47 protein-coding genes and 4 pseudogenes are annotated in these 48,289 nt (G+C 71.9%); 26 read left to right on the forward strand and 25 right to left on the reverse strand.

Translation table 11 applies throughout. The features are described from left to right. Window positions 1-73 precede the first annotated feature (73 nt). The 4 genes from AB0903_RS27550 to AB0903_RS27565 all read right to left on the reverse strand — a co-directional run bounded on the left by AB0903_RS27550 (window position 74) and on the right by AB0903_RS27565 (window position 2,385). A complete protein-coding gene (locus AB0903_RS27550) occupies window positions 74-352 on the reverse strand; it encodes a cytochrome c biogenesis protein CcdA (RefSeq protein ID WP_366707299.1) in 279 nt (92 codons plus the stop codon). Window positions 353-358: 6 nt separating this feature from the next. Then, the gene (locus AB0903_RS27555; protein ID WP_366707301.1) at window positions 359-931 is read right to left on the reverse strand and encodes a redoxin domain-containing protein; all 573 of its coding nucleotides are present in this window, start codon (window positions 929-931) and stop codon (window positions 359-361) included. A gap of 90 nt (window positions 932-1,021) precedes the next feature. Continuing rightward, complete coding sequence (locus AB0903_RS27560; RefSeq protein WP_366707303.1) at window positions 1,022-1,723, reverse strand: Crp/Fnr family transcriptional regulator; 702 nt, start codon at window positions 1,721-1,723, stop codon at window positions 1,022-1,024. 176 nt (window positions 1,724-1,899) lie between these two features. After that, on the reverse strand, window positions 1,900-2,385 hold the full coding sequence (locus tag AB0903_RS27565; RefSeq protein WP_366707305.1) for a hypothetical protein: 486 nt from the start codon (window positions 2,383-2,385) through the stop codon (window positions 1,900-1,902). Window positions 2,386-2,875: 490 nt separating this feature from the next. On the opposite strand from AB0903_RS27565, the gene AB0903_RS27570 reads away from it, so the two are divergent. Continuing rightward, the gene (locus AB0903_RS27570; protein ID WP_366707307.1) at window positions 2,876-3,205 is read left to right on the forward strand and encodes a TfoX/Sxy family protein; all 330 of its coding nucleotides are present in this window, start codon (window positions 2,876-2,878) and stop codon (window positions 3,203-3,205) included. A 46-nt stretch (window positions 3,206-3,251) separates the two neighbouring features. Here the strand turns inward: AB0903_RS27570 and AB0903_RS27575 are convergent, their stop codons facing one another. Then, window positions 3,252-3,719 carry an SRPBCC family protein gene (locus AB0903_RS27575; protein ID WP_366707309.1) on the reverse strand — a complete coding sequence of 156 codons (468 nt, stop codon included), beginning with the start codon at window positions 3,717-3,719 and terminating at the stop codon, window positions 3,252-3,254. An 8-nt stretch (window positions 3,720-3,727) separates the two neighbouring features. Beyond that, complete coding sequence (locus AB0903_RS27580) at window positions 3,728-4,144, reverse strand: SRPBCC domain-containing protein (RefSeq protein WP_366707311.1); 417 nt, start codon at window positions 4,142-4,144, stop codon at window positions 3,728-3,730. 104 nt (window positions 4,145-4,248) lie between these two features. Between AB0903_RS27580 and AB0903_RS27585 the strand changes: the two genes are divergently transcribed. After that, window positions 4,249-4,560, forward strand: coding sequence for a metalloregulator ArsR/SmtB family transcription factor (locus tag AB0903_RS27585; RefSeq protein ID WP_366707313.1), 312 nt, complete (start codon window positions 4,249-4,251; stop codon window positions 4,558-4,560). After that, window positions 4,557-5,024, forward strand: a complete 468-nt coding sequence (locus AB0903_RS27590) for an SRPBCC domain-containing protein (protein ID WP_366707314.1) — start codon at window positions 4,557-4,559, stop codon at window positions 5,022-5,024. Before AB0903_RS27585 ends, AB0903_RS27590 begins: the two co-directional genes overlap by 4 nt. A gap of 65 nt (window positions 5,025-5,089) precedes the next feature. Here AB0903_RS27590 and AB0903_RS27595 read toward each other — a convergent pair whose 3' ends face one another. Genes AB0903_RS27595 through AB0903_RS27610 form a run of 4 tightly spaced genes read right to left on the reverse strand, consistent with a single transcriptional unit; the run spans window position 5,090 to window position 8,243 of the window. Beyond that, a complete protein-coding gene (locus AB0903_RS27595) occupies window positions 5,090-5,896 on the reverse strand; it encodes a methyltransferase domain-containing protein (protein WP_366707316.1) in 807 nt (268 codons plus the stop codon). After that, the gene (locus AB0903_RS27600; RefSeq protein ID WP_366707318.1) at window positions 5,893-7,467 is read right to left on the reverse strand and encodes a radical SAM protein; all 1,575 of its coding nucleotides are present in this window, start codon (window positions 7,465-7,467) and stop codon (window positions 5,893-5,895) included. The genes AB0903_RS27595 and AB0903_RS27600 overlap by 4 nt, the downstream gene beginning before the upstream one ends. Window positions 7,468-7,498: 31 nt before the next feature. Further along, window positions 7,499-7,807 carry a mercury transporter gene (locus AB0903_RS27605; RefSeq protein ID WP_366707320.1) on the reverse strand — a complete coding sequence of 103 codons (309 nt, stop codon included), beginning with the start codon at window positions 7,805-7,807 and terminating at the stop codon, window positions 7,499-7,501. Further along, the gene (locus AB0903_RS27610; RefSeq protein ID WP_366707322.1) at window positions 7,791-8,243 is read right to left on the reverse strand and encodes a MauE/DoxX family redox-associated membrane protein; all 453 of its coding nucleotides are present in this window, start codon (window positions 8,241-8,243) and stop codon (window positions 7,791-7,793) included. The genes AB0903_RS27605 and AB0903_RS27610 overlap by 17 nt, the downstream gene beginning before the upstream one ends. Before the next feature lie 600 nt (window positions 8,244-8,843). On the opposite strand from AB0903_RS27610, the gene AB0903_RS27615 reads away from it, so the two are divergent. Continuing rightward, window positions 8,844-9,485 (forward strand): carbonic anhydrase, encoded by a 642-nt coding sequence (locus AB0903_RS27615; RefSeq protein ID WP_366707324.1) that lies wholly within the window; start codon window positions 8,844-8,846, stop codon window positions 9,483-9,485. A gap of 19 nt (window positions 9,486-9,504) precedes the next feature. On the opposite strand, the gene AB0903_RS27620 is transcribed toward AB0903_RS27615, so the two are convergent. After that, window positions 9,505-10,482, reverse strand: a complete 978-nt coding sequence (locus AB0903_RS27620) for an L-threonylcarbamoyladenylate synthase (RefSeq protein WP_366707326.1) — start codon at window positions 10,480-10,482, stop codon at window positions 9,505-9,507. Between the two features lie 585 nt (window positions 10,483-11,067). Further along, window positions 11,068-11,359, reverse strand: a pseudogene (locus tag AB0903_RS27625) (ATP-binding protein); the annotation flags it as partial. Window positions 11,360-11,733: 374 nt separating this feature from the next. On the opposite strand from AB0903_RS27625, the gene AB0903_RS27630 reads away from it, so the two are divergent. Continuing rightward, a complete protein-coding gene (locus AB0903_RS27630; protein ID WP_366707328.1) occupies window positions 11,734-12,129 on the forward strand; it encodes a hypothetical protein in 396 nt (131 codons plus the stop codon). Between the two features lie 292 nt (window positions 12,130-12,421). Here the strand turns inward: AB0903_RS27630 and AB0903_RS27635 are convergent. The 3 genes and pseudogenes from AB0903_RS27635 to sigK all read right to left on the reverse strand — a co-directional run. Continuing rightward, window positions 12,422-12,856 (reverse strand): annotated as a pseudogene (locus AB0903_RS27635) (redoxin domain-containing protein); the annotation flags it as partial. A 39-nt stretch (window positions 12,857-12,895) separates the two neighbouring features. Then, entirely contained in the window at window positions 12,896-13,645 is a 750-nt protein-coding gene (locus AB0903_RS27640) for an anti-sigma factor (RefSeq protein ID WP_366707330.1), read from the reverse strand. Further along, window positions 13,642-14,166, reverse strand: a complete 525-nt coding sequence (gene sigK / locus AB0903_RS27645; RefSeq protein WP_366707387.1) for an ECF RNA polymerase sigma factor SigK — start codon at window positions 14,164-14,166, stop codon at window positions 13,642-13,644. The genes AB0903_RS27640 and sigK overlap by 4 nt, the downstream gene beginning before the upstream one ends. Before the next feature lie 455 nt (window positions 14,167-14,621). On the opposite strand from sigK, the gene AB0903_RS27650 reads away from it, so the two are divergent. From AB0903_RS27650 to AB0903_RS27670, 5 genes and pseudogenes are all read left to right on the forward strand, one after another. After that, complete coding sequence (locus tag AB0903_RS27650; protein ID WP_366707332.1) at window positions 14,622-14,861, forward strand: chaplin; 240 nt, start codon at window positions 14,622-14,624, stop codon at window positions 14,859-14,861. Window positions 14,862-15,375: 514 nt separating this feature from the next. Next, window positions 15,376-15,693, forward strand: a pseudogene (locus tag AB0903_RS27655) (MMPL family transporter); the annotation flags it as partial. A gap of 287 nt (window positions 15,694-15,980) precedes the next feature. Next, complete coding sequence (locus tag AB0903_RS27660; protein ID WP_366707334.1) at window positions 15,981-16,748, forward strand: MMPL family transporter; 768 nt, start codon at window positions 15,981-15,983, stop codon at window positions 16,746-16,748. Between the two features lie 65 nt (window positions 16,749-16,813). Next, window positions 16,814-18,406, forward strand: coding sequence for a molybdopterin-dependent oxidoreductase (locus AB0903_RS27665; protein WP_366707336.1), 1,593 nt, complete (start codon window positions 16,814-16,816; stop codon window positions 18,404-18,406). Between the two features lie 85 nt (window positions 18,407-18,491). Then, window positions 18,492-19,145, forward strand: coding sequence for a fasciclin domain-containing protein (locus AB0903_RS27670; RefSeq protein ID WP_366707338.1), 654 nt, complete (start codon window positions 18,492-18,494; stop codon window positions 19,143-19,145). 159 nt (window positions 19,146-19,304) lie between these two features. Here AB0903_RS27670 and AB0903_RS27675 read toward each other — a convergent pair whose 3' ends face one another. Continuing rightward, complete coding sequence (locus AB0903_RS27675; protein WP_366707340.1) at window positions 19,305-20,174, reverse strand: DUF4394 domain-containing protein; 870 nt, start codon at window positions 20,172-20,174, stop codon at window positions 19,305-19,307. 633 nt (window positions 20,175-20,807) lie between these two features. Between AB0903_RS27675 and panD the strand changes: the two genes are divergently transcribed. Beyond that, entirely contained in the window at window positions 20,808-21,230 is a 423-nt protein-coding gene (panD, locus tag AB0903_RS27680) for an aspartate 1-decarboxylase (RefSeq protein ID WP_366707389.1), read from the forward strand. A 236-nt stretch (window positions 21,231-21,466) separates the two neighbouring features. Then, window positions 21,467-22,099 carry an aspartate/glutamate racemase family protein gene (locus tag AB0903_RS27685; protein ID WP_366707342.1) on the forward strand — a complete coding sequence of 211 codons (633 nt, stop codon included), beginning with the start codon at window positions 21,467-21,469 and terminating at the stop codon, window positions 22,097-22,099. Between the two features lie 618 nt (window positions 22,100-22,717). Here the strand turns inward: AB0903_RS27685 and gndA are convergent. After that, the gene (gndA, locus tag AB0903_RS27690) at window positions 22,718-24,160 is read right to left on the reverse strand and encodes an NADP-dependent phosphogluconate dehydrogenase (RefSeq protein ID WP_366707344.1); all 1,443 of its coding nucleotides are present in this window, start codon (window positions 24,158-24,160) and stop codon (window positions 22,718-22,720) included. A 914-nt stretch (window positions 24,161-25,074) separates the two neighbouring features. Here gndA and AB0903_RS27695 point away from each other — a divergent pair. After that, entirely contained in the window at window positions 25,075-26,358 is a 1,284-nt protein-coding gene (locus tag AB0903_RS27695) for a peptidoglycan DD-metalloendopeptidase family protein (RefSeq protein WP_366707346.1), read from the forward strand. Here the strand turns inward: AB0903_RS27695 and AB0903_RS27700 are convergent. Next, window positions 26,239-27,204, reverse strand: coding sequence for a DMT family transporter (locus AB0903_RS27700; protein ID WP_366707348.1), 966 nt, complete (start codon window positions 27,202-27,204; stop codon window positions 26,239-26,241). The two genes, AB0903_RS27695 and AB0903_RS27700, sit on opposite strands and share 120 nt — an antisense overlap. A gap of 1,066 nt (window positions 27,205-28,270) precedes the next feature. Here AB0903_RS27700 and AB0903_RS27705 point away from each other — a divergent pair. Beyond that, on the forward strand, window positions 28,271-29,737 hold the full coding sequence (locus AB0903_RS27705; RefSeq protein ID WP_366707350.1) for an SDR family NAD(P)-dependent oxidoreductase: 1,467 nt from the start codon (window positions 28,271-28,273) through the stop codon (window positions 29,735-29,737). A gap of 300 nt (window positions 29,738-30,037) precedes the next feature. After that, window positions 30,038-30,208 carry a hypothetical protein gene (locus AB0903_RS27710; protein WP_366707352.1) on the forward strand — a complete coding sequence of 57 codons (171 nt, stop codon included), beginning with the start codon at window positions 30,038-30,040 and terminating at the stop codon, window positions 30,206-30,208. A 134-nt stretch (window positions 30,209-30,342) separates the two neighbouring features. On the opposite strand, the gene AB0903_RS27715 is transcribed toward AB0903_RS27710, so the two are convergent. Further along, window positions 30,343-31,749 carry a lipase maturation factor family protein gene (locus AB0903_RS27715; RefSeq protein ID WP_366707354.1) on the reverse strand — a complete coding sequence of 469 codons (1,407 nt, stop codon included), beginning with the start codon at window positions 31,747-31,749 and terminating at the stop codon, window positions 30,343-30,345. Then, window positions 31,716-31,910, reverse strand: a complete 195-nt coding sequence (locus AB0903_RS27720) for a hypothetical protein (protein WP_366707356.1) — start codon at window positions 31,908-31,910, stop codon at window positions 31,716-31,718. Before AB0903_RS27720 ends, AB0903_RS27715 begins: the two co-directional genes overlap by 34 nt. A gap of 474 nt (window positions 31,911-32,384) precedes the next feature. Here AB0903_RS27720 and AB0903_RS27725 point away from each other — a divergent pair, with 474 nt between their 5' ends. Together AB0903_RS27725 and AB0903_RS27730 are read left to right on the forward strand one after the other, a co-directional pair. After that, window positions 32,385-33,524 carry a DUF6777 domain-containing protein gene (locus tag AB0903_RS27725; RefSeq protein ID WP_366707357.1) on the forward strand — a complete coding sequence of 380 codons (1,140 nt, stop codon included), beginning with the start codon at window positions 32,385-32,387 and terminating at the stop codon, window positions 33,522-33,524. Window positions 33,525-33,586: 62 nt separating this feature from the next. Continuing rightward, window positions 33,587-35,659 (forward strand): SpoIIE family protein phosphatase, encoded by a 2,073-nt coding sequence (locus AB0903_RS27730; protein ID WP_366707359.1) that lies wholly within the window; start codon window positions 33,587-33,589, stop codon window positions 35,657-35,659. A gap of 60 nt (window positions 35,660-35,719) precedes the next feature. On the opposite strand, the gene AB0903_RS27735 is transcribed toward AB0903_RS27730, so the two are convergent. Next, window positions 35,720-36,109: a DNA polymerase ligase N-terminal domain-containing protein gene (locus AB0903_RS27735; protein ID WP_366707361.1), complete on the reverse strand. Its 390-nt coding sequence runs from the start codon at window positions 36,107-36,109 to the stop codon at window positions 35,720-35,722. Between the two features lie 187 nt (window positions 36,110-36,296). Here AB0903_RS27735 and AB0903_RS27740 point away from each other — a divergent pair, with 187 nt between their 5' ends. Then, window positions 36,297-37,157 carry a DNA-formamidopyrimidine glycosylase family protein gene (locus tag AB0903_RS27740; protein WP_366707363.1) on the forward strand — a complete coding sequence of 287 codons (861 nt, stop codon included), beginning with the start codon at window positions 36,297-36,299 and terminating at the stop codon, window positions 37,155-37,157. Between the two features lie 30 nt (window positions 37,158-37,187). Here AB0903_RS27740 and AB0903_RS27745 read toward each other — a convergent pair whose 3' ends face one another. Further along, entirely contained in the window at window positions 37,188-37,859 is a 672-nt protein-coding gene (locus AB0903_RS27745) for a zf-HC2 domain-containing protein (protein ID WP_366707365.1), read from the reverse strand. 218 nt (window positions 37,860-38,077) lie between these two features. On the opposite strand from AB0903_RS27745, the gene AB0903_RS27750 reads away from it, so the two are divergent. The 5 genes from AB0903_RS27750 (at window position 38,078) to AB0903_RS27770 (ending at window position 42,767) form a co-directional block, all read left to right on the forward strand. Next, a complete protein-coding gene (locus AB0903_RS27750; RefSeq protein ID WP_366707367.1) occupies window positions 38,078-38,875 on the forward strand; it encodes a LytTR family DNA-binding domain-containing protein in 798 nt (265 codons plus the stop codon). Window positions 38,876-39,005: 130 nt separating this feature from the next. Beyond that, window positions 39,006-39,275, forward strand: a complete 270-nt coding sequence (locus tag AB0903_RS27755; RefSeq protein WP_366707369.1) for a hypothetical protein — start codon at window positions 39,006-39,008, stop codon at window positions 39,273-39,275. Between the two features lie 135 nt (window positions 39,276-39,410). Beyond that, the gene (locus AB0903_RS27760; RefSeq protein ID WP_366707371.1) at window positions 39,411-39,791 is read left to right on the forward strand and encodes a hypothetical protein; all 381 of its coding nucleotides are present in this window, start codon (window positions 39,411-39,413) and stop codon (window positions 39,789-39,791) included. A 22-nt stretch (window positions 39,792-39,813) separates the two neighbouring features. Further along, a complete protein-coding gene (locus tag AB0903_RS27765) occupies window positions 39,814-41,547 on the forward strand; it encodes a cation acetate symporter (RefSeq protein ID WP_366707373.1) in 1,734 nt (577 codons plus the stop codon). Next, window positions 41,544-42,767, forward strand: a complete 1,224-nt coding sequence (locus AB0903_RS27770) for a histidine kinase (RefSeq protein WP_366707375.1) — start codon at window positions 41,544-41,546, stop codon at window positions 42,765-42,767. The genes AB0903_RS27765 and AB0903_RS27770 overlap by 4 nt, the downstream gene beginning before the upstream one ends. Before the next feature lie 25 nt (window positions 42,768-42,792). Here AB0903_RS27770 and AB0903_RS27775 read toward each other — a convergent pair whose 3' ends face one another. Together AB0903_RS27775 and AB0903_RS27780 are read right to left on the reverse strand one after the other, a co-directional pair. Continuing rightward, window positions 42,793-43,308: a hypothetical protein gene (locus tag AB0903_RS27775; protein WP_366707377.1), complete on the reverse strand. Its 516-nt coding sequence runs from the start codon at window positions 43,306-43,308 to the stop codon at window positions 42,793-42,795. 84 nt (window positions 43,309-43,392) lie between these two features. Then, window positions 43,393-44,010: a sigma-70 family RNA polymerase sigma factor gene (locus tag AB0903_RS27780; RefSeq protein WP_366707379.1), complete on the reverse strand. Its 618-nt coding sequence runs from the start codon at window positions 44,008-44,010 to the stop codon at window positions 43,393-43,395. A gap of 276 nt (window positions 44,011-44,286) precedes the next feature. Between AB0903_RS27780 and AB0903_RS27785 the strand changes: the two genes are divergently transcribed. Continuing rightward, window positions 44,287-45,477 (forward strand): CapA family protein, encoded by a 1,191-nt coding sequence (locus AB0903_RS27785; RefSeq protein WP_366707381.1) that lies wholly within the window; start codon window positions 44,287-44,289, stop codon window positions 45,475-45,477. Between the two features lie 479 nt (window positions 45,478-45,956). After that, window positions 45,957-46,787 (forward strand): polysaccharide deacetylase family protein, encoded by an 831-nt coding sequence (locus AB0903_RS27790; protein ID WP_366707383.1) that lies wholly within the window; start codon window positions 45,957-45,959, stop codon window positions 46,785-46,787. A 7-nt stretch (window positions 46,788-46,794) separates the two neighbouring features. Here the strand turns inward: AB0903_RS27790 and AB0903_RS27795 are convergent, their stop codons facing one another. After that, window positions 46,795-47,442 (reverse strand): class F sortase, encoded by a 648-nt coding sequence (locus AB0903_RS27795; RefSeq protein ID WP_366707385.1) that lies wholly within the window; start codon window positions 47,440-47,442, stop codon window positions 46,795-46,797. Between the two features lie 311 nt (window positions 47,443-47,753). Between AB0903_RS27795 and AB0903_RS27800 the strand changes: the two are divergent. Beyond that, window positions 47,754-48,203, forward strand: a pseudogene (locus AB0903_RS27800) (hypothetical protein); the annotation flags it as partial. Between the last annotated feature and the right edge of the window lie 86 nt (window positions 48,204-48,289).

Raw genomic sequence — 48,289 nt, forward strand, 5'->3', positions numbered from 1 at the left:
GCCGGGAGTCATACGCCCCCGACCAGCACGAGCACCCCGAAGCCCATGCACACCAGCCCCGTGACCTGCAACTTCACGATGCACACAACTCAATGGTGAACCAGGGCAGGTGCTGCTGGACCTGGCCGGCGACGGGCGCGATGGCGAGACCGAACAAGGCGAACACGGCGGCGAATCCGGCGGTCATCGCGGCGGTCGCGGACAGTGCGCGGGTGACGGCGGCCGCGCGGGTGGGCGTGTCGTCGCCGAGGACGAGGAGGGAGAGGTAGGCGGGCAGGAGGGCGAAGCCGCAGGGGTTGACGGCAGCGAGCATGCCCGCGGCCAGGGCGAGGGCGAGAGGAAGGTCGGACACGGCGCGTCAGCCCACGAGCGGGGTGAGCTTGTCGGCGAGTCCCTTGCCGGCCGGGAGGCTGCCGGTGAAGGCGGTCTTGCCGTCCTTGTCGAGGATCACGTAGAAGCTCTGCTGGGTGATCTCGAACTTCTTCCAGATCTCCCCGGCCTCGTCGGACAGGTTCGGGAAGGTGCCGACCTTGGTGTCGGTGACGAAGTCCTTCATGGCCTGCGGCTTGTCGAGTCCGGCCACCCCGATGACGTTCGCCTTGCCCTGGAACTGGGCGGCGACCCTGGCGGTTTCGGGGCCCTGGGCCTTGCAGGTGGGACACCACGGTGCCCAGAACCACAGCACGGTGGGCTTGCCCGCCAGTGTCGCCGCATCGAACGGGCGGCCGTCCACGGTCGTGCCGGTGAACCGCAGCGCCTCGGGTACCGCTGAACTCCCGGACTGTCCACCGGCCGGCGCGGAGGAGCCGGAGGCCGCGGGAGGGGCTGTGTCTGCCGCGCCTTGAGAGGAAGTGTTGTCCTGGGTGCCGCAGCCGGCCACGGTCAGCGCGGTGGCGGCCAGGAGGCCGGGGAGGACGAGGCGGGCACGCATGAAAGCGTCACTCCTGGAGGTCGGGGTCGGCTGAACTGTAGGCCGCGCGGGCGGGTTCGGTGCGGGCCCGGTGCTTACGGTTCGGTGACGTCAGCCCGCGTGGTCCGTGAGCCGCTCCGGGTCCAGGACGGTGATGCGGCCCCGGGCCAGGCGGATCAGGTGCTGGTCGGCGAAGTCGCGCAGGACCTTGGTGGTGGTCTCGCGGGAGGTGCCTGCCAGAGCGGCGATCTGCTGGTGGGTCAGCGCGATCTGCGGGCTGCGGGCCCCGAGTACGCGCGGCCGGGTCTCTGCCGCGAGGGTCAGCAGGGTGGTGGCGATGCGCTGCGGCGCGGACTTGAACACGCTGTCGGACAGGCGCTGTTCGAGGTCGGCGAGCCGTCGGCCGAGGATCTCGGTGATGCGCGCGGAGATCCGGGCGTCCGCGAGGAGGAAGCGGTGGACGTCGGTGCGGCTCATGACGCAGACGGTGACGTTGTCGAGGGCTTCCGCGAAGTTGTCGTACATCCGCTGGCCGAGGAGCACCATCTCACCGAAGATGGTGCCCGGGCTGATGATCGCGGTGGTGAGGGCGCGGCCGTCGGCGGAGACCCGGAAGATCCGGACTCGGCCCTTCTTGAGGATGAAGAGCACCTCGGAGGGCTGGGACGGAGAGTACAGCAGTTCGCCGACGCTGTAGCTCTTCATCGGGGCGGCGGCGGCAACGGCGTCCATCTCCGCCTCGTTCAGGTCGCGGAAGATGTCGACCTCCGAGATGCACCAAGTCTTCTCGGGGTCGTCGCCAGTGTGGTTCATGTGGTGGGGTTCCTCGCGTCGTCCCGGTGCCCAGGGCGGGGGCGCGGCTCCCCTCGGCGGGCTGGCCAGCGTGTTCGCGCTGCTGGCCAGACAGTAGTCGTCCGGGGCGCCGAGAAGAGGCTCGGTACCCCGGAGCGGTGAGCCGGGGCCAGGCGTTGACGCTGGTGGTATCGGTGTCATCCTGCGGCCCGGCCGGTCCGCTCGCCCGCCATCTGAGCGATGAGGGAGAAGGTGATTCCGGCCAGGAGCCCGAAGACGAGGTGGCCGCCGAGGCTGGAGGCGGTGACGTCGTTCCATTCGAAGACGGGCATGCCCATGTTGGCGGGGATGATCCACAGGGCGCCGAGGAACCACCACACCGCGCCGTAGGCAAGGCCGAGGACGATGGCGGGGGCGAGGCGCTGCGCGAGGTGGCCGAACACGACGCCGAAGGCGGTGCCGGCTGTGAGCGCGATCGCGAGGTGGATCAGCCAGCCCACGAACGCGTTGGTGGAGCCGAGGAGACCCGCGACCATCGTGATCATCGCGGTGTCCATCAACGGCCGGGAGACCGACATCCAGATCCCGAACCCGATGCCGCCGACCAGGCCAGCCGCGGCGCCCCACACGGCATGGACCGGGATCACGGCGGTCTTGGGGGATACATGTGCTGCGGTGGCCATAGTGATCAACCCATCCGGTGGACGAGCTCTGTCGCTTTCGCCCCCGACGCTAGGACCCATGGAAGGGGCCGGTATGTGACCGTGCTTACCTACGTGGCGGTAGATCCAAGCCACGACCGGGACACGCTGTGTCCGCGGCTGCCGGACATCGGGCCACGACCGGCATCCGCGCGACAGCCGACGTGCGCCACGCCGGGTAGCTGGGCCGGGCAATCGCAGGGGATCGGCGGGAGGGTGGAGCGGGGGTGGTGGCGCTGCCACGCGAGCAGGTGGCGGCGCTGCTCCCGCACCGCCGGGAGTCTCTTGTTCGGTTCCTCCGTCTGACGCCCTTGAGGGCCGTGTCGCCGCAGGTGGGTCCGGCTGGTGGTCTCACCGGTTGCTCCACCTGCCCGGGGTCACCGATGCTGCGTCGAGGGAGGGTGCTCCGTACCCGGGGCACCGCGTACTGCCCGACCAGGCACGTCGCTGGAGCCTGGGGGAAAGTGGTCCCATGACGTACGACGAAGGTCTTGCCCAGCGGATCAGGGAGGAACTCGGTGAGCGGCCGGACCTCACCGAGAAGCACATGTTCGGCGGTCTCTCCTTCCTGCTGGTCGGAAACATGACTGTGGGCGTGGTGGGCGACGAGCTCATCGCCCGCGTGGGACCGGACCGGGCGCAGGAGGCGCTCGCCCGGCCGGAGGCCAGGCCCATGGACTTCACCGGCCGTCCGATGCGCGGCTGGGTGACGGTCTCAGGTCCCGCTCTCGCGGAGGACGCGGTCCTGCGGCACTGGGTCACGTTGTCGCTGGCCTTCGCCGGCACGCTCCCACCGAAGTAGCAGCCGCAGGCCGGCCGCCGGGCCCGCCGGTGGCGCGCCTCGGCCATCACCCGGAGAGGCCGGGCCGGTCCCGCTGCTCCAGCAGGGCCTTGAGCCGTGCCAGGTCCTTGCTCTGGGCGCGCCGCATGGCTGCCGCCATGAACGGGGCGCCGAGCGTGGCGAAGCCGCTGGGCTCGCCGCGGTTCCGCAGGGTCATGCGGGTGTGGTCACCGGTTTGCCCGTACGGCTCCCACTGGTACGTGGTCTCCATGGGGAAGGGGCCCTGGCTCGTCCGCATCACCAGCCGGCGCCCGGGCTCGTATGTGGTGATCTCGTACGTGTAGGCCAGGCGCCGACCGAGGAAGCGGGCGACGAACGCGATCCGGGAGCCGAGCCCCACGGGCGGTGGGGTCTGCCACTCGGCGGACGAGATGTTCACGTACCAGAGCGGCGCGTGCGAGGGGTCGGCCGCGTAGGCGGCGACCCGCTCGCACGGGACGGCGATCACGGTCTCGGTCCGTACGTCGACCTTCATCGGGATCCTCAGACGGTGAAGAAGGGGTTGGGGGTGCCCGTCTCGGCGTAGTCCTGCAGGCGGGTCATCAGGATGCCCCACGTCTCGCTGATCATCGGGATCTCGGCCTCGCCGTCCGGGAACCCGGAGTGCGAGAAGGCCACGTGGGTGCCGTCGGAGGTCCCGGTCAGCTCCCAGGTGATGGTGGTGCCGGCCCAGTCGGGCGGGAACACGCCGACGTTCACCCAGACCACACGGTTCTCGTCGGCCTGGTCGCGACGCAGTTGGAAGGGCTCGGGGACGCCCGGGAAGTTGAAGTACAGGACCTCGTCCTTGCGGTTCACGTCGTTCGTCCACCAGCCCGTGAGGCCGTCGTGCGTGTTGAGCGCTTCGAGGACGCGGGCCGGGCTGGCGGCGATGTCGGTTGCGTAGGTGATCGCGGTCATGACGTGCTCCTGGTGGTGCTGGGGATTCTCCTGGGTTACTTAAGTCGAGACTAAAAGAAGTGGCTCCTGGAAGGCAAGCTGAAGCCTGGGCTAAAATTCGGAGCATGGACGCGGTACAGGTCGTGGCGGAACCCAGACGGCGCGAGATTCTTCGGCTGATCTGGGACGACGAGCTGTCCGCGGGGGACATCGCGGCCCGCTTCGAGGTCACGTTCGGGGCCGTGTCCCAGCACCTCAAGGTGCTGCGGGAGACCGGTCTGGTTACGCTGCGCAAGGACGGGACGAAGCGGTTCTACCGGGCTGACCGGGAGGCGCTGGGCCCGCTCGCCGACTACCTCCAGGCCATGTGGGGCACGAAGCTCGACACCCTGGCCCGGCTCGCCGAAGAGGCCGAACGGAACGAGAAGCCCTCATGACGACCTCCGCAACCCCCATGGACACCGTCACTCTGGAGAGGCACATCGCAGCCCGCCCCGAGACGGTCTTCGGGTTCTTCACGGACCGCGAAAAGTGGCTGTCCTGGATGGGCGCCGACGGAATGTTCTCCTTCGAACCCGGCGGCGCCTACCGCACCCGGGTCACGGGCGGGAACATCGCCTCCGGCCACTTCGTCACCGTCGACCCGCCCAAGCGGCTCGTGTTCACCTGGGGCTGGGAGGCCGGGCCCATGCGCGTCCCGCCCGGCTCCACCACGGTGGAGATCACCCTCGAACCCACCGCGGACGGCACCCTCCTGAGGCTGGTCCACAGCGGACTCCCCTCCCCAGAGGCGTGCGCCGCACACGCCGAGGGCTGGCAGCACTACGTCGACCGGCTCGCGACCCGCGCCGAAGGCGACGACCCCGGCGCGGACGCCTGGATGCAGCAGCCCGAGGGCTGAACCCCTCCTCGTCGCTTTCGTGACGCCGTCGGCGCACTACGGCAGAGCGGAGGAGCCACGGGCGATCAGGAGTCTCCACCCTTCTCGGCGATCAGCAGGGCGTAGCCGAGGGAGCCGTCCGTTACGGCTGTGCGGGCCGCGTCGAGGACGGCGGGGGCCGCGTCGAGGTCGACGCCGGCGGCGGTGAGTCTGTCCAGGGCGGTCATGCGCAGCAGGTGCAGGCGGGCCTCGATCTGGTCGATCATCCGCAGCATGGCCTGGTCGTGGCGTTCGGTGCGCAGGGTGCGCAGGCCCGCCGCGGCGAGGATCTCGGCGTACTGGTCCAGCGGGCGCGCGTCGGCGATGCAGGCGATCCGGGCGCCGAGACCGGTGAGCTCGGGCGGGAGCCGGTCGGGGGCGACGGTGACGTCCGTGATGCCGAGGCGGCCGCCGACCGTGAGGACGCGGGCGAACTCGGTGGCCGCCTGTGCCTTGTCAGGAAACGTGCACAGTGCGCACTCACAGACCACCGCGTCGAAGACGCCCTCGGGGTATGGCAGCAGTTCGGCGTCGCCGGTGGTGAAGCGCACCTGGCGGGTGAGCCCCGCGGCCTGGGCGGCGCCCTGGGCCAGGGCGGTGTTGGCGGCGGAGTAGTCCACCCCGTCGACCTCGGCACCGTAGACGTCGGCGATCAGCAACGCGGTAGTGCCGCGTCCCGAGGCCACGTCGAGGACCCGCGCGCCTGGGGGCAGTGCGAGGGCGTCGGCGAGGCGGCGGGTCAGCGCGGTGCCGCCGGGGTGGTAGGAATCGCCGAGCAGGAGGGCGACGACGTCGGAGGAGTAGGCGGCGGCGCAGCACGCCTTCAGCTCGTCGCCCGTGGGTGGCTGTGTCATGACGGGGACTCCGCTTCTCCCGCGGCGCTGAGGGAGGTCTTCGATCCGTACGGGGTGTCGGTGAGCCGTCCGACGAGCGGCAGGGCGTTCGGTACGACCGGGGCGACGGGGACGCTGGACATCTCGGCGCGGACCTGTTCGCGGTACCCGACGGAGTTGTATGCGCAGAACGGGATGAGGCGTCCGTCGGGGGTGATCTCCTCGACGCAGCACTTCATCAGCTGCTTGACGTTGAGGGTGTAGGGGTCCTGGAAATCCTGGACAACGATCATGAACGCCCTGTCGTTCAGCTGCTTCACCGCCTCCGGCAGGTCGATCCCGCACCCGTCGGCGCAGTCCAGGGCCTCGGCCGTGGCGCGGAGCTTCTCCTCGGTCGTGGCCGTGCCCATGAACGCGGAGGCGGACCAGAGCTTCTCCAGGGCCTCGCGGATTCCGGCGTCGGGCATGACGCGGTTGGTGACGTAGTCGAGGTGGTCCTCGACGTTCAGCAGCCTCGGGATGGGCACGACGGTGAAGTTGCCCGGTTCGCCGTCCACCAGGAGATAGGTGATGGAGCGGCAGGTCGGGAAGCAGCACGGCACGGGGAAGAAGTCGCCTTTCTGGAACCAGGCGGGCCGCTGCTCGTTGATGAGCCGGATGACGTCGGGGTTGGTGAGCCGCTGCAGGGGGTCGAAGGCGACGTGCCGGCCGGAGTGGGTGACCGGCTGGAACGCCACCGAGCGGACGGCGGGGTGGTCGATGCCGTACTCGATGATCGCGCCGAGTTCGTGCTCATTCAGGCCGCGCTCGACCGCCGCGACCAGGGTGACGGTCAGGCCGACCTCGGCGCAGTTGTCCAGGGCCCGCTGCTTGAACGTACGAAGGTCCCTGCCGCGGATCTGAAGATGGGTGCGCTCGTCGAAGCCGTCGAACTGCAGGTAGATGTTTACCGAGCGGCCCGCCACCTGATTGCGTTTGCCGAGCTCGGCGACGAAGTTCCTGTCGGTGGCCAGGCGGATGCCGTTGGTGTTGAGGTTGACGTTCTTGATGGGGCGGGTCTGGGCGAGGTCGATGAAGTCGAGGATGTGCTTGTGGATGGTGGGCTCTCCGCCGGAGAGCATCACCACCTCCGCCTCCCCCTCCGAGGCGACGAACGCGTCAAGCATCCGTTCGCACTGCTCGTGGGTGATGGAGTAGCCGTCGCTCTGGTGGCCGGAGTCGGCGAAGCAGATCGGGCAGTCCAGGTTGCAGCCGGTGTTGACCTCGATGATGCCGAGGCAGGCGTGCTGTTTGTGCTCCGGGCACAGCCCGCAGTCGAGCGGGCAGCCGTCCTTTACTTCGGTCTGGAAGGTGAGCGGGATGGCGCCGGGTTTGTTGAAGCGGGCCGAGGGCAGGTACTCCTCGGCATCGCCGTACACCAGCGCCTCGAACTCACCGTGCTCGCGGCACCGTTTACGCAGGAACACCTTGTTCTCGCGGATGTTGACCTGCGCGTCGACGGGCGTCTTGCACAGCGGGCAGATCGACTTGGTGAACTCCACGAACACCTCGTCCCGATCCACCTTGCGCCTGGGCGCGGGCGCCTGGGTCATCGAGGAACTCCTCTCCTGCAGGGGCGGCCGCTCAGCGGTGGTCGCCGCCCGGATCGACTTCTTCGTGTGGCGGGGGCTCGGCCGGTACGGTCGGGCAGCAGTCCTGCGGTCCCGCGCCACGGCGGCGCCGGGCCCGGCATCGCAGGGCGCAGCCGGTGCCGGCGAGGAGCACCACCGCCCCGACGGTGATCAGCCACGGGATGGCCAGGGCCCCGCCGACGGCGCCGAGCGGCCCGCCGGCCACGAGCAGCGGGCCGGCGCAGGACACCACCATGACCAGCCCGGCACCCACGGCCGGTGCCATGCCACTGAGACCGGAACGCTCACGGAGTGCGGACATCGCGGCTCGCCCCCTTCCGGTCGTGCGAAGGAGCGGGCGCCTGGCGTGCGGAGCGGATCAGCACGGCGGCGTACAGCAACGTCGCAGCGTCCTGGAGCAGGACGAACCAGCTCAGCCGCTGGGTCAGGTAGCTGCCGAAGCAGCCGCAGTTGGCCACGGTGAGCCCGCGTGCGTACGCCTGTGCGGTCAGTAGCGACCACACCAGCGACACCGTGGTGAACACCCACACCGGAGCCAGGGCCCTCGAGCGGGGACGGGCCAGGAACCAGACGCCGCACACCAGCTCGCCCCCGATCAGCGCCACGGCCAGCGCGGTCGCGGCGCCGCCGGTCACCAGCCCGTACGCGGACAGGATGGCGGGCATGGAGGGGAAGGAGGCGAGCTGGCCGATGGCCATCGCCGTGTACACCGTGCCCAGCACGATCCTCAGCACCATGATCCGAACGTAGGCCCCGCAGCGGGGCGAGAACTGTAAGCGCGCTCACCGAACCGCTGTCGGATACGGGGCACGATCAGCAGTACGAAGTGGTGTCCGCCGCGCGGCCAAGCCGGAGTCCCAGGGGGTTCGGGAGGTGCCAGGTGAACGGTCGGAAGCCCCCTCGCCTGTCACGGCGGCAGGCGCTGAAGGGTGCGGGCGTGGTCTGCGCCGTCAGCCTGGTGCTCGCGGGCGGGGCGATCCTCGGCGGGCAGTTGCTCTCCGACAAGCCCTCCGCGGATTCGGCGAGGAAGTCAGCGGTGAGCGGGCGGCCGGCGTGGGCGAGGGCGTTGAGGACGGTGATGGTGTCGGTGCCGGGGCGGGGCCCGTTCGGCCGACAGCCCAAGCAGCGCCCCGCTCGTTGTACGGGTGTGCAGGACGAACGAGGAGCTACAGACCCCTACGGGGCCGGGCGGCTGCGCCACGCGCTGCGGTTCCGCATCGAGACCGTCCTCGCCCGACGCCTGGGAGTGATGCCGGGGCCGGCAGCGCCGCCCGACCCGGCCCTGTCCGGAGGGACCAGGCGGTGCGACGGCAGATGCCGCCTCGTAGGCTGCCGCCATGACCGAGACCCAGACCCCGACGCCCCGCGACGCCTTCAACCTGCTCATGGCCGGTAACCAGCGCTTCGTCGCCGGCACCCCCGAGCACCCGAACCAGGACGCCACCCGCCGCACCGAGACCGCACCGTCCCAGCAGCCCTTCGCCGTGCTGTTCGGATGCTCCGACTCCCGCCTGGCCGCCGAGATCATCTTCGACCGCGGCCTGGGCGACCTGTTCGTGGTTCGCACCGCCGGGCACGTCACCGGCACCGAAGTCCTCGGGTCGATCGAGTTCGGGGTGAGCGTCCTGAACGCGCCGCTGGTCGTCGTCCTCGGCCACGACTCGTGCGGCGCCGTCGCCGCGGCCTGCTCCGCCCTCAAGGACGGACAGACGCCGGGCGGCTTCGTCCGCGACGTCGTCGAGCGGGTCACCCCCAGCGTGCTGGCAGCCCGCGCCGCTGGCCGCGAGACGCCCGAGGAGATCCTGGCCGAGCACATCGAGCACACCGTGGACCTGCTGCTGGAGCGCTCCCGCGTCCTGGCCGAGGCGGTCGCCGCCGGCCGGACCGCCGTGGTGGGGCTGTCCTACCGCCTGGCCGACGGCAGCGCACAGCTCGTCGCCACCCGCGGCCTCGACGCCGCGGCGGCCACCGCATCCTGACCGCCCCGACCGCAGCCGCTCACCCGGAGGTTCGGGGCCCAGCTGCTCGGCGCAGCCGGTTGCCGATCGCCAGCCCCAGCCCCTCCTCCGCCGGAAGGCACGCAACGATGAGATCGCACCCCCGCTCGTCGAGCTCCCGCAGGAACCCGTACAGCCCGTGCGCGTAGGCGTCCAGCGAACCGGGCAGGGCCACCACGGCGTGCGCCTTCACCTCAGCGCCGACGAGGGAAGAGGGAAGGAAGACGCCCACCTGGTGCCCCGCATCCTGGGCGAGCTCGGCTTCGGCGACGACCTTCCCCGGCTCGACGAGGACGACCCGCGCCCGCGGCGCGTAGTGCGACGGGTGCTGGCCCGGCACCCGGACGCCGCTCGTTGACGGAACCGCGACCGGGTGCCCCAGCGCAGCTTCGAGGTCCTCGCGTGTCACGCCTCCGGGCCGGAGGATGGCCGGCATGTCGCCCGTGACGTCGACGATGGTCGACTCGACGCCGACCTGGCAGGGGCCGCCGTCCAGGACGAAGTCGACGGCGTCCCCGAGCTCCGCCCGGACGTGGGCGGCGGTGGTGGGGCTGACCGAGCCGAAGCGGTTGGCGGACGGCGCCGTGACACCGCCGCCGAACGCCGACAGCAGCGCGAGCGCGACAGGGTGGTCGGGCACACGCACGGCCACCGTCTCCAGGCCGCCGGTCGCCTCCAACGGCACCCGGTGGCCGCGCCGCAGGACCAGTGTCAGCGGCCCGGGCCAGAAGTGTTCGGCCAGCAGGCGCGCGGCCTGGGGGACCTCCTCGACCCAGTCGTCCAGCTGCTCCGCAGCGCCGATGTGGACGATCAGCGGGTGGGAGGGCGGGCGTCCCTTGACCTGGAAGATCCGTGCGACAGCGTCAGGGTCCTCGGCGTTGGCGCCCAGACCGTAGACGGTCTCCGTCGGCAGGGCCAACAGGCCCCCCGCGCGCAGCACACCCGCTGCCTTCTCGATGTCAGTGGCTATCGCCGTCACCCTCGTACTTCCCTCTCACGGTATCCGTTCACGTCCATGGTCTCGCCGGCCCATGACGACGACACCACACACGCCCTACCGCCCTCATGATGCCTCCCAGGCCGCATGGTCCGGACGCGTCAACCGGGCCACCGCCTCGCAGGGGTCCGAACGTGCTGCGTCCCCGGGTCCGGGCAGGTACCGGGGCCGCCGACCTGCACAAGTCCATGAAGACCTTCGACCCGTGCACGCGTCACCCCACCAACGCCCGCCCCGCCGGCAAGGACACGCACGACGTCAACGTCCCGCCGCCCCGGCCTGGCACGATGCCCTCATGCAGCCGCTGCCCACACCGTGCCCCGCCAACCTCGTCCCCGACGCGACCACGGTGGACGCCTTCAACGCGGCGTACCGGCAGCAGCACGCGGTGTTCGTCGCCGTGGAGAACCAGGGCCGGCGCTGGACGGTGAAGGCCGACGCACTCACCGCCGGTTCGCACCACACCGTCGCCGACAAGGCGTACGACGCGATCCGCGGCGCCGTCATCCGCCTGATCCACGCCCGGGAGATCCGCTCCGACTCCTCCGCCGGCCCGGTCTACTTCGTGCCCGGATCCCCAGCCCGCGCCATGGGCAGCGTCGGGTCGCTGTCCCACACGGTCACCTCGACAGCACCCCTCGCTGACCTCCAACGTCAGCAGACACGGACCGGGCGCGTACTTCCGGGCGTTCGTCACCATCTCGCTGACGACCAGCTGCACCATGCCCATGACGTGCACGGACACCGGGAGCCCGTGCACGGCCTGCACCTCGGTCAGGAAGCCGCGGGCCAGGTCCCGGGCAAGGGCGATCTCCTCGCTGCCCTCGAACGCGGCGGACACCGCTGTGGAACGCTCCACGAGACGCTGCTGGCCCTCGTCCTGCCCTGCCGTGCCCGTACAGCCCGCCTCACGTCCGAAGCGCCGGTCTATGCCCAGCTCAGTTACCCCCGAAACTTCACGGCACTCCCCAGACAGGCGTGATCCGGCCTGTCCGCTCTCACTGACAGGCTGCCGCTCGTCTGCACACCACGCCGCCCGCACCCACTGACACTTCTCGTGGCAGACCGACTGACGTCTCCGTGGCAGACGACAGCACCGACAGGGCCCGCTCGGCGGACGTCATGTCAACGGCGTGACAGGAAGAAAGATCGGCGACAGCATAATTACCATCCGGTAACTGATCGGTATTCCCGTGTGCCTGCTCCTGTCCGCAGCCTGGTCGAAGGAATCCCATGTCCCCTGCGCGTTCCGCGCTTGTGCTCGCCGGGCTGATGGCCTCGGCGGGAATCGCTCACTTCGTCGCACCGAGGAAGTTCGACTCGATCGTGCCGCGTTCCCTGCCGGGCAGCCCCCGGCTCTGGACCGCGGCCAGTGGCGTGGCTGAGCTGACCCTGGCCGCGGGCCTCGTGCTACCGGCAACCCGGAGGGCGAGCGCCCGGGCCACCGCCCTGTTCTTCGCCGGGGTGTTCCCGGCGAACGCCAAGATGGCCTATGACTGGCGTTACCGCTCTACGATCGCGAGAGCCATCGCCTATGGGAGGCTTCCCCTCCAGGTCCCGCTGATCCTCTGGGCCCGCCACGCCGGGCGCGAGAACGTCAGGCGTGGTGCCGTCGGCGTCGACAGGTGAGGAGAAGCAGCGCCGCGAGGGTGGCGACGGCGGTCTCCGGGGTGTTGACGGTGCCGGCCCCGGCTCGGGTGTCGTGCTCGCGCATCCACGTCATGCAGACCTGCCGCCCGCGAACCGCCCGGCATTGCGCCGGACCGGACGGTGGCCGGACCTCTGATCAGCGTCTCCGACGAACACCCCCGGACCCGGTGACACCACCCCCCAGGTCATGCCTTCGACAGGGGGCAACAGTCATGCCGGGCCCGGAGGCCAGCGGCCCTCTTGCAGGACCGCGAAGAACATGACGGGGCGGGTAGGTGGCGCCTACGGCGGTGACGTGTTTCCCGTGCAGGCGGCCGTGGCCGTTGATGATGCACACCGACCGGCGCAGGCCGATCAGGGGTGCGCTGATCCCGAAGGACTACGCCACCGCACGTCCCTCGTCGGGCAGCAGGGGCATGCGCAGCCTGCGGTTGCGGGCGAACTTCTCATGGCTGTCGAGCCCCTGGGGGCTGATACCCCACACGGTGGCACCGGCGGACTGGAGTTGCGCCAAGCCGTCGGAGTAGGAGCACAGCTGTGCGGTGCACACGGGGGTGTCGTCGCCGGGGTGGAAGGCGAGGACGAGAGGCTTGCCGCGCTGCTCGCACAGGGTGTAGTCGCGGCGGTGGAAGGTTTCGCCGTCAAGGTGCCCGCCGGGCAGGCGGAAATCACCGACGATGTCCCCGATCTCCGGGATGCTTGCCATGAGGTACGTCGATTGCCGATCGATGCGGGGCGCGCCGGGTCAGGTGGGAAGGGTCATCAGGAGCAGGGGTGCGGTGGTGGGCTGGGGGGAGCCTCCGGCGGGTTCGAGGGTGAGCCCGACGGCGCCCGCGTCGGCGGGGTTGCCGGTCAGGATGACGGTGCCGTCGCCGTGGATGAGTCCGGCCGGGCGCATGGTGCCGTCGTGGTCCAGCCACAGCTGGTAGGTCTTGCCCGCGCCGGGTGCGGGCAGGTTCGCGGCGGTGAAGACGGCCCTGTTCTGCCGCTCGGAGGCAACGACGGTCGTCAGGGCTCCGTTGGCGGCCCGCCCGTGGACGGCTCGGGCGTCGGGTGCGGCCAGCACGGCACTGACCGCGTCCAGTTGTTGCTGGGCCTGGCGGGCTTGCTGCTTGAGTTCCTGCCCGTTCTGCAGCTGCCACACCGTCGCGCCGCCGAGTACGGCGGCGGCCACGCTGGCGGCCATCGCCAGCGGCAGGGCCTTGCGGCGCAGCAGGCCGCCGAGAGCGGGTGCGGCGGCGGGTGCGGGGATGCGTGGCGGCAGTTGGCGCACGCCGTCGATGGCGGCCATGACCTGTGCCTTGGCTGCCGTAGGCGGTGGCTGGGCCACCGCTGCTGCCAGGCGTGCCGCGGTCGCCTCGAACTCGGCGGCCTCTAGTCGGCATGCCTCGCACGCCTGCAGGTGGTCTTCGAAGGCTCCGCGTTCGTCGTCCTCGAGAGCGCCGAGGGCGTATGCGGCGGCGAGGGTGTGGGCATCGGTGGCGTGGTGTTTCATGTGGTCACCCCCATGCAGTCGCGGAGCCGGATCAGCCCGTCGCGCATGCGTGTCTTGATCGTGGGAAGAGGTGTGCGCAGGGCTTCGGCGACTTCACGGTAGGTCAGTCCCCGGTAGTAGGCCAGGGCCACCGCCTGCCGCTGCAGCTCCGTCAGGCCGCGCAGGCAGCGGCGCACCTGCTCGGACTCCAGGCGGGTCTCGACCTGCTCGGCGACCTCGTCGAAAGCGGTGGTGTGCTCGCGGGCAGCGTGGGCTTGTTCGCGGTCGGTGGCGGCCTGGGCGGAGCGGACCCGGTCCACGGCCCGCCGGTGGGCGATCGTCGCCGCCCACGTCGTCACCGCGCCGGCGTCAGGCCGGTAGCGGGCGGCCTGACGCCACAAGTCGATCATGACCTCCTGGATGACCTCCTCAGACTGCGCGCGGTCGCGCACGACCTTGACCACGATCCCGAAGACAGCGGGCGCGAGGGCGTCGTAGAGGGCGGAGAACGCCTGTTTGTCGCCGTGGGCGACCTTGTCCATGACGTGGGCCAGGTCGGTGCGGTCTGCGGCCGACCCGGGGCCGAAGGGGAGCGGCTGGTTCACCTGCGGTGCTCCGGCCGTGGAGAGAAGGCGAAGGGGCGGCCGGGGAAGGCCGCCCGTGGGCGGGGTGTCCATCGCATGCCAGTCCTTGACGTGTCTCGCAAGTGCCGGCCGGACCGCCCCACGGGTTTGGTCCGGCCACCGCACCAGGTGGGCGTGTCAGCAGTTCTTCGTAGCGGACGGGCGTGCGGATGGGAGGGGACTTCGTCACCCGTACCCCCGGCAGTTCCCCCGTTCGAGGGAAACGCGCCGTGCCGGCCCAGCCGCCGTGCCGGCCCAGCCGCCGGGCCGGCGGCCGCGAAGGGACGGGTGAGGGAAACATGAGATCGGCGGTTCCCTCACCGGCCGCGCGGACCGCCCGCACGGCTGCAGGTATCCCATGGGAGGTAGTCGAGATGGTTCGTGTGCGACGAGGTCTGGCGGTGGCGATGGCGGCCGGTGCGGTCCTGATGGGGGGCGCGTCGGCGGCGTCGGCCGACGCCGGCGCACAGGGTGTGGCCGCGTACTCGCCGGGCGTGGGCTCGGGCAACCTCATCCAGGTGCCCATCCACATCCCAGTCAACGCCTGCGGCAACACCGTCAGCGTCATCGGCCTGCTCAACCCGTCCTTCGGCAACACCTGCATCAACGCCTGACCGGACGCCGAGGGAAGAGCCCCGGTCCGCCGCCGACAAGACGGCGTGGCGCGGACCGGTGACCTGCCCCGGCTGCGGCGTACCAGGCAGTCCTGGGGACGCCTTGCACGCACCGTGAGCCGGGCAGGTCTGCTGCGGGTGGCTGTCGGCACAGCCACCCGCAGTACCCCGTCCTTGGCCGGGCCTACCAGGTGAGGACCGCGATGACCTGCTTGCCGTGGTCTGAGGGGCTGACGAAGAGTTCCGCGCCCAGCGCCCGGACAATGTGCAGGCCGCGCCCGCCCGGTCCGGTCCGCCGGGTGCGGTTGTGGTGTCCGGACAGGTCGGGGGAGCCGTCGCTGACGGCGGTGCCGGCCCGTCCCGGACTGATACTGAGGGTGAGTGCGTAGGGGCCATCGGCGCGCAGGACCGCGTTGGTGACCAGCTCGGAGACGATGAGCGCGAGGTCGGCGCCGTGCTGTACGCACTGGCCCGGCCGGGCTGGCTGTCCATCGACGGCCAGACCCAGGGCATCATGTTCGTCCTGGTCGTCGGTGCCAGCACCGACTACGCCCTCCTCCTGGCCGCCCGCGCCCGCGAAGAACTCGCCGGACAGGTCGACATCGGCCGGGCGATGGCGGCAGCGTGCCGGGCCACGGCACCGCCCGTGCTGGCCGGCGCCGCGACCATCGCCTGCGCCATGATGACGTTCGTCCTCAGCGACCTGCCCTCCGAGCGGGCCCTGGGGCCGGCGGTGGCGATCGCCATGGTGTGCTGCACTGCCGTGTCGCTGACCTTCCTGCCGGCCGTGCTGGTGCTGTGCGGGCGGCGCGCGCTGCGGCCGCACCCAGGCGCGCGGCCGGGCGGCAGGTGGGCCCGGCTGGCTCGTGCGTTGGAGCACCGGCCGCGCCGGGTCTGGACCGGCTGCCTCGTCCTCCTCGCCGCCGGAGCGGCCTTGGCGCCGCTGCTCGCCCAGACCGGCGTCCCCCTCCACCAGGCCCTGCCGGCCAGGGCCCCCTCCGTGGCCGGACACACCGTCCTCGTACGCCACTTCCCGGCCGGCACCGCCAGTCCACTGGTCGTTCTCGCCCCTGCGCCCGGTCGGCCGAGGTCCGCGACCGGATCGCTTCGACACCGCGCGTGGCGGCCACAGCCGCAGTGTCGGCCGGGCCCTCCGCGGGGGTGCAGATCCTGGCGACACTGTCGGACACCCCGGACAGCGCCCGCGCGCGGCACACGGTTTCCCGGCTGCGGGCCTCGCCGGCCGGGACCGGGGCACTGGTCGGCGGACAGAGCGCACAGCTCGCCGATCTGCACCAGGCATCGGTGCGCGGCGACCGGCTGATCATGCCCTTGGTGCTGGCAGCGGTCCTGGCCGTCCTGCTGCGCTGCCTGCTGCTGGTCGCAGCCGCCTGGGTCAGCCTGTTCACCGCGTTCGGGGCCGCCGCACTCCTCTTCCAGATGGTGCTCGGCAGCAGCGTGACCGAGCCCGCCGTGGTGCTGTTCTCCTTCGTCTTCCTCGTCGCGCTCGGGGTCGACTGCAACATCTTCCTCGTCCACCGGATCCGCGCCGAAGCGGTCCGGCACGGCACGGCGGCCGGGGTGCGCGGTGGGCTGGTGACCACCGGCGGCGTCATCAGCGCCGCCGGCCTCATCCTGGCCGCCACCTTCGCCGCACTCGCCGTGATGCCCTTGCTCTACCTCGCTCAGATCGGCTGCATCGTCGCCATCGGCGTCCTCATAGGCACCCTCCTCGTACGCCTCTTCCTCGTGCCGGCTCCCATCCTCGACCTCGGCCCACGTGCCTGGTGGCCCGTGCGCCTCCCGAGTGACCGCCGACCCGTCACCGGCCCCGCCCCACAGGCCGGTGGCCCTGGCCGCCCCGCCGCCTCCACGCCGGCTTCGTAAGGCAACACGGCGAGCGGTTTCACCCCTTCGGGGGTCGGACCAATCCGCCGGGCAGGGGTTGCCGAATGCAGGGTGTGAGCAGCTTCCGCAGCAAACTCGTCCGCGCCGCGCTGGGCGCACTGGCCGGACTCCTGGCCGCGTTCACGGCCCTGGCCGTGGCCGAGCTGGTGGCCGGACTGGTACGGCCCGCCGCCGGGCCGGTGACCGTGGTGGGCGGCGTGGTGATCGACCGGACGCCTGCCGCGGTGAAGGACTTCGCGATCCGCACGTTCGGTGAGAACGACAAGACCGTCCTGCAACTGGGGATCCTCGTGATCCTCGCCCTCATCGCCGTCGCCCTCGGCATCCTCGCCCTGTCCCATCGGCGTGCCGGTGCCGCCGGGGTGCTGCTGTTCGGGATCGTCGGCGCCGCCGCGGCCCTCAGCCGCCCCGACTCCACCGGCATCGGCGACGCGCTGCCCTCGATCGCAGGAGCGGTCGCGGGAGCTCTCGCCCTGTACGTGCTGGCGTCCAAAGCCGCCCCCGCGGCTGCCCCGGCTGGTGGGGACGGCGAGGGAACCGCCGGAGTGTGGAACAGGCGCGGGTTCCTCACCGCGGCCGGCGTGACCGCCGTCGCCGCGACCTCGGCCGGCGCACTGGGCCGGTACTTCACCGGTCGGCAAGGCCAGGGCGCCATCGCCTCCCGGGAGAACTTGGTCCTGCCCAAGCCTGCCTCCCCGGCCCCCGCCGTACCGGCCGGCGTCCAGCTGAAGGTCCCCGGCATCACGGCCTTCACCACCCCCGACTCCGACTTCTACCGCGTCGACACCGCCCTGACCGTTCCCAAGGTCGACGCCGGCACCTGGCGGCTGCGCATCCACGGCAAAGGGGTCACCCGCCCCCGCACCTACACCCTCGACCAGCTCCTCGACCGCCCGCTCATCGAACGCGACATCACCCTGACCTGCGTCTCGAACGAGGTCGGCGGCCCCTACATCGGCAACGCCCGCTGGCTCGGCATCCCCCTCGCCGGCCTCCTGGAGGAAGCCGGCGTCCGGCCGCCGTCGAAGGGCGGGCGGGCGGATCAGCTGGTAGCCCGCTCCGTGGACGGCATGACGCTCGGCTCCCCGGTGGAGGACGTGATGGACGGCCGCGACGCCATCCTGGCGGTCGGCATGAACGGCGAGCCGCTGCCCTTCGACCATGGCTTCCCCGTCCGCATGCTCGTCCCCGGCCTCTACGGCTACGTCTCGGCATGCAAGTGGATCGAGGACATCGAGCTCACCACCTTCGACGCCTACGACCCCTACTGGGTCAAGCGGAAGTGGGCCCGCAGGGCGCCCATCAAGACCCAGTCCCGCATCGACACCCCCAAACCCTTCGCCCGCCCCGCCGCCGGCCCCGTCATCGTCGCCGGGGTCGCCTGGGCCCAGCGCCGCGGCATCACCCGCGTCCAGGTACGCGTCGACGACGGGCCCTGGCAGGACGCCGACCTCGCAGCGCAGGACACCATCGACACCTGGCGCCAGTGGTCCTACCGCTGGAACGCCACCCCCGGCGGCCACACGATCACCGTCCGCGCCACCGACGGCACCGGTCAGCTGCAGACCGAAGAGCGCACCCGCACCATCCCCGACGGGGCGAGCGGCTGGCACAGCGTCTTCGTCACCGTCCCCTAGACCACCGGACCCGGCCTGCAGGCCGGGTCCGGGCAGCACAACACAACCCACCCCTGAATAAACAGCTCACCAGGAGCGCAAGATCATGAACAGCATGAAGATCCGCCGTACCGCCATCGCCGTCGCCGCGGCCGCCCTGCTCCCCCTCTCCCTCGCCGCGTGCTCCGACTCCAGCGGCGACACCAAGGCCGCAGCCCCCAGCACGGCCGCTGAGGACACCGCGACGACCGGCGAGAGCACCCCGGCGGGCGACACCATGACCGGTGACCAGCCGTTCGGCCCCGCCTGCGCCGGCGTGCCCAAGGAAGGCGCGGGCTCCTTCGACGGCATGGCCAAGGACCCGGTCGCCACTGCCGCCTCCAACAACCCGGCCCTGTCCACCCTGGTGACCGCGGCGAAGCAGGCGGGCCTGGTGGACACCCTCAACAACGCCCAGGACATCACCGTCTTCGCCCCGACGAACGACGCCTTCGCCAAGATCCCGAAGGCCGACCTCGACAAGGTCCTCGCCGACAAGGCGACCCTGACGAAGATCCTCACGTACCACGTGGTCGGGCAGAAGCTCACCCCCCAACAGCTGGAGAACGGCAGCTTCGAGACCCTCCAGAAGGGCATGGTCACCACCACCGGTTCCGGAGAGTCCTACAAGGTCAACGACACCGCCAACGTGGTCTGCGGCAACGTCAAGACCGCCAACGCCAATGTCTACATCATCGACACCGTCCTCATGCCGAAGTAAGCCTTCGCGCGAGATCCGAAAGCCCCGGTGGCCCTGCACCCCGTCCTCCACGGAAGGGCGCAGGGCCACCTGCTTGACCACGGCCCAGCCGGATGACCCGGTCGGTCGGTCCGGGCGCAGCAGAGTGCTGCGCCCGGACCGACTGCGCACGGGCCGTGTCTACTTCTGGTTGATGGGCAGAGCCAGGTCGGTGACCTGGTACATCTTCGGGAACGCGCCCTTGCCGGTGGCCTTGCCGGTCAGCACGTCGACGGCGTAGAGGCGGTAGGAGCCGCCGGTGCCGATGGCAGCGAAGCCGTGGTTCATGCCGGTCTTGGAGTCGGAGTAGATGTCGAAGCCCGCGTCGAGAGCGGCGTCCACACCGAGGTTCCCGGTGGGGGCCAGGGTGCCGGCGTTGGCGGGGGACTGCAGGGAGATCCGGTCGGCCATCGTGTCGAGGTCGAACAGCGTGGTCGCGGTCGCGGCGTTCAGGTCGTTGTTGGTGTACGCGGCGCCGGTGACCCCCATCGCGGTCGACGGCGGCATGGTCGGGTTGGTCAGGGTGCCGTCGACGATCGTGGTGAGAGGGGCGGCTGCGTCGTCGATGTTGTGCCGCAGGTTCTGCCCGGTGTTGGAGATGACGCGCAGCCGGTTGGCGGCGGGGTTGAAGTCCACGCCGAACGTGCTGCCGGCCAGGGCCACGGTCAGCTGGGAGACCTTCATGGCCTTGGCGTTGGTGGTGTTCAGGGTGTAGATGCCGCCCTTGTCTCCGACCCCGTAGAGCCTCTCGTTCTGGACGCGGAAGTCGATGCCGACGAGCTTGGTGTCGCCGGACAGCCCCGAGACCTTGCCGAGCGACCAGGTCTTGGACGGCTTGTGGACGTCGAACTCGACGAGGCGCTGGTCGCCGGTCAGGCCGATGGCGTGCAGGGCCTTGTGGTCGTGGGCGGGCAGCGTCTTCGAGGCCGTCTCGGACGCCGCCAGCGCGGGCGCCGCGCACAGGGCGGCCAGGACGACTGCGGAAGCCGCAGTCACGGTCCGGTTGCGCATGTTCACTCCTTCATCGGGCCTGGGCCAGGGTGGCCCAGGTCTCGTGGTGCATTCGTCACCGGTGCCGCAGGGGACAGGTGCCCGGGACGGATGCCACCCGCATGGCCCAAGGGGCGCCGCCCCAGGCTGGGCTGCCCCGAGTTTCGTAAAGTCCGGTGATCTTGTTTCAGGCGGACTGCGGGGTCTGCTCCTGGCTCTGCCAGAAGTCGCGTTCGTACTCGGCAGGTGGCACGTAGTCGAGCGCGGAGTGAAGACGCTCTTCGTTGAGCCGTAGGGCCCCCTTTCAGGTGGAATACGAGGGCCTGGGCCGGCTGACCCGCGGCGGCGCGGGGCACGCTCCCGGTCGGCCGCCTTCGCTCCTGAACGCCGCCCGGACCGCCAGGGTGACGGTGATCACTGGTGCCCTTGGAGGAGTGCTGCGTAGGCTTGTGCCGTCGTCGCGGTGGGGTCCGGGAGAGCGGGTGAAGCCTCATCCAGTCGCCTGATGACGCGTCAGGAAAGTCGGCAAGTGGTCAGCATGAGTCCTGAAGAACCTGGGGAATGCTGCCCGAACATGCGACTCGTTGTAGGGTGGGGAAACCGCACTTGACCTGCAAAAACGCAGGCAGGGAGCCTATGTCCAGGAGTACCTCGATGATGCGCACCATGTTCAAGTCCAAGATCCACCGGGCCACCGTCACCCAGGCCGACCTCCACTACGTGGGCTCCGTCACCGTCGACCGCGACCTCATGGACGCCGCCGACCTGCTGCCGGGCGAGCTCGTCCACATCGTGGACATCACCAACGGTGCCCGCCTGGAGACCTACGTCATCGAGGGGGAGCGCGGCTCCGGTGTGATCGGGATCAACGGCGCGGCCGCGCACCTCGTGCATCCCGGGGATCTCGTCATCCTCATCAGCTACGCCCAGGTCGAGGACGCGGAGGCGCGCACCCTGGTGCCGAGCGTCGTGCACGTGGACGCCGACAACCGGATCGTCGCGCTCGGTTCCGACGCCTCCGAGCCCGTGCCGGGGAGCGACACCGCGCGCAGCCCTCAGGCGGCCGCCTCACTCTGAGCCGTTTCCGGGACATGGCCCCCGGAGGCCGTCCTCAGCACTCATCTGCCGCCGGCCACCAGCCACGCATCGCGGATGATCGACACGACAAGCGGGCTCCGGGTGTCGGCCTGTTCCCCGGGCCGGATCAGGCCGCCTCGTGCAACTGCTCGCCTCCTCCGAGCCGGGAGACGCTTCGCCTGCGCCCGCCGTGCCCGGCTGAAGCCGTGTGCGCGGAGGTGCGTAGCATCCCGGCCATGCTGGTGCTGCTCCACACCTCCGCCGTTCATGTGCCCGTTTTCGACGGGCTGAGGGACGGCGACCATCCGTCGCTGGCGATGCGGCACCTCGTGCACGAGGAGTTGCTGGCCCGGGCCGTACGGGAAGGGCCCGAGGCCGTGGCCGGTGACGTGGCCGCCGTCCTCGCCGAAGTGGTCGCCGACGGTGCGCGCGCCGTTCTGTGCACCTGCTCGACGATCGCTGACGTCGCGGAGGCGTGCGGGCCCGCTCTCGGCGTGCCGGTGCTGCGCGTCGACCGGCCGATGGCGGCCGCGGCGGCCCGGCACCGGCGGATCGTCGTGATCGCGGCGCTGCAGAGCACGCTGGCGCCGACCACCGCCTTGATCCGGGACGAGGCGGCGGGCCGGGAGACCGAGCTGCGGACGGTGGTCGTCGAAGGCGCCTGGGAGCGGTTCGAGGCAGGCGACCAGGACGGCTATCTGGCGGCGGTGGCCGCCGCCGTGGACGAGGTCGGCGACGCGGACGTCGTCGTGCTGGCCCAGGCTTCGATGGCTGGTGCCGCGGAGCGCACGAGGAGCCGCGTGCCCGTGCTGGCCAGCCCTCGTCCCGGTCTGCGGGCGGCGGCGGCCGCGGTGGCGGCCAGCTCCTGAGCCGCCCCCGCCACGGGCGTACTCGGGCATCACGGGCATACTCGCCGCCACGGGCGTGCTCAGCCCACGGGAGTGCGCAGGCACCATGAGAGTGCTCAGGCATCACGCGCATGCTCAGGCACCGTGGGCGAGCCACGCTCATCGGCGCAGCGCCCCGACGGCGGTGCGCCCCCGGCACGCCGCCTGCGCCGCCGAGATCGTGCAGTCCTTCGGGGAGTGGATCCGGTCCGCGTGGGAACGCGGACCGGAAGACATGCGCGACGTACGACTTCGCACCCTGGAGGCCGGCATGACGCACCCCTACCCCGACCCCGCACCACCGGTGCCGACGCCCGACCCCGGGGCGCCGCCGGACCCGGGTCCGCTGCCCGGGCCGGTGCCGACGCCGAGCCCGCCGCCGGTGCCCTCACCGGATCCGATCCCCAAGCCGCCGGGGCCGAGCCCCGATCCCGTTCCCGAGCCCGAACCGCAACCGGGACCCGCCGGGCCGTAATCACCTGTCCGGCCGGGACCCGGCGGGCCCTGACCCGGTCCGGCCGGGGACCAGCCGGTCCCTGACCGGGCCCGCCGCCTCGGCCGGATCGACCGGATCGGCCGGCCCTGGCGGGACAGGAACGGTCAGCCCGCGTCCACCTCCGTGCGGTCACCGCCCCAGAGGGTGTGGAACGACCCCTCCCGGTCGGTCCGCCGGTAGGTGTGCGCGCCGAAGAAGTCGCGCTGCCCCTGCGTGAGCGCCGCGGGGAGCCGCGCGGCGCGCAGCGCGTCGTAGTACGCCAGCGCCGCGGAGAAGCCCGGTGTCGGTACGCCCTGCCGGGCGGCGGTCGCGACGACCTGCCGCCAGTCGTCCTGCGCCGCGCCGATCTCTTCGGCGAACTGCTTGTCCGCCAGCAGGCTCGGCAGGTCCGGCCGCTCGTCGTACGCCCCGCGGATCCGGTCCAGGAACGCGGCCCTGATGATGCACCCGGCTCGCCAGATCGCCGCCACGGAACCCGCGTCCACGTCCCAGCCGTAGGCGTCGCTGCCGGCCTGCACCTGGTGGAAGCCCTGCGTGTACGACACGATCTTGGAGGCGTACAGCGCCTGCTCGACCTGGTCGGCGAAGCGCGCCGCGTCCTCGGAGGACAGCGGCTGCGGTTGTGGGCCGGGCAGGGAGCGCGAGGCGTCCCGCAGCCCGGCGTGGCCCGACAGGGACCGGGCGAAGACCGCCTCCGCGATCCCCGACACCGGCACCCCCAGATCGAGGGCGATCTGCACCGTCCAGCGACCCGTGCCCTTCTGCTCCGCCTGGTCCATCACGACGTCGACGAACGGCTTGCCCGTCGCCGCGTCCGTGTGCGCCAGCACCTCCGCGGTGATCTCGATCAGATACGAGTCGAGCCGCCCCGTGTTCCAGGTGCGGAAGGTCTCCGCGATCCGCCCGGGGGAGTAGCCCGCGACCGCCCGAAGCAGGTGGTACGCCTCCGCGATGAGCTGCATGTCGGCGTACTCGATGCCGTTGTGGACCATCTTCACGAAGTGGCCGGCGCCGTCCGGTCCGACGTGGGTGACGCACGGCGTGCCGTCGGGGGCCTTCGCGGCGATGCTCTCCAGCAGCGGACCGAGTGAGGTGTACGACTCGGCCGAGCCGCCGGGCATGATGCTCGGACCGTGCAGGGCGCCCTCCTCGCCGCCGGAGATGCCGACGCCCACGAAGTGGATGCCGCGTTCCCGAAGCTCCTTCTCGCGGCGCCGGGTGTCGGCGAAGTGTGCGTTGCCGCCGTCGATGATGACGTCGCCCTCCTCGAGCAGCGGCGCGAACTCCTCGATCACGGCGTCCGTCGCCTCACCCGCCTTGACCATGATCACCAGACGGCGCGGCCGCTCCAGCGCGGCGACGAACTCCTCCGCCGACTCCGCGGCGACGAACGTGCCCTCGTGACCGAACTCCTCCACCAGGGCGCGCGTCCTGGTCGCCGTGCGGTTGTGGACGGCCACCGTGAAGCCGTTGCGGGCGAAGTTGCGGGCGAGGTTACGGCCCATCACCGCCAGTCCCGTGACGCCGATCCGAGCTGTTCCGTTCATGCGTGTGCTCCTGGAAGTCCGTAGGAAGTCCGTAGGTACGTGCGGCCCCTACGCATACGTACGGGCGTGACGGGCCATTCACCGATCCTCGTGCCACGGGAGGACATCCGCACGCGGTTCGCGGGCCTCGCCCGTCGAGTCCCTGCCGGGCGCAGGGGCGGCCCCTCGTCCCGCACGGCGATCGAACCGGGCCGGACCGGACGCGGTGGAGGTGGGCGCGGCGACGCTCCCGCTTCCGCGTTCCTGAACCGCGGCGGCCACGCGGGCAGCCGCTGGCGCCCGTCCGCGGCGCGGCCCGGGGTCCACCGCGCGGCCGGTCGGCTCGGTCGGCCTTGATGGGCCTCGGTGGGCCGGGACCGGCGAGGTCTGGCCGAACCCGGCGAGGTCTGGCCGGGGCCGGTCCCAACGCCGGTGGGTGGTTTCGCCGGGGTGAAGCCTCCGGATGGGACCCCGGGCTCCCGTACTTGCCGGCCCCTCCCTGACGACGCCACGTCCGGCCGGCCCTCCTCCCTTCCACGCCCTTGCGCCGGGGCGTGCTTCGGCCCTCTGCACCCTGGCCACTGGGCGGCCGACCGTCGAGTTCCGGCCGTCTCCGTCCAGGCCGTCGGATGGAGCGGCGCTTTCGGGACAGCAGCCCCCGGCATGCCCCCGGAGCGGCACCCGGCGGCCAAGAAGCATGGACCGAGCCCTGCCCGAGGGCGTGACCCGGGCCCTCCAGGCCACACCCGGCGCCACCTCCCCCGGACGCCGACGGACACGGACCGGGCCGGACCGGGGCGTGACCCGGACCGACCGGGCCGGCCCGGACCGGCGGGATCGGGCCAGCGTTGCGCTGAAGCCTTGTCACTGTCCGTATGCGGCCCCTAAGTTGACCGATTGCGACATGACCAGAATCGCGCCCAGGGGGGACCGTCATGGCCGGAACCGGTCGGCACCGCAGATACCAGCCGAGCCGTATCAACCGCGCTTCGCTCACCGTCACCGCCGGCGGTGCCGGCATGGCCCTGCCCCTGGTCGGTGCGGGGTCCGCGCACGCCGCGTCCGTGGACGTGTGGGAGAAGGTCGCTGCCTGCGAGTCCACCAGCGACTGGCGGATCAACAGCGGCAACGGCTACTACGGCGGACTGCAGTTCAGCCAGTCCACGTGGGAGGCGTACGGCGGGCGGCAGTACGCGGCGCGCGCGGATCTGGCCACCAAGGAGCAGCAGATCGCCGTCGCGGAGAAGGTCCTCGAGGGACAGGGGCCGCGCGCCTGGCCGACCTGCTCGGCCAAGGCGGGGCTGACCCGTGGCGGCGAGTCCCCGGACATCGCGCGGACGGTGCCCCAGGAGGTGGCGCCGCCCAAGCGGACCGTGTCGAAGGACGCCGCGTCCCCGACCACGGTTCCCACGCAGCGCGAGGGCTACACCGTCGCCCGCGGCGATTCACTGTCCAAGATCGCGCGCTCGGAGCGGGTCGGGGGCGGCTGGCAGGGACTGTACGAGCGGAACCGCACGGTCGTCGGCGACGACCCCGATCTGATCTTCCCCGGGCAGCGGTTGACCCTGCGGGCCACCACCGCTCCGTCCCAGGAGCGAGTTCCCTCCGGAAGCGAACGCCCGGCCGCGAAGCCGCAGACCGAGTCGAAACCCCGCGCGGAAACGAAACCGCAGCCGGAGCAGCAGAAGCCGAAACAGCCGCAGCCGCCGTCGCAACAGCAGAAGCCGGAACAGCAGACGCCGCAAACGAAGCCGCAGCCCACCCCCCAGCCGAAGCAACAGAAGGCACAAGCGGCGGCACCCAAGGCGCCCGCCGCGCATTCCGTCGCCCCCGTCTCGGCCGGCACCTCGACCTCCTACCGCAAGACGGGTTCGTCGTGGTCGAGCGGCTACCACACGGGCGTGGACTTCGCCGTCCCGACCGGCACCTCCGTGAAGGCCGTCGCGGCCGGAAAGGTCGTGTCGGCCGGCTGGGGCGGCGCGTACGGGTACGAGATCGTCGTCCGGCACGGCGACGGCAGGTACAGCCAGTACGCGCACCTGTCGGCCATGAACGTACGGACCGGTCAGCAGGTGAGCGCCGGCCAGCGGATCGCCCGTTCAGGATCCACCGGCAACAGCACGGGACCGCATCTCCACTTCGAGATCCGTACGGGCCCCGGGTACGGCTCCGACATCGATCCCCTCGCGTACCTGCGGGCGAGAGGTGTGTCGATCTGATCCGGCCGGCCGGGGCAGCTCCGCACCGAGCCGCTCGACGGTGAGCAGGATCAGCCCGCCGGCCGCCACCACGCCGCAGCCGAGGGCGAGCACCGTGCCGGCCACGCCGTAGCGGAAGTCCTCGCCGAACATGGTGATGCCCACGACCGCCGCGACGACCGGGTTGAGCACGGTGAGTGTCGCCAGGGGCGCGGCGAGCCCCGCGCCTCGGTAGGAGGCTTGGGAGAGGAGCAGGCCGCCGACGGCCAGCGCGGCGATGACCGCGAGGCTCGGCCAGTGGGCGAACGGCGAGCTCCACATCCAGTCCACGGCGACGGACTTGGTGAAGACGGAAGCGATGCCGAAGGCGACGCCGGCCGCGCCCGCCAGCAGCACGCTGCGCTGGATCGGCCGGTGCACTCCCTGGGCGGCCAGGAAGAGCAGTGCGACGGTGCCGAGGGTGGCGGCCGCGAGGGCGCCGCGCCCGGCGGAGTCCAGCGGGCGGGATTCCGTCTCCCCCGTGAGGGCGAGGAGTCCGGCGAGGCCGACGGTCGCCATGATCGCCCCGCGCCAGGCGGTGGAGCCCGCCCGGCGTCGTACGAAGAGCGCGGCCATCGGCAGCGCGAAGACGATGGTCAGTGCTCCCAGGGGCTGCACCAGGCTCAGCGGGCCGTACGCGAGGGCCACCACGTGCAGGACCGCTCCCGTGCCGTTGAGGGCGACGGCGGCCCACCAGCCGGGCTGGTGCAGCGGCGCGTAGGGGCGTGAGGGAGTGGTGGTCGCCACGTGCTCCTGAAGGATCGCCCCGGCCGCGTAGGCGACCGCGGAGACCAGCGACAGGATCACGGACAGCGCGAGGGAACTCATAGTGACAACCATGTCCCCCTTCTGCCGTCACGTCGTCGTACCTGAGCAGGCACTTGCCCGTACTGCCGAAGTAGTACGGGGACGGGACCAAGGTCCGCCTCCGGGTGGGGGTGTGTGCCCCGGCCGGAGCGGCCGGGGTGCACACGGCTCGTCTCCAGTATCGGTTCGTCGGCCGTCGAGCGCCCACTTCTCCGACGCCGGACGACGCTTCTCCTAGTGAGCGCGGCGAACTCGGCCGCTGCCGTCCCTGCCGTCCCTGCCGTCCCTGCCGGGCTGTCGCCGGGTGGCACCTCCGCCCGGCCCTCGGGGCGCGGCCGCCCGTCGACGCCCTCGGTGTGGACCACCCGCGCGCTCCGCGCTCCGGCGGTCCACGCGGGGCGAACGGTGTGCCCTGGTCCTCCGGCTGCGCGGCGATCGTCGACGGCGGTGCCGCCGTCGACGATCACGGGCAGCCGCAGATCGGCTCGTGGCAGCGGCGCCTCCGCGGCGCCCGAGGCGAGCGCCATGAGAGCCGGCAGCGGTGCGCTCACGCAGGCGAGAGCTGTCGTGCGGCCGGTACGCCGCAGAGGGGTCCCTCCCCGACAGGGCATGCCGGACCCCCGTCCGGCATGCCCTGTCCCCCAGAAGTGGCCGGGCCGCAAATGGCGACCCGCCACGTCGGCTCTTCGGATCACATAGTGAGGTGCGCTCCCCCGCAGTTGTATGGGGACCGTGAAACCTGGCGCGAAACGGATGCGGCGCCCAGGGCCGGCCGAACGCGTCACAAGGAGTCACCCGGCGCGGGAAGCGGCCGCCGCGACGGCCGGACCGTCAGGCGGCGCCTGGGGCGAGCCGCTGCCACAACCTGCAAAGGTCTAGACCTGTCTTCTTGTTGTGGATCTCCGGCATGCGCTTGCGGAATTCGGCCAACTCGCGTTCCACCCGGTTGCCCCGATCGTTCCGGGGAGCGGCCCGTCCCCGCCGGGGGGTCCCACGTGACGGGTGTCATTTGGTCGGCACCTCAACAGTCAGTAAAGTCGAGCTTTTGAAACGTGGCATTCGAGTGACCTAGGAACGGCTACAAGCGATGACGGTGACAGAGGACAGCCCGGTGGCGTACGGGCCGGGCATCGACCCGGAGCGGCTGGCCGTCTGCCTGAGCGTGCTCGAAGAGCTCGACAAGCTCGAGGTCGACCACCCCGACGCGATCGCGGTGCGCCGCGCCACCGCCGGTGTGTACCGGACGGTGAAGCAGCGCCGCCGCCAGGAGCGCCGCGCGGCCAAGACGGCCCACGACAAGGCCGTCACGGAGGCGACCGCGACGGGTTCCGCGGCACGCATCGACGACGAGACGCAGGGCGTGCTGCCGTCGTCCTCGTCCCAGGGTGAGATCGCGGGCATACTGCGGCGCCCCCGCTCCTGCTACATCTGCAAGACCCGCTATGTCGAGGTCGACGCCTTCTATCACCAGCTCTGCCGGCAGTGCGCAACGGAGAACCGTGCCCGTCGCGACGCCCGCGTCGACCTGACCGGCAAGCGTGCCCTGCTCACGGGCGGCCGGGCCAAGATCGGCATGTACATCGCGCTGCGGCTGCTGCGTGACGGTGCTCACACGACCATCACCACCCGCTTCCCGAGTGACGCGATCCGCCGCTTCAAGGCGATGCCGGACAGTGACGAGTGGATCCACCGGCTCAAGGTCGTGGGGATCGACCTGCGCGACCCGGCGCAGGTCGTCGCCCTCGCCGACTCCGTCGCGGCCGCCGGCCCGCTCGACATCCTGATCAACAACGCAGCTCAGACGGTCCGCCGTTCCCCGCAGGCGTACCGGGAGCTGGTCGCCGCCGAGTCGGCGCCGCTTCCGGCGGGCGAACTGCCGCCCGCCGAGGTCATCGGCACGTTCGGCAGCGGCGCCGTCGAGTCGGTGGCCGCCCTGCCGTCGTCCGGTGCGCAAGGGCTGACGGCGCAGGACGTCACGGATCTCGCCCTGGTCAGCGGCTCCGCCTCCCTGGAACGCATCGCGGCGGGCACGGCCATCGACGCGGGTGGCCTGGTGCCCGACCTGCACGACACGAACAGCTGGATCCAGACCGTCTCCGAGGTCGACCCGGTCGAGCTGCTCGAGGTCCAGCTGTGCAACTCGACCGCGCCGTTCATCCTGATCAGCCGTCTCCGTCCGGCGATGGCGGCGGCACGGTCCCGGCGGAAGTACGTCGTCAACGTCTCCGCGATGGAGGGCGTCTTCAGCCGCGGCTACAAGGGTGCGGGCCACCCGCACACCAACATGGCCAAGGCGGCGCTGAACATGCTGACCCGCACCAGCGCCCAGGAGATGTTCGAGGCGGACGGCATCCTGATGACGGCCGTGGACACCGGCTGGATCACCGACGAGCGGCCGCACCCCGACAAGATGCGTCTCGCGGACGCAGGCTTCCACGCTCCTCTCGACCTGATCGACGGCGCGGCCCGCGTCTACGACCCGATCGTGCGCGGTGAGGAGGGCGAAGACCTGTTCGGCTGCTTTCTCAAGGACTACGCCCCCGCCAACTGGTAGACCGCCGACCGCACATCGCACCGCCTGCCACGGCCGGTGCACCCGTCACGGGTGCACCGGCCGTCGGTTTCTGTCCGGACGCCGGGATCGGCCTGAATCGAGTGGAATCCGAGGCGCTATCGAGCGCGGCGGCGCTCATTTGGTTATCGTGAGGTGGACGGATGAGCCACCAAGGGGTCCACAAACCCCCTTCGGCCGTCCTGGGACAGGTCTGCAACCAGGCCGCGGTCCCGCCCGAGTGACGGCGCCACCGCGACCGAACTGCCCCTGCCCCAGTTGCGCGACACAGAGGAGTGCGCGGTGACACCAGATGTGAAGCAAGACCAACGACCGCCCGAGCGCGGCGGTGAACGGGCCGGCAAGGCCGAAGAGCTCCGCAATCTCGAGGTCTGGGCCCGCTCGGCCCCGATCCGGCTCGCCGGATACGAGGAGGACCTCGCCGAACCGCACATCCTGCCGAGCATCGACTGACCAGCGCTTTCCGTGTGCCCCCTGCCGCCCCGCAGGGGGCACACCGCTGCCCCGGGCGTGCACGGGCCCGCCCGCGGTGGCGGCGGGAGGGGCGCCGGGCGGGTGGTTGCGACGGGTGGGCCGCGCCCCGGCGGTCATGACAACCGTGTCGGCGCCAGGAACTCGCGTACGAAGGTGCGGTGCCACCGCGCCCCGGTCTCCCGCCGTTCGCGCCGGGTCGTGAACCGATAGCGGTAAAGCCGTGCCCGCACCTGCGCGGGCGGTTCGTCCGGGAAGGGGTTGCGTCGCAGCAGCCGGAGCGTGTCCCGGTCCCCTTGGAGCAGCCGCTCCACGAACGGCAGGAACCACGACCGCGCGTAGGCGGGGGAGAGCGCGGCGAACCACATCATCCAGTCGAGTCGCAGATGGTACGGCGCGTACTGGCGCGGCAGCCGGCGCACGTCGCCCGGCTTGCCCTTGAACTCGTACTCCCGCCAGACGGTGTCCTCGTGAACGGTCCTCTCGTCCGTGCCCTGGACCACCAGTTCCTGTCGGACCCGGCCCACCGTGCCGAAGGCGCCGTAGGAGTTCACCAGGTGCAGCGGGTCGTAGGAGCGGTTCATCGCCTGGTGCCGGGAGAACAGGTTGCGTGCCGGGCGGTAGCTGAGGGCCACCACCAGCGCGGTCACGGCGATCACCACGATCCGGTACCAGAGCGGGGCCTCGGGCAGGGTGCCTGTGCCCGCGATCAGCGAGCCGTCGACCGCGGAGAGGGCGAGGACGATCGTCAGCCAGTTGAGCCAGGCGAAGTTGCCCGACAGGACGAGCCACACCTGGGTCACCACGATCAGTCCCGCGGCGACGCTCGCCACCGGCTGCGGGGCGAACAGCAGCACCGGTACGCCGAGTTGGACGACATGGTTGGCCGCGGCCTCGAACCGGTGGGCGGGCCCCGGCAGCAGGTGGAAGAGCCGGCTCAGCGGGCCGGGCATCGGCTGGGTCTCATGATGGAAGTACAGGCAGGTCAGATTGCGCCAGCAGGCGTCACCGCGGAGCTTGATGAGCCCCGCACCGAACTCCACCCGGAACAGCAGCCAGCGCAGCAGCCACAACACCAGTACCGGCGGCTCGACCTGTTCGTTGCCGAGGAAGACAGCGAGGAAACCGGTTTCCAGCAGCAGCGACTCCCATCCGAAGCCGTACCAGGTCTGGCCCACGTTGACGATCGACAGGTACAGCAGCCACAGCACCGCCCACCAGGCCATCGCCGCCCCGAGTGGCAGCCGGTCGGCCGCCCCGGCGACCAGGGCCGCCGAGAGCAGGCATCCGGTCCAGGCGACCAGGGCGAAGAAGCGGTCCGAGTAGTGCAGCCGGAACAGGGTCGGTGCACTGCGCCCGTCCGTCCGGCGCAGGAAGTCGGGTACGGGCAGCATGCCGCGTTCGCCGATCAGCGCCTTGAACTGCAGTGCGGCGGAGAGGAAGGCGACGAGATACACGGCGGCCAGAGCCCGCTGGAAGACCAGCCGGCTCAGCTGGTAAGCGTCGTCGCCGAACCATTCCATCGCTTCCAGTATCGGCCCGCCGTCCGGGAAGCCGCGGCGATCCGCCGCAGCGTGTTGCCCGGCCGCCGTGCGTACCGGCGTTGCGTTGCGGGTACGACCGGGGCGCCGAGCCGGCTGTGGCAGGCGGCGTGCCGACCGAGCGCCGGCACGGTGAACCGCACGGAGCCGTCTCGCGCAGGTCCACGGTGTACGCCTCCTCGCCGGTTCCGGGGGGCCGGTGTGCGTGCGGTGCGCGAAGTCGGCGAAGCGGAAGTGCGGCACGGTCAGCGCCAGGGTCGGCAGCGTGAACCCGATCGGCAGCGTGAACCCGCAGCGTGAAGCCGAACGGCTCGCCGGCCCGCGGGGTGACCGGCCCGCTCCGTGATCGGCGCGAGGCTCGCGGCGGGCGATCCGCCGAACGGGCGCGAGCCGTCCGGAGTCCATCAGCCGCAGTCCCGCAGGGACGACGAACGGCATCCCGGACGTGACGATCAGGTTGACCAGTACGGACATGTCGCACTCGCCATTGATTGCCCGTGTTGTCACGCCGCGGCGCCGGCCCCGTGAACGGAACTGAACACGTTCAAGTCGCGTCGCTCGTGATGATCCGTCAGAAATGGAGGGACGTTCCGAGTTGCGGAAGGCAGGAGATCTTGGTGCGCTCACCGATGCGTGGTCTGTACGCGGCGGTCGCCGCGCTGTGCGTGGGGCCGCTGGCCGCCGGTTGCGGCGGCGAGAGCAAGGCGGCCGAACCGGAGGAGATCCTCCTCCAGTCGTCCGCGGCGCAGGGACCGGACCCCTTCACGGCGTCGACCGCCGCGGCCGGAGCGCCGCCCGCTCTGCCGAGCGTCGCGAGCGCGCCCAAGAGCCCCTCCGGGGGAGGGGTGACACTGCGCACCATGTCCGGCGCGACGCCGGGCCTGTACGCAGGCACCCAGGAGGTGGCGGCCTGCGACGTGGCGCGGCAGGCAGGGCTGCTTGCCGCGAAGAAGGAGAAGGCCCGCGCGTTCGCCGAGGCGGCGGGGGTCGACCCGTCGGGCATCGGTGCCTTCCTGCGCGGCCTCACCCCGGTCGTGCTGCGCACCGACGTCCGCGTCACGGGCCACGGCTTCCACGACGGCTCGGCCGTCGCCCGGCAGTCGGTCCTCCAGGCCGGTACTGCGATCCTGGTCGACCAGTACGGTGCCCCGCGGGTGCGGTGCGCCTCCGGTACGCCGTTGAAGCCGCCGGTCCCGGCAGCGGCCGGGATGGTCACCACGGGCACGGCCTGGCCCGCGTACCGCGCCGACCGGACGCTCGTCGTCAAGCCGGCGGGCCAGCCCGTCAACAACCTGCTGCTTGTGAGCATCGTGGACAACGGCTGGATCGAGCGCCCGAGCGGCACCGAGGGCGAGGACGACTCCCGGCCCGCGGCGCTGCCGCCCGTGGATCCCGAGGAGGTCTTCGCCGACCCCGGCCGCACCGGGCCGGACGGCGACGTCGACCCCGCGGGCGCGGAGGGCGCGACCTCCGGGTCGCCCCCGGCGCAGCCGCAGCCGGACGCCGAGCCGCCCGCCCGGCCCGCGGAACCCGCCCCGCCGGCCGTGCCCGACCTTCCTGCCGCCCCCGCCCCCCAGCCCGATCTGCCCGACCTGCCGGCGGGGCCGGACCTCGTGGAACCTGTGCCCGCCGAGCCGGTGCTTCCCGGCGGCGCGAGTGGCGAGGGCGGTGCGAGCGGTGCGGCGGGAAACGGACCGGACGCGCCGTCCGACACGGCTCCGGACGTGCCCGCCGAAGGTGGCGCTTTCCGGCGCTGACCGCGGCGCAGGCCCTCGCCAGACAGCTCGTGGATCGCGACAAACCATGACAGAGTAGCCCCATGGCTGATCGGGCAGCGGGTGCCCTGTCGCTCCCCGACGACTGGCCGGCGCACGCGGACGTGAGTCTCGTCCTCAACCGGATGGGAACCTTCGACTGGGACCTCACCAGCGGACTCATGCACATGGACGGGCCCGGTCTCGACGTGTTCGACCTGCGCCCGGAGGAATACGACGGCCGCCCCGAGAGCCTGTCGGCACGGGTGCCCGCCGACGAAGCCGTCCGGCTGGACACCATGGTCGCCCAGGCCCTCAAGAACGGGAACGACAACTACGGCGCCTACTTCCGCATCCGGCGCCGCGACGGGCACCTGCGCTGGACCCACACCCAGGCATGCGTACGCCGGGACGGGACCGGCCGCCCCGTGCGCATCATCGGGATCGTCAGGGACGCGACGCAGGAGCTCGCCGACTCCACCGCCCATGTCGAGGTCGACCTCGAGCGCCGCAGGCAGACCAGCGTCGTCGAGAGCACCACCGCCGCCCTCGCCCACGCCCGTACCGTGCAGGACGTCATCGAGCTGCTGAAGAACTCCCACGGCATGGAGCACCTCGGTGCCACCAGCCTCGTCATGGGCCTCCTCGAATCCGGCCGGATCCACCTGGTGGCGGAGGGTCCCGAAGGCTCCTTCGTGCCAGGCACCCGCTACACGAGGGTCGACGAGCAGTACCCGATGAGCGAGGTGGTGCGTACGCTCACTCCCCGCTTCATCGAGTCCAAGGCCGATTTCGCCCGGTCGTACCCGGTCCTGTGGCCGCACATCAGCGGGCTCGGCATCACCGCCGCCGCCTATCTGCCGCTGATCGCGCAGGCCCGCCCCATCGGCGCGCTCGGCCTGCTCTACCGCGACAAGACGGCCTTCAGCGCCGACGAGCGCAATCTGCTGGTCGCGCTCGGCAGCAGCATCGCGCAGAGCCTCCAGCGCGCCGTGCTGTACGAGCAGGAGCACGACCTCGCCGAGGGCCTGCAGCAGGCCATGCTGCCGCGCCGGATCCCCGACGTCCCGGGCGCGCAGATCGCGGTGCGCTACCGCTCCGGGCGGTTCGGCCGGGACATCGGCGGCGACTGGTACGACGTCATCGCCTTGCCGGGCGGTCGCGTAGGGGCGGTCATCGGCGACGTACAGGGCCACGACACGCACGCGGCCGCCGTGATGGGGCAGCTGCGTATCGTGCTGCGGGCCTACGCCGCCGAGGGCCACACGCCCGCCACCGTCATGGCCCGCGCCTCCGTCTTCCTGCACGAACTGGACACCGACCGGTTCGCGACCTGCACCTACGCCGAGGTGGACCTGTCGACCGGGGTGGTGCAGGCGGTCAGGGCCGGTCACGTCGACCCGCTGATCAGGGAACCCGACGGCAGCTGCCGACGGCTGGTGCTCCAGGGCGGGCTGCCCCTGGGGCTCTCCGCTGAGTTCGGCCGGCTGGAGTACCCGGTCGGCACCGTCGAACTCGACCCCGGGCAGACGCTGGTGATGTACACGGACGGCCTTGTCGAACAGCCGGGCGCAGACCTCGACGACGGCATGCAGCTGCTGGCCCAGCTGGTGCACAGCGGCCCGCGCGATATCCAGCTGCTGGCCGACCGGCTCTGCGAGGTGGTGGACGAACGAGGCGGTGACGACGACGTGGCGCTCCTGCTGCTGCGCCGCAAGGGCGCCTACACCGCCCAGCCGGGCGGCCGGCTCCGGCAGCACGTCGCCCAGGGTGACCCGGAGGGGCTGCGAGCGGCCCGCCGGATGGTCCGCGCGGCCGTAGCGGCGTGGGGGGCCCGCCACCGCGCGGACGAGGTCGAACTGGCCGCGGACGAACTCATCACCAATGCGCTGACGCACACCGACGGCCCGGCGATCGTCACGGTACGTGTGCCGGCCCGTGGGGAACGGCGGCTGCGGGTGGAGGTCGAGGACCGGTCCAGCGCCCTGCCGCGCCGGCGCGAGGCGGGCGTGTCGGGCGTCTCCGGGCGGGGCCTGATGCTGGTGGAGCAGCTGTCCGACAGCTGGGGCGTCGAATCCCGGGGCAGCGGCAAGTGCGTGTGGTGCGAGTTCCGTATGCCGGACCGGCCCGCGCCGTGACGGGGACGTCCGCAGCCCTGTCGCCCTCACTGCCGTTCAGGTGGCTCTCTTCACTGCCGTTCAGCGGCGGTCGGTCTCCGCGTCCGCGGCCACCCGCCCCAGGGTGCGGCCGGGGCGGGCGGAACGGGCGCGGCGCGGATCCGGTGCGTCGTGCGAGGAGGCGTACCGGTCGTGTTTCTTCACCAGCAGCCGGCTCTCGCGCTCGCCGTCCCGGCCGCCGCGGGTGCGGGTGAGCGCGTAGCCGCCGTGCAGCTTCGCGCCGTCGAGCCAGAACGAGGCGTGCCCGTCCTCCAGAGCCTCGGCGAAGGGGATCTCGTGGCCGCGCCGGTCGGTGGCGAGGCCGCGGTAGATGCCCTCGTCCCGGATGGTGAGGGCCCCTGCGCCGTACTCGCCCGCCTTGATGACCCCTTCGTGGTCCGCGTACTCAAGGGGGTGGTCCTCGGTCGGCATGGCCGGCCGCTTCGCGTCCGGGTCGGCGGCGGCCCTTGGGGAACCGCCCTGACGACGCCGTCCACGTCGAGGCGGAAGCCGACTCTTCGGCGGCACGGCCACCCGCGTGTACGGGCTCTGAGCGATCGTCCACGGGCTTCGCACGATTCGGCGCGCGACCGGCCGTCCGCTGCGGCAGTGTGGAGACATGCCCGAACTGCCCGAGGTCGAGGCGCTGCGCGAGTTCCTCGGCACCCACCTGGTGGGCCGCCGCATCGCCCGAGTGCTGCCGGTGGCCGTCAGCGTACTCAAGACGTACGACCCGCCGCTCTCCGCCGTGGAAGGCACACAGGTCACCGCCGTTGACCGGCACGGCAAGTGGCTGGACGTCACCGCGGGCGGCCTCCATCTGGTGATCCACCTCGCCCGCGCCGGCTGGCTCCGGTGGCAGGACGACCTCCCCGCCGTGCCGCCCCGGCCCGGCAAGGGCCCGCTGGCCCTGCGGACGGTGCTGGCGGAGGGCGGCGGTTTCGACCTCACAGAGGCCGGTACGACCAAGCGCCTCGCCGTGCACCTCGTGTCCGACCCGGCCGATGTCCCCGGTGTAGCGGCCCTTGGGCCGGACCCGCTCGCCGACGACTTCGACCGTGCCGCGTTCACCCGCGCGCTCGCCGGTGAGCGGCGGCAACTCAAGGGAGCGCTGCGCGACCAGAGCCTGATCGCCGGCATCGGGAACGCGTACAGCGACGAGATCCTCCACGCGGCGAAGATGTCGCCCTTCAAACCGGTGCAGAACCTGGACGAGGCCGAGCGGGACGCACTGTACGACGCGCTGCGGACGACGCTCGGCGAGGCCGTCGAACGCTCCCGGGGAGTGGCGGCAGGCCGCCTCAAGTCGGAGAAGAAGAGCGGGCTGCGCGTCCACGGCCGCACCGGCGAGCCCTGCCCCGTCTGCGGCGACACCGTACGCGAGGTGTCCTTCAGCGACTCGTCGCTGCAGTACTGCCCGACCTGCCAGACCGGCGGCAAGCCGCTCGCCGACCGCAGGCTCTCCCGCCTGCTCAAGTGAGGCCCGGACTGCTCGGTGCGGCTCGGGCCGTCAGCCGCCGATCGACAGCAGCCGCTCGCCGCCGTCCGATCGGACCTCCCAGCGGCCGATCTCGGTCGGATGCAGCCCGGTGCTCGCCTCCAGATCCAACGGGCCCTGCCCGTCGGATTGCCCGGAGATCCCGTAACCGCCTTCTGGGACCCACCAGCTGAGCACCGGATGCTCCGCCCCGTCCTTGCCGATCGCAACGAGCCGGCAGGTGCGCGGACCGGCGAGCCCGCTCAGCCGCATCGCGACCGACGTGCCCCAGTCGCGGTCCTCCAGCGCCACCGACGCGGTCACCCCCGAGACGGGGTCGGACGCGACGACCCGGGGCGGCCCGGGCTCCTGCGCGGCGCCCCTGACGGTGACCACCGCGACGGGCAGGGCGACGATCAGCGCGGCGGCCACGGCCGCCAGCCGCAAGCGCCGCCGGCGGTCCCGCCGCCGCTGCACCGCCACTGCGCCGGTCAGGCGTTCCAGCAGCTGCGGCCCGGGACGGGCGTCGATCCGACCGGGGCCGGCGAGCTCGGACAGCGCGGTCGCGACGCCGGTGAAGTCGGACAGCCCCACGGCACACGCGACGCAACCGGCGAGATGCTCCTCGAACCGATGGGCGTCGGCCGGTTCCAGGATGCCCAGGGCATAGGCGGCCACATCCCGGTGCGGCTGCTGCCGGCTCATGGGCGGTCCTCGTTTCCTCAGGATGTTACGGGCGGTCACCCTTGAATACGCAGCGGGAAGGCGCTCTGCTCAACCCGCCCGGGACACGGCCGCGATCGCAAAGCCGCGCTCCCCGACCAGGGGCGTGGCCGCAGCCCCCCAAGCGGACCTCGTGCCCCTCCCGGCAGGCTCCGCCGTGACCGGCAAGCACCGCCGGTCGCGGCACTAGACTCCGCCCCATGCTGCGCGTACTGGCTGTCGACGACGAGAAACCGGCGCTCGAGGAGCTGCTCTACCTCCTGCGCGCCGACTCACGGATCCGCAGCGCGGAGGGCGCCACGGACGCCACGGAGGCGCTGCGCCGCATCGGCCGCGCCCTGGAGGCCGGCCCGGACGGGGAGGACGACATCGACGTCGTGTTCCTCGACATCCACATGGCGGGGCTCACCGGGCTGGACGTCGCGCGGCTCCTCGCCGGATTCGCCAGGCCGCCCCTGATCGTCTTCGTCACGGCACATGAAGGCTTCGCGGTCCAGGCGTTCGACCTCAAGGCCGTCGACTACGTGCTCAAGCCCGTGCGCAGGGAACGGCTCGCCGAAGCGGTACGCAGGGTCAGCGACCTCGTCGTCACCCTGCGCGAACCACAGCGCACCGACCAGCCGGTGCCGGCGCCGGAGACCACGCAGCAGACCCCGGCCGGGGGAGCTGAGCAGATACCCGTCGAACTCGGCGGGGTCACCCGCTTCGTGCCGGTGGACGACATCACCTACGTCGAGGCACAGGGCGACTACGCCCGTCTGCACACCGCCGCGGGCAGTCATCTCGTCCGCATCCCGCTGTCCGCCCTCGAGGAGCGCTGGGCCTCGCGCGGGTTCGTCCGTATCCACCGCAGCCACCTGGTGGCCCTCGGCCGCATCGACGAACTGCGGCTGGACGCCGGCGCGACGACTGTACGGGTCGGCGGCGCAGAGCTCGCGGTCAGCCGGCGTCACGCGCGCCAGCTGCGTGACCTGCTGCTGCGGCACGCCAGGGGCTGACCGACCGTTCGGCGATCATCAGCGGCCGTTCGCCGCGCGGAACCCGCCGCACGGCGACGCGGCGGCGGACCCGGCCACGACCGCACCCGCCCGCGCCTAACCTTGATCGCGCCGGGGAAGAAGGGGCCTGATGCGCGACATCGACGCACTGCTGGACGAGCTCCGCGGTGTTCCGCACACCCGTCCGGCAGACGCCCGTGACCTCGAGCAGCTCCTCGCCACCGTGCGCAGCGCCGCCGGGCGGTGGGCCGACGTGCTGGACGAGATCCGCCAGTCGGCACGGGGCATCGCCGGGCCGCGTGCGGAAGCGGCCCTCGAGGTCGCCTTCCGCCGGGCCGAGGAGTCCTACGTCGAGCTGGAGATCGCGCTGCGGGACTGCGCCGGTGACGTTGGCCGCTGAGCCGCGGCCGGGAGGGGGCGGGAGCGGCCGGGAGATCTCCCAGGAGAGCTCCGATCATCTCTACCGTCGCAGATCCGTGCTGCGTAGACTCCACCCTCTCCCCGAGTACGCCGACAGACGCTGGAGCGGACGACCATGTCTGCAGAGCAACCCCCACGCCGTGTGGTGGTCACCGGTGTGCCGCGCGGCACCCGTCGCCCGCCCGGCCACGCACCCGCCCGCTCCGAGATCAGCGAGCAGACCACCCTCGGCACCACCTATGTCCGCTCCCTGATGCGCAGCCAGCTGCGGGCCGCCCTGTACGCGCTCGGCACGCTCGCCCTGCTCGTCGGCTCGCTGCCGCTGCTGTTCGCACTGCCCGCCGCCCTCGGCTATTCGCCCGGGTCACCGGAGCCGTTCGTCTGGGTCGTGCTCGGCGTGGCGGTCTACCCCCTGATGTGGCTGATCGCCCGCTGGTACGTGCGCCGCGCAGAGCGGAACGAGCGCGACTTCACCAGACTTGTCGAGGGCCGCTGACGGTGCCGGCGGGGGAAGCCACGTGAACCAGACCTACGCGGTGGCCGCCGTCACCGCCGTGGTGTTCGCCACCGTGCTCGTCGGCGCGCTCGGCCTGCGCATATCCCGAACGACCTCCGACTTCTACGTCGCGTCCCGCACCGTCAGGCCCGCTCTCAACGCGGCCGCCATCAGCGGCGAGTACCTCTCCGCCGCTTCCTTCCTCGGCATCGCGGGGCTGGTGCTCCTCCAGGGTCCGGACCTGCTCTGGTACCCGGTCGGCTACACGGCCGGGTATCTCGTCCTCCTGGTGTTCGTCGCGGCCCCGCTCCGCCGCTCCGGGGCGTACACGCTCTCCGACTTCGCGGACGCCCGCCTCGAATCTGCGCAGGTGCGCAGGCTCGCGAGCCTCTTCGTCGTCGGCATCGGCTGGCTGTACCTGCTGCCGCAGCTCCAGGGCGCCGGCCTGACCCTGCAGATCCTCACCGGTGCGCCGGACTGGGTGGGCAGTGTCGTGGTGGCCGTGGTCGTCACCGGAGCCGTCGCCGCCGGCGGGATGCGCAGCATCACCTTCGTCCAGGCGTTCCAGTACTGGCTGAAGCTCACGGCCCTGCTGGTCCCGGCGATCTTCCTCGTCGCGGCCTGGGTCGGCGACGGCGCTCCGCGTGCCCGGTTCGACGCGCCCGCCGTCTTCCAGAAGCACACCGCCGTCCGCGTCGACGACACGGTCCGTGTCGAGGTGGAGGCGCCGCTGACGCTCACCGTCTCGGGAACGGTCGACGGCGTGCGGCACGAGCGGCGCACTCTCACCCTGACCGACGGCACGCACCGGATCGAGGCGGGGACGACGCTGCGCTTCCCCGAGGGCGCGGAGGTCCCCCGGTCCAGCGGCGAGGGCACCGGCCCGTTCAGCTGGTCCCAGCCGCTGTCCGGCGGCCGGGACGGCCACCAGCTGTACGCGACGTACGGGCTGATCCTCGCCACGTTCCTCGGCACCATGGGCCTGCCCCATGTCGCCGTCCGCTTCTACACCAGTCCCAACGGCAGGGCCGCCCGCCGTACCACCCTGGTCGTGCTCGCGTTGATCGGCGCCTTCTACCTGCTTCCGCCGGTCTACGGCGCGCTGGGCCGCATCTACGCACCCGAGCTGGCGCTCACCGGCGCCGCCGACGCCGCGGTACTGGTGCTGCCGGACCGCGTCATCGGCGGGGTCGCCGGTGAACTGCTCGGCGCGCTGCTCGCCGGCGGCGCGTTCGCCGCCTTCCTGTCCACCGCCTCCGGGCTCACCATGTCCGTGGCCGGAGTGCTCACCCAGGACGTGCTGCCCTCGCGCGGTGTACGGCACTTCCGCCTCGCGACCCTGTTCGCGATGGCAGCGCCGCTCGCGCTGAGCGCGGTGGCGACGAAGGTGCCGGTCGCCGACGCGGTCGGCCTCGCCTTCGCCGTCTCCGCCTCCTCGTTCTGCCCGCTGCTGATCCTCGGCATCTGGTGGCGGGGGCTCACCCCGCCGGGCGCGGCGGCCGGTCTCGTCGTCGGCGGCGGCGCGGCGCTGACCGCGGTGATGGCCACCCGCACCGGGCTGGCACCGGAGGGCTGGACGCACACGTTGATGGCCTGGCCCGCCGTCTGGTCGGTACCGCTCGGTTTCCTGACGATGGTCGGGGTGTCCCTGGCCACCCCGCGCCACATACCGGCCGGCGCCGCCGCGACCCTGGCCCGGCTGCATCTTCCAGAGGGTTTGATGGGCCGGCCGCAGCACGAAGGAGCACCACGATGACCGGGACCGGGGCGGCCGCGCTGGCAGCGGCGGGGCTCCTGCTGCTGGCTCTCGGCACGGTGATCGGCCGGCTGACGGCCGGCCGCGGCGGTGACCGGCCGGACCTCGACCTCGGCACGCCCGTCGAGCGCGCGACCTTCCACACCCTGCACACCGCCTCCCTCGCCGCGCCGCCGCTGCGGGCGGGCCTCACGGAGGACACGGCGCGCAAGGCCGCCAGGCGGCTGCGCCCGCTGCTCGGCACGGAAGCCCTCTGCCTCACGGACCGCGACGGGGTGCTCGCCTGGGACGGGCCCGGTGCGGACCGTCACCGGCAGCAGGTCATGGCGCTGGTGGCGGAGGTGCTCTACTCGGGGCGCAGCCGGAGTGTCCACGCCGAGTGCGACGAGTTGGACTGCCCGCTGCGCTGGGTCGTGATCGCACCGCTGACCGGCGAGGAAGGGGTGCTGGGCGCCCTGGTCGCCTACGGCTCCCGGGAGTCGGCCGTACTGGTACGGGCGGCCACCGAGGTGGCCCGCTGGGTCTCGGTGCAGCTGGAACTGGCCGAGCTGGACCGGTCCCGCACCCGGTTGATCGAGGCGGAGATCCGCGCACTGCGGGCGCAGATCTCCCCGCACTTCATCTTCAACTCGCTGGCCGCGATCGCGTCGTTCGTCCGCACCGACCCCGAGCGGGCCCGTGAACTGCTGCTCGAGTTCGCCGATTTCACCCGGTACTCGTTCCGTCGGCACGGCGAGTTCACCCAGCTCGCCGACGAACTGCGTTCCATCGAGCAGTACCTGGCCCTCGCCGGGGCCCGCTTCGGCGACCGGCTCAAGGTCACGCTCCAGGTGGCCCCGGAGGTCCTGCCGGTCGCCCTTCCCTTCCTGTGCCTCCAGCCACTGGTCGAGAACGCCGTCAAGCACGGCCTCGAGGATTCCAGGAACGCGTGCCGCGTCACGATCGCCGCCCAGGACGCGGGTGCTGAGGCGATGGTGACCGTGGAGGACGACGGTGTGGGCATGGACCCGGAGGTGCTGCGCGCCATCCTCGCCGGGGAGCGCACCACGTCGTCGGGCATCGGCCTGAGCAACGTCGACGAGCGGCTGCGCCAGGTGTACGGGGACGACTACGGCCTGGTCATCGAGACCGCCGTCGGCGCCGGAATGAAGATCACCGTTCGGATACCCAAGTACCGGGCGGGTGTCCACTCCTCGGGAGGTCCGCGCGTCCTGCCCTGACCCGTCCCGGCCGCAGGCGAACGGCTCACCACAGGTGGACCGCCAGGTGCCCGAGCGGCAGGCCGAGCTCCCAGGCGGGCATCCACACCTGCGCCGCCTCGTCGAGCTGGGGGTCCGCGGGCCGCGAGGAGTGCCACGGCTCGAGGCCCCCGAGGTCGGCGGCGAGCAACTCGGTGTCGCGCAGCAGGCGCCAGGTGTCCGCCGCGAGCGCGAGGTCGGGGTCCTCGCCGCCGTGCCGTTCCCGTGCCGTACGGGCCGCGAGCCGCTCCATCACCCACTGCGGCCAGGGATGCCCGTACGCGGTGACGGCCAGCCAGTCGTCGACACACGCCGCCGGCGAGGCCCCGGAGAGCGGGTCGGAGCCGTCGCACAGATGGATGGTGAGCGCGAGCGCCTGCCGGCCGGCCCGGAACTCGAGCGAGGCGGGATCCACCAGCGCTGCGGTGCGCATCATCTCGTCCGCCGTGTACTCGGCGCACAGCCACGCCATGGGGACGGTGATGCCCCCTCCGCTGGTGCCGTTCGTACTTCCGGGCCGCATGTTCCTCACCCTCTCCCGTAGGACCGGGTCCGCCTCTCGACGACGAGCCTCCACCGACAGACACGGTGGGGAGGACCGGTTCGCTCAACTCGCGCGTGACGTTTCGCATACGTCCGCCCGCCGCCCGAGACCGGTGGGGGAGGAGGCCATCACCGTGGCGCCCGGGGCGGAGGTGGTTGTGCGCCTGCTGTACCCGGGCAGACAGCGGGCCAGCGCGCGGAGCGCGTAGTGCGAACGCGACTTGACGGTTCCCGGCGGGATGCCGAGGGACTGCGCGGCCTCATTGACACTCATCCCCTGGAAGTAGATCCGGACCAGGACGGCGCGGTGCTCCGGGCTGAGCGAGCCGACCGCGGCACGCACGTCGAGGGCGGCCACCGCGCTCTCGGTGACGTCCGCAGGGTCCGGTGTGATGGCCAGCACCCCGTCGCCGATCTCGGCGGGCCGGGCCATCCGGGAGCGCCGGGCGTCGATGGCGAGGCGGCGCCCCACGGTGAACAGCCAGGGGCGCATGGACTCGTACGGGGCGTCGAAAGCCTCGGGATGCTGCCAGGCCCGGACCAGTGTCTCCTGCAGCAGGTCCTCGGCGCGCTGCTGGTCCCCGTAGGTGAGACCGAGCAGAAAGCTCAGCAGCGCGGGGCCGTGTTCCCGCTGCAGCTCTGCCAATGCCTGCTCGTCGGTCGTCGCGGTCGCCGTCGCCATCGCCTACACCCTTCTCCGCAGAGGTCCGCTGACACGTGGCGTATACGAACGCATCCCTGCGCACAGCGACAGACGGTGTACCGCGGTCTGTCGGCGAACGGTCGCACCGAGCGGCGAATGGTGCGGTGAGCGGTCGACCGGGCCGCCGGAGGCGTGGAACGTGCAGGTCCGTTGCAGCGACCGCGTCGGCCGTGCCGCTTGACTCGGCGTGTCCTCCCCTGTGGATTCGGCGTGTCCGATATTCCGTTAATCACATGAATGGGAGAGTGGTCGGTGATGCCACACGCGCGACCCGCACCACGGGCCACGGCGGCCGTCTGTGCCGTCCTGCTCGCAGGAGCAGTGGGCTGTGCCGGACACGACCCCGGCCACCCGGCCGCACCCCGGCCCGGCTCCGAGAGTGCCGGAGTCGGGGCCGCGTCCACGCCCCACGGCTTCACCCTCGTGGCAAGCGGGGACGTCCTGCCGCACGACTCCGTCATCGACCAAGCGCGGCTGGACGCCGGCGGCCACGGCTACGACTTCCGCCCCATGCTCGCGGGGGTCGCCCCGGTCGTCTCCCGCGCCGACATCGCCCTGTGCCACATGGAGACCGTCTACGGGGAGAACGGGCACTACACCGGCTATCCGAGCTTCAAGTCGCCGCCGGAGATCGCCACCGCACTCGCCCACACCGGCTACGACTCCTGCTCCACCGCCTCCAACCACACGCTCGACGACGGCGCCGCCGGAGTGCGGCGCACTCTGGACGCCCTCGACCGTGCGGGCGTCAGGCACGCCGGCTCCGCCCGCACCCCGCAGGAGGCGGACCGGCCGGCCTGGCTCACGGCCGGCGGCGCCAAGGTGGCCCACCTCGCCTACACCTACGGCACCAACGGCATCCCGCTGCCCGAAGGGCAGCCGTGGGCCGTCGACCTCCTCGACGAGCGGCAGATCCTCGACGACGCGTGCGCCGCCAGGACCGCCGGCGCCGACGTGGTGGTCGTGAGCCTCCACTGGGGCACCGAATGGCAGATCCGACCGGACGGGCAGCAGTTGGACCTCGGCCGGTCCCTCACCGCCTCCACGACCGGCGGGCGACCCGACATCGACCTGATCCTCGGTACCCACGCGCACGTGCCCCAGGCGTACGAGAAGGTCAACGGCACCTGGGTCGTCTACGGCATGGGCGACCAGATCGCCGGCGACATGATCAACCACTGGGGCGAGCAGGACCCCCGTGGCAACCAGGGCACCCTCGCCCGGTTCACCTTCTCGCCGCCCGCCACCCCGGGGGGCCGGTGGGACGTCACGAAGGCCGAATACATCCCCCAGTGGATGGACACCGCCGCCGGCCGGGTCGTCAACCTGCCGGAGGCGATCCGCCGCGAAGGCCCCCGCGCCGACTACATCGCTGCCCAGAAGGCCGTCACCGAGGCGGTCCTCGGTCGTGGCGCGGCACAGGACGGCCTCACCATGGGCCGCTGAAAGCGGCTACGGGCGCCGAGCAACGGCCACCGGGCACGGGGTCACCGAGGAAGGCTGCGAGACCAGTACGTCACCGGCCACGCCCCCGCCTTCACCCGCCGCACCACGACCGCCCGACGCGCTTGTGCCCGGCCGACTCCCGACGCACCCACCACCACCGCGTCCGCCCGCAGCCCGTCCGCCGCCGCGGGCAGCGCATCCTGCCGTCTCGCCGCGGCCGCAGGTCTACGCGGCCACCCGCAGCAAGGAGCCGGAGCCGTCGAGCCCGCGACGAGCACCTGCCGGCCGTCGGTGCCCGCTCGAACCGCCGGGGCGGGTACTCGGTCACACCCATCAGGTCGTGGAGGCTGTACGCCCACCGGGACGGTTTCGCGGTCATGGACGTGCGCCCTCTCGCCTGCTGCTCCCATCGGGTGTTTTCGCCGGTACAACCGGGTGTTGATCAACCGGTCACGGCAGCGGCGTGCGAGCAGTGACCCATGAAGAAGGATCAACTGCCGCCCGGCCGACGCTCGATGTTCCGCATCGCCGCATGCCTCGGCGCCGCCGCCGTCGGTGGCCTGCTCGCCGGCGAGCAGGCCGAGACCCCGGGACGCGGACCGGCGGCCGGCGGACCGCAGGCCGCCGCCGCACCTCCGCCGAAGGCCGCCTCCTACCGGCTGCGGCCCCTGGCGGCCTACGCGGCGCCGGCCCTGCGGCGCGCCAGGCCGCCGGTGCGTGAGCGGCCCTTCCTCGAGGTCCCGGACATGGGCCGTGCGATGGTGCTCACCTTCGACGACGGTCCCGACCCGCGCTACACCCCCGACATCCTCGCCATCCTGCGCGAGTACGGAGTGCGGGCGATGTTCTTCGTGTGCGGCGAGATGGCGACCGGCAACCGCGACCTCCTGCGTGAGATGGCCGATGACGGCCATGTGGTCGGGAACCACACCTGGTCCCACCCGCTCGTCCCGAAACTGCCGCCGTCCAGGATCCGCGACCAGCTGGGCCGCACCAGCGAGGTCATCGAGAAATCCCTGGGCGAGGCACCGTTGTGGTACCGCGCGCCCTACGGCGCCTGGAACAAGCACTCGTTCGAGATCGGCGCGGAGCTCGGCATGGAGCCGCTCGGCTGGACCCTCGACACCTTGGACTGGACGCGGCCGGGCACCTCGACCATCGTCCGGAGGGTGCTGCGGGGCGCCGCCCCCGGCGTGGTGGTGCTCTCGCACGACGCGGGCGGAAACCGCTCGCAGAGCGTGGCGGCGCTGCGCCGCTATCTGCCGGAGCTGCTCTACGACGGCTACCGGATCACGGTGCCGCGCCGCTGACCTCTTGTCAGGACACGTCGACCATGCGGGCGAAGACGACGACGTTGCCGTCGTAACCGTCCGCCTTGGAGTATCCACCGCCGCAGGTGATCACCCGCAGCTCCGGCTGGCCCGTGTCGGCGTACACCCGGACGCCGGGGAAGTCGTGCTTGGAGAAGACCTCGACGCCGTACACCTCGAAGACGGCGACGCGGCCGTCGAAGCGGGGCACCTCGATCCGGTGGCCCGTCCTGACGGACCCGAGGCCGTAGAAGACGGCCGGTCCGGCCTCGTTGTCGACGTGGCCCACGATGACGGCGGTGCCGCGCTGTCCGGGCGAGATGCCGTTCTGGTACCAGCCGGCGAGGTTGGGATCCTGCGGCTCCGGCGCCGCCACCCACCCGTCCTGGTCCAGGCCGACGTTCACGATCGGGGCGTCCACCGTGATCGCGGGGATGCGCACCCGCTTGGCCGCCGCGTACGGCAGCGGCTCGAGCGGTACCGGAAGGAACACCTCGCCGGCCCTGGCGTGCGAGGCGGCGGCCGCGGGCTGAGGCGGTCCGAGACCCACGTCCACACCGTTCTTGACCAGGGCGATGCCCGTGAGCATCGCCAGAGCCAGTACGCCCCAGGGCGAGCGCCTCCTCCGCTCCCAGCCGTACCTGTCCTGGCCCATGGTTCTCCCTTCGTGCGCTTGTGGGCACGCTAAGCGGGGTCCGGTGCTCCGGCGAGGGGGGAAGCGCGAACGGGTGGCCGCGGCCAGTGGGGATGACCCATCCGAGTAAGAGGGCGGACAAAACTTCTGACAGCCCGTGACCTGCGGGTCCGTCAGGCCAAGGGGTGCTTCGTCGGCGTGTCGGCTCACCGGGGTGGACCAAGGCCGAAATGCGATGAAAGCGCCATCCGGTGATCGTTCGTCATGGAAGACGTACTCGTCGATCATCCCGGAGCGCCGCTTTGGGGCGTCTTCCTTCTGGAGGTTCAACGATGCGTGCCTCACGCGCTCTCGCAGCGACGGTGACCGCTTTCGCGGCCGTCGGACTGTGCGCTCCCACGGCCGCTGCCGGCGGCGGCAACGGCCCGACGAACGTTCAAGTCAGCCCGTCCTCGGTCCACCAGGGCGGCATCCTGACCGTCACCGTCGAAGGCTGCAACCGCGGCGGTGTGGTCAGCTCCAACGCGTTCCCGGACGCCACGCTCTCCAGCGGTGACCGGGACCGGGACCGGGACCGCGACCGCGACCAGGACCGTGAGTGGGCCGGCGACAGGGGCGGCGTGTCGGTTGCCACGGCCCGCGTCCGCAACAACGCGACCCCCGGGCGGTACAGCCTGACGGTCAGGTGCAACGACAACCCGCAGACCGCCACGGCTTCGTTCCGGGTGCTGCCCGGCCGCGCCGCGACGGGCGGAATCGGCGGTTCGATCGGCCCGACCGCGAGGAGGACATCACCACCGTCGGCGGCGACCCGTTCGAGGTCGGCCAGGTCTTCGCGCGGCGCTGGATGGAGCGGCTGCCGGAGAAC

Source organism: Streptomyces sp. NPDC048389, assembly GCF_040706335.1.
Classification (GTDB): Bacteria; Actinomycetota; Actinomycetes; order Streptomycetales; family Streptomycetaceae; genus Streptomyces.

Bases quoted from the DNA above. Each gene is read 5' to 3' on its own strand.
- AB0903_RS27580 (WP_366707311.1), bottom strand. From the start codon at position 4,144: ATGACCGCGATCACCTACGCAACCGACATCGCCGCCAGCCCGGCCCGC.
- AB0903_RS27565 (WP_366707305.1), bottom strand. From the start codon at position 2,385: ATGGCCACCGCAGCACATGTATCCCCCAAGACCGCCGTGATCCCGGTC.
- AB0903_RS27590 (WP_366707314.1), top strand. From the start codon at position 4,557: ATGACGACCTCCGCAACCCCCATGGACACCGTCACTCTGGAGAGGCAC.
- AB0903_RS27570 (WP_366707307.1), top strand. From the start codon at position 2,876: ATGACGTACGACGAAGGTCTTGCCCAGCGGATCAGGGAGGAACTCGGT.
- AB0903_RS27745 (WP_366707365.1), bottom strand. From the start codon at position 37,859: ATGAGCCGGCAGCAGCCGCACCGGGATGTGGCCGCCTATGCCCTGGGC.
- AB0903_RS27585 (WP_366707313.1), top strand. From the start codon at position 4,249: ATGGACGCGGTACAGGTCGTGGCGGAACCCAGACGGCGCGAGATTCTT.
- AB0903_RS27610 (WP_366707322.1), bottom strand. From the start codon at position 8,243: ATGGTGCTGAGGATCGTGCTGGGCACGGTGTACACGGCGATGGCCATC.
- AB0903_RS27630 (WP_366707328.1), top strand. From the start codon at position 11,734: ATGTCCCCTGCGCGTTCCGCGCTTGTGCTCGCCGGGCTGATGGCCTCG.
- AB0903_RS27750 (WP_366707367.1), top strand. From the start codon at position 38,078: ATGCTGCGCGTACTGGCTGTCGACGACGAGAAACCGGCGCTCGAGGAG.
- AB0903_RS27670 (WP_366707338.1), top strand. From the start codon at position 18,492: ATGAACAGCATGAAGATCCGCCGTACCGCCATCGCCGTCGCCGCGGCC.
- AB0903_RS27640 (WP_366707330.1), bottom strand. From the start codon at position 13,645: ATGAAACACCACGCCACCGATGCCCACACCCTCGCCGCCGCATACGCC.
- AB0903_RS27730 (WP_366707359.1), top strand. From the start codon at position 33,587: ATGGCTGATCGGGCAGCGGGTGCCCTGTCGCTCCCCGACGACTGGCCG.
- AB0903_RS27600 (WP_366707318.1), bottom strand. From the start codon at position 7,467: ATGACCCAGGCGCCCGCGCCCAGGCGCAAGGTGGATCGGGACGAGGTG.
- AB0903_RS27705 (WP_366707350.1), top strand. From the start codon at position 28,271: ATGACGGTGACAGAGGACAGCCCGGTGGCGTACGGGCCGGGCATCGAC.
- AB0903_RS27560 (WP_366707303.1), bottom strand. From the start codon at position 1,723: ATGAACCACACTGGCGACGACCCCGAGAAGACTTGGTGCATCTCGGAG.
- AB0903_RS27760 (WP_366707371.1), top strand. From the start codon at position 39,411: ATGTCTGCAGAGCAACCCCCACGCCGTGTGGTGGTCACCGGTGTGCCG.
- AB0903_RS27665 (WP_366707336.1), top strand. From the start codon at position 16,814: ATGCAGGGTGTGAGCAGCTTCCGCAGCAAACTCGTCCGCGCCGCGCTG.
- AB0903_RS27755 (WP_366707369.1), top strand. From the start codon at position 39,006: ATGCGCGACATCGACGCACTGCTGGACGAGCTCCGCGGTGTTCCGCAC.
- AB0903_RS27575 (WP_366707309.1), bottom strand. From the start codon at position 3,719: ATGAAGGTCGACGTACGGACCGAGACCGTGATCGCCGTCCCGTGCGAG.
- AB0903_RS27695 (WP_366707346.1), top strand. From the start codon at position 25,075: ATGGCCGGAACCGGTCGGCACCGCAGATACCAGCCGAGCCGTATCAAC.
- AB0903_RS27595 (WP_366707316.1), bottom strand. From the start codon at position 5,896: ATGACACAGCCACCCACGGGCGACGAGCTGAAGGCGTGCTGCGCCGCC.
- AB0903_RS27715 (WP_366707354.1), bottom strand. From the start codon at position 31,749: ATGGAATGGTTCGGCGACGACGCTTACCAGCTGAGCCGGCTGGTCTTC.
- AB0903_RS27735 (WP_366707361.1), bottom strand. From the start codon at position 36,109: ATGCCGACCGAGGACCACCCCCTTGAGTACGCGGACCACGAAGGGGTC.
- panD (WP_366707389.1), top strand. From the start codon at position 20,808: ATGATGCGCACCATGTTCAAGTCCAAGATCCACCGGGCCACCGTCACC.
- AB0903_RS27775 (WP_366707377.1), bottom strand. From the start codon at position 43,308: ATGCGGCCCGGAAGTACGAACGGCACCAGCGGAGGGGGCATCACCGTC.
- AB0903_RS27675 (WP_366707340.1), bottom strand. From the start codon at position 20,174: ATGCGCAACCGGACCGTGACTGCGGCTTCCGCAGTCGTCCTGGCCGCC.
- AB0903_RS27605 (WP_366707320.1), bottom strand. From the start codon at position 7,807: ATGTCCGCACTCCGTGAGCGTTCCGGTCTCAGTGGCATGGCACCGGCC.
- AB0903_RS27795 (WP_366707385.1), bottom strand. From the start codon at position 47,442: ATGGGCCAGGACAGGTACGGCTGGGAGCGGAGGAGGCGCTCGCCCTGG.
- AB0903_RS27700 (WP_366707348.1), bottom strand. From the start codon at position 27,204: ATGAGTTCCCTCGCGCTGTCCGTGATCCTGTCGCTGGTCTCCGCGGTC.
- AB0903_RS27790 (WP_366707383.1), top strand. From the start codon at position 45,957: ATGAAGAAGGATCAACTGCCGCCCGGCCGACGCTCGATGTTCCGCATC.
- AB0903_RS27685 (WP_366707342.1), top strand. From the start codon at position 21,467: ATGCTGGTGCTGCTCCACACCTCCGCCGTTCATGTGCCCGTTTTCGAC.
- AB0903_RS27785 (WP_366707381.1), top strand. From the start codon at position 44,287: ATGCCACACGCGCGACCCGCACCACGGGCCACGGCGGCCGTCTGTGCC.
- AB0903_RS27650 (WP_366707332.1), top strand. From the start codon at position 14,622: ATGGTTCGTGTGCGACGAGGTCTGGCGGTGGCGATGGCGGCCGGTGCG.
- AB0903_RS27770 (WP_366707375.1), top strand. From the start codon at position 41,544: ATGACCGGGACCGGGGCGGCCGCGCTGGCAGCGGCGGGGCTCCTGCTG.
- AB0903_RS27615 (WP_366707324.1), top strand. From the start codon at position 8,844: ATGACCGAGACCCAGACCCCGACGCCCCGCGACGCCTTCAACCTGCTC.
- AB0903_RS27555 (WP_366707301.1), bottom strand. From the start codon at position 931: ATGCGTGCCCGCCTCGTCCTCCCCGGCCTCCTGGCCGCCACCGCGCTG.
- AB0903_RS27740 (WP_366707363.1), top strand. From the start codon at position 36,297: ATGCCCGAACTGCCCGAGGTCGAGGCGCTGCGCGAGTTCCTCGGCACC.
- sigK (WP_366707387.1), bottom strand. From the start codon at position 14,166: ATGGACAAGGTCGCCCACGGCGACAAACAGGCGTTCTCCGCCCTCTAC.
- gndA (WP_366707344.1), bottom strand. From the start codon at position 24,160: ATGAACGGAACAGCTCGGATCGGCGTCACGGGACTGGCGGTGATGGGC.
- AB0903_RS27780 (WP_366707379.1), bottom strand. From the start codon at position 44,010: ATGGCGACGGCGACCGCGACGACCGACGAGCAGGCATTGGCAGAGCTG.